Origin of the sequence: Nostoc sp., assembly GCF_036917575.1 — a bacterium.
Classification (GTDB): Bacteria; Cyanobacteriota; Cyanobacteriia; order Cyanobacteriales; family Nostocaceae; genus Nostoc.
In genome coordinates this window covers 1-42,166 of record NZ_JBALDC010000019.1, presented here as the reverse complement: position 1 = coordinate 42,166, position 42,166 = coordinate 1, and the positions used below count along the sequence as shown (strand labels likewise).

The following is a 42,166-nucleotide window of genomic DNA, read 5'->3' as shown; positions in this document are numbered from 1 at the left end:
CTCTTCAGAAAGGTGATTTTTGGCTGGCATAAGTGGCTGATACTAAATTAATTATTTAATCTCTTATTATACAATCTAGCTGCCTAACAGCTTATTAAAGCATTCTGCCATGATATGTGCCGATGGGTTATTGTCTGAGTAAAAGCCCACATCTGTGCGCCCTTACTTGTTGTTTATCACCGGCTATTCGGTGTCGCGTTCCGCTCCAGTCTTGGAAAAACAATCCGCACCCAGACAAACTTTCCGACAAAATATTTCGGATTTTCTGATAACTTACTGTATTCTAGAATATCCTACCTTGTGTTTATTAAATGATGATTATGAATATGCAACGACTGATCAAAAAAACCTCTAATCCAATTCATAAGACAACAGAAGTAACTCCACTATCGACTGAACCCATTGAGATACTTGAGAGTCAAGATATTCCTGAATCGGTGGTTGAACCAAATTCACCTGCGTACATTGAAGCATCCGAATCAGACTACATCTGGGAAGATTATCGCCCTTTGCGCTCCATTAGTAACTCTGGCTGGCAACCGTCTGATGTGTGGCGCGAGTTGAGGGTTGATAATTTCTGCCGATGAATAATAATTAACGCAGAGAGCCATTCGATTTATTGCTGAATAAAATTATTCGTTTGTACAATACCATTTCACCAAATGAAAGATACAAATATTTTTTCCTCTGCTCCTCTGTTTACCTAAATATATCAACCCTATAGCCCAATAAATTATTTAAAACCTGCCATTTCCCTGAACAATGTGCTTAACGGTAGTTAAGGTTTCCAGGCTGATAAATCCCCGACGATGACCTTTTTGGTTAGACATACCGAGAAACACTGAATCTCCCCGCGAAGGGTTGCGGGAAAAACGCGGGGAAGTGTTGATGTAGGTAGAAGCACTGGTAACTCCCAAGGCAAAGTGCCGACTTTCCTGATAGGATTCAGTCACGATGGAGTCAGCATGACCACTACTGTATTCATTAATCCAGGCGATCGCAGCCTCTAAGCTATCCACCAGTTTAAAAGCTACTGTTTTGGTTAAATAAGGGTTTCCCCATTCGCCTTCCTTCACCAGCTGTAACTGAGGAAAGGCTTGTACTAGTTCTGCATCACCTTTTATTTCAAAGCCTTTTTCTATCAAGCTGTTCCATAAAACGGCTAAAGATGATGGCAAGGCTTGACGATGAATTAGTACCTTTTCAATGGCGTTGACTTGATCGGGTTCACTTTGATGGCTATTAAGAATCATCCAGCGCACCATTTCTAAGCTACTATTGGGCGACCAGTAAAGGTAACAGTTACCCATCGCTGACTTTAAAACTGGGCAAGTTGACTGTCGGACTACCTGCTGCACTAAGCTAGAACGTCCGTAGGGGATCACTAAATTCACGTACTGGTCTTGGGTGACTAAATCTCGAATCGAGGCACCATGTTCGGCTGTGATCAGTTCTAGACAGCCTGGAGCTAGACCAACTTCTGCGATCGCACTTTGCAGTACCTCAGCGATAACGGCGTTGGAATGGCTAGCTTCGGTGCTGCCTTTAAGAATTATACAATTACCAGTTTTGATACAAAAACCCGCTGCGATCGCTCCTAAATCGGGAAACGCCTCATAAATAAATCCAATCACTCCCAAAGGCATTAATTGGGTGTAACTTTGGGAATCTTCCAGTTGATAATCAGCGGTTCTAACGCGTCGCAGCGGATCTGATAATTCCCCCAACCTTTGTAAAATGTCTACTGTCATCTCTAGTCTTGTGGGAGTCAATTTCAGCCAATCCAATATCAGATCAGGCACTGCCATTTCCCGACTAGCTTCTAAATCCAAGGTATTGGCTTCTAGAATGTCATCAAATGAGCGCTCAATCGCCTTGGCCATTGCCAATACTGCACGACTGCGGTCTACTCCCTTTGTGAGTCCCAACTTTAGGGAAGCTTGATAAGCTTGTTGGGCACTAGTAATCGGTTCGGGGCGGTCATCTAAAACTTCAACAGTCATTGAGTTAACGTCTGTAGGTAAGCCAGACCATTAGTGCTGGTAAGATAGCCAATAGCACCGCCACTATTGCCCAAGCAATAATGCTGGAACCATTTGCCAATCGCAGTGCTAATGGCAACCATATAATCACTAGCACGAAAATAATGCCAAGTGCTATAGGTAGATAGCTTTCTCCCAAACGGGGATGGACAACATGCCAACTATTTCCCATCCAACGCCAAGCCCGTTTGTAGGGATAGGTGGTAGAAAGCTGTTCTAGGACATGACCATTATCTTCTACCACAAAGATTTGCTGACAGCGATCGCAACCAAATGCTTCTGTCAGCGTAATCGGAATTAACTGACCCCGGCGACGACAGGGACAGGGGTATTCGGTATTGAAATCGATTTTTTCGGGTTTTTGAGATGGCACAAGCGTTCTAATAACTTGAGCGTGTTTTACATGAACTGCGAGAATATGAGGCCTTAGAGGCTTCTGTGTTTATATACATAGAAAGGCGATACAAACATTGTCCTGATTAAATATAGTAGATGCAACTCACTTTAAGTATACTAGTTGCCAAATTAGTACGGAGTTACCTATTTGTAGTCTTTCCCCGTAGCTGGCAATCTTGTTGAAAAACTTCCTTCTTTTCATCTGTCGCTTGCAAGGTAATGTGGTTGCGTTTTTAGAAATTTATTATGCTGACACATCTGGTACGATTTTAAGCATAGGTGGCGACCATTCCGAAATCAAATCCTTTAGGAAGGCTACGCTTGTAAACAACACACATTAACAAACCCGCTAATTTACCTTTGGACCAATATATATTACTATCGGTTCTCAAGGTTAAATCGACATTAGATTTAATCTCTATTCCTTAAAGTCCACAAGCGTTTGCAAAGCGGGAATTGCTAAAACATTTATTGTAGTGTGTAAATCTTTGTCCAAATATAGAGTGTGGTTAATCTTGACTGGATCTTTCCACATTTGGAGAAGTTTACAAGAGTGCAGAGCTAATCTACGAACACTTCAACGCACCCTAAAAACGCTAAACCTCTTGGAATTATTAAATTCAAGAGGTTTTACTTGGAAGCGGGTAACGCGATTCGAACGCGCGACATTCACCTTGGCAAGGTGACGCTCTACCACTGAGCTATACCCGCGATCATCACCCAAATATCAATATCTCAGATTTATCCGTAATTGTCAACCCCTTACTTTGGTCATTCATTGGTCAGTATAAACGCAATTAATCGCGTCTGTACAATGGTCATTAGTGAATACCAAAGGACAAAGCGCAAGTTCTGAGCGGAGGAAATCTCCGCTCAGAACTTTATAAGAGAGGATTAATGACGGATTAGCTGAGTTCTTCTGACTCTACAGTTAAATTACCAACGCTGGTACTTTGAAAAGAGGGTGGTAAAGACTGGCTATTACGAGAATATGGCTCTGCCAGGTTAGAACGCAGTTGCCGCATCAGGCTAGCCATTTCTAGGGCATTCAGGGCGTAATCCCAGCCATGATTACCTTTGATGCCTGCCCGTTCTAAGGCTTGCTGCATAGTATCTACTGTCAAAATGCCAAAAATTACTGGCACCCCAGTTTGAAAGCTAGCGGCAGCAATGCCTTTAGAAACCTCTGAGGATACGTAATCAAAATGGGGGGTTTGTCCTCGAATGACTGCACCAAGACAAATTACAGCATCATAACGATGGGAAATTGCTAATTGGCGAGCTACTAGAGGTACTTCAAAACTTCCCGGAACCCAAACATAGTCCACCTGATTACCTTGGGGGTTAGGGTCTACGCCGTGGCGTTTTAAACAATCTTGACATCCCTCTAGCAGCTTTCCGGTAACAAGGTCATTGAATCGACCAATCACCACTGCAAACCGCAAAGGCTCCGTTTGGGTAAAAGTTCCCTCGAAAACTGCCATGACTGCCTCTTTATCAACTATACTTCTGGCCAATATACATTTCTTATTTAAATGTAGAGGAGCAGAAAAGCGCGGTCAGGATGAAGTTATCAGGAAAAAGAAAAATCCCTTGTTTCCCTTAACCTTTGACCTTGGCTTTTCTGCCCCTCTGGTTCTTATATTATGTGCCTGCGCCAGACCCAAGCCGTCGCCTACACGACAAAAAAGTTTAACAAACCAACTAAAAATACCAAACCAATCCAGACACCAGAACCAACCCAGAGCAGTTTTTTAGATTCATTCCAATTTTGGGGAGTGGCATAAGCAACCGGAACTCCAACAACAAGGACAAAAGACAACACCACTAAACCTATCAAGGCAAATTGGAATATTATGGTCATTTTTGCTTCTCCCAATACAGCGAAATACTAAGGTATAGAATATCCTAAAGGGCGACACTGACACTTTCTTATTATTTTTAAGCTAGCAGAAATTGCAACATTTTTGTCATTTGTCCTTTGTCTAAGTATTAATGACTAATGACCAATGACTTTATAAGTATGGATTTAATTCTTTGCCACACAACAGCAGATTTTGACGCATTAGGAGCAGCAGTAGGGTTAACGCGCTTACTATCGGGAAGCAAGATTGTCCTAACTGGCGGCTCTCATCCTACTGTACGGGATTTTTTAGCGTTGCATCGGGATGAATATCCTCTAATTGAACGCCGTTCAGTGAATTCAGAAAAAATTCGCTCTTTGACTGTGGTGGATACACAACAGCGCGATCGCTTGGGTAAAGCTGCTGAGTGGTTAGATTTACCAGATATAAGAGAGATTATAGTTTATGACCATCACTTAGGACAAGAATCAGATATTCCGGCGACGCGATCGCATATTGATTCAGTAGGAGCCACCACAACTTTAATCGTCGAGCTATTGCAACAACAGGAAATTTCTTTGACTCCTGCCGAAGCGACTGTAATGGCTTTGGGTATCCACGTTGACACTGGCTCTTTGACATATAACCAGTCCACAGCACGAGATGCTTTAGCTTTGGCTTGGTTGATGCAACAAGGGGCTAGTTTAGCAGTAATTTCCACCTACCGTGACCCCGGATTATCTCCGCAATTGCAGCAGCTATTAACTGAATCTCTGGAACGTTTAGAATATCTTCGTCTACATGGATATACGGTTGCTTGGGTAACTTTGAAAACTGAGGCTTTTGTGCCGGGGCTATCGAGTCTGGCTTCGGAACTTGTGGAATTAACCGAAATTGATGCTCTATTATTGGCTAATGAGTATGCTTTAAATGAAGAGGATTCACGCTTAACTGTAATTGGGCGATCGCAAATTCCCAAAACGAATCTTAACCTATTATTCCAACTCTTGGGTGGCGGCGGTCATTCGCAAGCCGCATCGCTAAATCTCAGGGGAGTTGATTCGCAAGCAATATTAAAACAACTCCTTGACGGGATAAAAGCACAAATTCCCCATCCCCTCACTGCTAGGGATTTGATGTCTTCTCCTGTCCGCACGATTCTGCCTGAAACTACAATTGCTGAAGCCCAGCGCATTTTATTACGCTATGGACACTCTGGTTTATTCGTAGTCGATACTCAAGGGCAACTAATAGGTATTATTTCGCGGCGGGATATTGATGTCGCTTTACACCACGGATTTAGTCATGCACCAGTCAAGGGCTACATGACCAGGAATCTCAAAACAATTACACCAGATACGACATTGCCACAAATTGAGTCGCTGATGGTGACTTATGATATCGGACGCTTACCAGTATTGGAAAATGAGCAGTTAATGGGCATTGTCACCCGTACTGATGTCTTGCGAGAATTACATCAAGAAAAGGATGAAGACCAAGAGGGGGAGCAAAAATTCAAAATTCAAAATGACGCTTACAGACTCGCTAACGCGGCGCTAACAAAATTTAAAATTCCTCTCAAGACTGAATTGCAAAATCGCATTGCTCCGCAACTATGGCAATTACTCACTACAGCATCGCAAGAGGCAGAAAAACGGGGTTGGCATCTTTATTTAGTGGGCGGTGCAGTACGGGATTTGCTATTAACGGAAGCAGTAGCCGGCACTTTGATGATTAAAGATATCGATCTTGTGGTTGATGGGTTTCATAAATCAGCAGATGTCGGTGCTGGTGTGGAATTAGCAAAGGCACTCCAACAACTTTACCCTACGGCTCGCTTAGAAATCCACGGGGCTTTTCAAACTGCGGCTTTGTTATGGCATAAAGACCCAGAATTAGATTCTCTATGGGTAGATATTGCTACTGCTAGAACAGAATTCTATCCTTATCCAGCCGCAAATCCAGAAGTTGAGGCCAGTTCTATTCGTCAAGATTTGTATCGCCGAGATTTTAGCATCAACGCCCTCGCCTTGCGCCTGACTTCCCCTCGTACTGGTGAATTACTCGATTTTTTTGGTGGATTACTAGATTTAGAAGCTAAACAAATTCGAGTTTTACACGCCAATAGCTTTATCGAAGACCCCACCCGCATTTTTCGCGGCGTGCGCTTTGCCGTGCGCTTCGGATTTCAGATAGAATCGCAAACTGAAGAGTTTATCCGCTATGCCATCAACAGTGGTGTTTACGATCGCACTGCTCAAGAGAATAGCAGAACTCCAGCCCTGCAAACTCGACTGAAAACAGAATTAAAACACATCCTAGAAGCCTCTTACTGGAAATCAGCTTTAGAGTTACTCGATAACTTAGAGGCATTGCAATGCATCCATCCTACCCTGAAGTTAGACGCAGAACTCTTGCGACAATTACGTTTGCTAGAACGCTGTTTGCGGCGATTTGACCCGCAATCAACCCTTATTCATTGGGAAATGCGTTTAGAAGCGTTAATTGCTCATCTAGAACCACAATATCGGGCGAAAGTAGCAAAAAATCTGCAATTGCAAGAAGATGGCATTAAACGCTTGCAAAACTTGGCTTCTGCTCAAACTGAGGTAATGGAATTTTTGCCTAAGTGTCAAATTCCTAGTGCAGTAGTACAGTTGTTGCGACAGTACGATTTACCAATGCTGATTTTAATTGCTGTGCAAAGTTTGCGATCGCTTAGACATCAGATTTGGGAATATTTAACTGTTTGGGCTAATGTGCAGCCACTACTGAATGGCAATGATTTAAAGCAACTTGGTTACAAACCAGGGCCCCAATATCGGCAAATATTAGATGATATGCTTGCTGCTACCTTGGATGGAGTAATTAAAGATAAGACTGAAGCTGAGGAGTTTTTAGCGCAACACTATCCTAAATGAAATAGCTCTGGTCTAAATTGTATCTGGATTAATATTTAACTCCCGCAGTTTTGCTGCTAAACGTTCAGCTTTTTGTTCGGCTTGTTCGGCTTTTTGTTCGGCTTGTTCAGCCTTTTGTTCGGCTTGTTCAGCTTTCTGCTGTACCTCTTCTGCCGTTTCTTCTGGCGTTGGTACTAGTTGTCCATCTCGTGTAAAAAACCGCAATAAACCTTCATAAACTCCCAAATATAACCCTAGCTGATGACTCCACAAATATCCTTGTTCGCTTGCTTGTAGAGGTTGATATTCTCCATCTACTAAATGAAATCCCGCAAATTCTTGAGTGTAAGGGTCAAACCAAAAATAATCGGGTGTGCGGAAGGTATCTTGATAAATTGTTTTCTTTAAATTTTTGTCAGTATTCGCTGTTGAGTCAGACAGAATTTCTAGAATTACATTCGGATACTTGCCATCTTCTTCCCAGACTACCCAACTTTTACGGGTTTTACGTTCGCATCCCAGCACTACAAAAAAGTCTGGTCCCCGGAAGTGTTCTGATTTGCGTTGGCGTGGACTGTAGTAAATAGTCAGATTTCCAGCTGCATAAAAATCATTTCTATCTCGCCACAACCATTCTAGACATGTTAATAGTAGGATTATTTGCCGTAAATGCAGTTCGCTTTCCAAGGGAGGTTCGTCACTATATAAATCACCAGGGGGAAATATAACATCTTGGCAGATGCCTTCTTGAGAATCTAATTCTTGAGCAATAGTCATAGAATGGATACGGCATCAAGTAGTTATGGATTGATTTTAGCAGTGTTATGGTTGGCGATCGCTACCCTTCCGAAATACCTTCGTGTTACACTGTGGTCAATATCGAACCTCTTCACAACTCCAATGAAATAGCACAAATGAAGTAGTACCAAGCACCTGTTGCGCCCAAGCAACAAATGTCAACAAAGAATAAACGCAATTAGTTTGACAGGGTTACTTCACATAGTCATGCACTAAAAATATTGTCATCAATCCTATCTACATAAAATCGCTTGAAAAGTGTCTGCGACTGAATCTTTTTGTGTCTAATCTACCCGTAACTTTTGGAGATACGCGGGTGGAAGTTTGGAAATTGAGGTTTGAGAATAATGCCGAAAAAATCAATATTGTTAGCTGAGAATTTAGCATATAAACTCAGCGTAGATAGAACTTTGTTTCAAGAAGTTCATGTAAATATCGAAGCAGGCGATCGCATTGCTTTAGTAGGTGGCAACGGAGTCGGAAAATCCACCCTTTTCAAGATACTTGCAGGTAAAATTAACCGATATACAGGTTCAGTTTGGTGTAATGGTATTGTCTACTATTTACCACAAATCAGCACTATCAAGCAAGAAATTACAGCAGATACAGTACTTAATTTTTTGATTTCCATCTCTGATGAATGGTGGAAGATTGAAGATATTTTGCAAACACAATTCCACACCCAAGTTGACTTATCTTTGCCAATCGCTAACTTGAGTGGCGGAGAACTTACTAAACTGTTTTTGGCGATCGGTTTAGCTCAAGAGCCAAACTTATTATTGCTCGATGAGCCAACTAATCACATGGATTTGCAAGCATTAGAAAGCCTAAAACAGTTTCTTTGGAATTTCACAGGTGCGTATGTAATTGTCTCTCACAAGCCTTTTTTCTTAGACCAAGTAACAAAAGTTACGTGGGAACTTACACCTGTTGGCTTGAAAATATATGGTGGTAATTTCTCGTACTATCGAGAACAGAAAGAAATAGAGTTAGAGGTAGCATTGCGATCGCACGAAGCCGCCAGAAAAAAACTCAAACGTACCCAAGCCACAGCTATGCAAGAACAGCAACGCGCAGCCCAATCTAGTTGCAACGGTCGCGCCAAGTTTCTGAATGGTAGTATTGATAGAATGGCAGCAGGACTGATTAAAACAAAAGCTGAGGTGTCTACTGGAACTGCGAAAAAGAAACATGAAGCAGCAGTAGTAAAGGCTAATCAAAAGGTTGCAGAAACGAAGGTAAAAACTACGAAAGTAACAAGTATTCAGCTAGAAGAAAAAAATCAAAAACGCCGAAATCTAATTAATATCCAGGGTGCGAATCTTAGGATATCAGAGCGTCTATTGATTCAAAATATTCAACTGCATATATCATCTGGCGATCGCATAGCCATTATCGGCGCAAATGGTTCTGGGAAATCGAGTTTGGTAAAGGCAATTTTGGGGATGGAAAACCAAACGGCGGTTTTAGAATTAGGTGAGGTTTTGCTCACACCAGTCATGAAAGCTGTATATCTCGATCAAACCTACGAATTGCTAAATCGCCAATACACAATTCTGGAAAATATGCAAGCTGCCAATCCTCATCTCAGCTATCAGCTTTTGCGTCAACAGTTGGGACACTTTCTCTTTAAATATGAAGACGTTCACAAAAGCGCTTCCATACTGAGTGGAGGTGAGTTGGCAAGACTAGCAATCGCTACGATCAGTATCTCAGAAATCGATCTACTGGTTCTTGATGAGCCAACTAATAACCTGGATCTTGAAACTGTTGAACAAATGGTGGTAGGTATCAATGATTACCAAGGAGCGCTTTTTGTAATTTCCCACGATATCGATTTCCTGAAGCAGATTAACATTACCCAAAGTTTCAAGTTGAGGCAACAAACTTTGCAAATGACAACTTATTTACCGAGTACACCAGAGCAATATTATCGAGAGTTGCTGGTATGTGATGATAAATAAAGCGATCGCCTAATGTAAATTTATAGCTAAACAACAGAAGCCGTAAAGCATACAGGCAAGTTATAATTTTCTTGCGGATCAACGTAACAAAAATTTATGAGTAACCCCATTGTGCAAGCCTTTTTCGTAGGCAGAGCAGTAGCTGAAGTAGTTAATGAGCGTTTAGAGGTTGCCTTAACCGATGCTTTGAGCGATTTAGGCAAATTTGATGCAGAAGCTAGAGAGCAGTTGCGCCAGTTTACAGAAGAAGTTTTAGAGCGGGCAAATCGGACAGCAGAAGCTGCTAATGTTAGTCAACCTACCACAGGTACTGGACAAGCCAGTTCTGATTCAGGAGACTTACAAGCAGAGATTGATGAATTACGAGCCGAAATTGCCTTGTTAAGAACAGAATTGCAACATTATCGTAGAGCTTCTGCATAAATTTTAGTCATTAGTCATTAGTCAAAAATTATGTACAAATGACAAATGACCCCTAAGAAAGAATAGTTTAGGAATCAAAGTGTCTTTTCTTCTAAGTGATTCGGTCGCAAACCAACGGTAAACAAAGTATATGGAACAAGGTTATTCAGAGAAAGCATACCGTTGGAATCGGGAAAAATACTCTAGCAAACGGCGTTTTGTGGACATTTGGTCTTTTGTCTTGACCTTATTGTTCAAACTTTGGCTATACAACAAATCTTGGAGTTATCCAGGTGGTGTAACTGATGTAAAGCAAGCTGCAAGACGCAAAACCCAAGCGGTTTGGATTCGCAGTACTTTACTGGATTTGGGGCCAACCTTCATCAAAGTTGGGCAACTGTTTTCTACCCGTGCTGATATATTCCCTGGTGAATATGTAGAAGAACTAGCCAAGTTACAAGACAAAGTACCTGCATTTAGTTATGAGCAAGTAGAAGCGACCGTTGAGAAAGAACTAGGCAAGAAAATTCCTGAACTTTTCGATAATTTTGAACCTATTCCCTTAGCTGCTGCTAGCTTGGGGCAAGTACACAAAGCTGTGCTACATACTGGGGAATCGGTTGTTGTCAAGGTACAACGTCCTGGATTAAAGAAATTATTTGAAATAGATTTACAAATTCTCAAAGGAATTACCCGCTACTTTCAAAACCATCCCAAATGGGGACGGGGACGAGATTGGTTAGGTATTTACGAAGAATGTTGTCGCATTCTTTGGGAAGAAATTGATTATCTCAACGAAGGTCGTAACGCCGATACTTTTCGCCGGAACTTTCGCGGCTACGATTGGGTGAACGTCCCCAGAATATACTGGCGTTACGCAACTTCCAAAGTGCTGACTTTAGAATATCTCCCTGGAATTAAAATTAGTCAATACGAAGCTTTAGAAGCAGCAGGTTTAGATCGAAAAGTGATCGCTCGTCAAGGCGCTCAAGCCTACTTACTACAATTGCTCAATAGTGGCTTTTTCCACGCCGATCCTCACCCAGGCAATATTGCTGTGAGTACAAATGGTGCTTTAATATTTTACGATTTCGGCATGATGGGGCGGATTAAGTCTAATATCCGCGAAGGATTGATGGAAACACTCTTTGGGATTGCCCAAAAAAATGGCGATCGCGTTGTGCAATCTCTGATAAATTTAGGTGCGATCGCCCCAACTGATGATATGGGTCCAGTGCGGCGTTCCGTCCAGTATATGCTGGATCATTTCATGGATAAGCCCTTTGAGAACCAATCAGTTGCAGCAATCAGTGACGACCTTTACGAAATAGCTTATAATCAGCCATTTAGATTTCCAGCAACTTTCACTTTCGTGATGCGAGCCTTTTCTACTCTAGAAGGGGTAGGCAAAGGCTTAGATCCAGAGTTTAACTTTATGGAAGTTGCCAAACCTTATGCAATGGAACTTATGACCAATATGAATGGTTCTGAGGGGAATAGCTTTCTTAACGAATTAAGTCGCCAAGCAGCTCAGGTAAGTAGTACAGCCCTTAGTCTGCCACGTAGATTAGAAGATACACTCGAGAAGCTAGAGCAAGGAGATATGCGCTTGCGCGTTCGGTCTATAGAAACCGAACGCTTGCTGCGGCGACAGAGCAGTATTCAGCTCTCAATAAGTTATGCTCTGTTAATCAGCGGTTTCACGCTTTCAGCTACTATTTTAGTGGTTAAGGATTATCTATGGTTCGCACTGCTGCCTGGTTTAATTGCAGTGGTGCTTTCAGCGATTTTGATCCGATTACTTTTACGCCTCGACCGTTACGATCGTATGTATTAATTATTGCAAAAAAAACTTATGAAACTTAATTTCACGGGTTTTAGCGATCCGGGACTTATTCGTTCTAATAATCAAGATGCTTACTATATCGACCCAGAAGGGCGATTTTTCGTTGTTGCTGATGGCATGGGTGGTCATGCTGGAGGTGAGGAGGCAAGTAAAATTGCCTCTGGAGAAATTCAAGCGTATTTGGTAGCAAATTGGGAAACTTCTAAGTCTTCTCAAGAATTGCTAGAGCAAGCTTTGTGGGGAGCTAACAAAGCGATTTTGCAGGATCAGCAAAATCATCCCGAACGCGCCGATATGGGGACAACAGTTGTAGCAGTGATTTTTCGCTCTCCAGAGTCGCCTTGGTGCGCTCATGTTGGCGATTCGCGGCTGTATCGCTTCCGAGAGTCGCACTTAGAACAAGTAACCGAAGACCACACTTGGGTAGCACGAGCAATCAAAATCGGTGACATCACTTTAGATGAAGCACGATTACATCCTTTTCGTCATGTATTATCGCGCTGTTTGGGGCGTGAAGACTTGCATCAAATTGATGTGCAACCACTAGATGTGAAAGTTGGCGATCGCTTACTGTTATGTAGTGATGGTCTTACAGAAGAACTTGTCGAGCAGAAGATTGCTAACTGCCTCCAAAATAGTCCTTGGCTTGATAAAGCCGCCATCTCTCTTGTTGAGGCTGCCAAAGAGCATGGAGGGCACGATAATATCACAGTTGTCATCGTCTCACTCGAAGAAAATAGTCATTAGTCATTGGTTGATGCTTAGTAACTTTAAACAAATCACATAGACGCGCCAGCGGCTGACCGCAGGATAGGACAAAGCACAAAGTCGAGCCAGTCGCAAGGGAAAGGGTTTCCCGACTTGGGCGAGCTGGCGTTGGCGAAGGTTTACAACGCTCGCAGACTCGCTTTAAGCGAACGCGAGTGCGTCTTGTAGAGTTGCCATGCCGCAGGCTTTACGCTGCACTATCCGCCGCAGGCATTAGACGGCAGTTCCTTTAAGCGGGGGAACCCCGCCAACAGACTGCCTCAACTTTGTAAGAGAGGACAAAGGACAAATCTGGTAAATATACTCAGTAATTTGTTCAGTGTGAGCATTTTTCCTTTTTACAATTTGATACAAATATTTTTAGCCTCTAAAATCATCTAAAGAGGCTAAATTTGTATAAATTGGTAAATTGACATCTTGCACGTAATAAGGTAGAGCGACTATAATTCACGCTTATTACCATTAATTCCCCAGCCTCCTTAAAATCTCCACCCTCCGAAGCTTCCTCTACGCTTGGGGAGAAAGCATCTTAGGCTTTTTAAACACAAAGACTAAGACGGGTTTTGCACAGCAGTAGATATTCTTTTTAAAGGAGATTTGTGCAAAGCAAGAAAAAATTAGGGAGGTAATTATACCTATCTAAGACCAAATAGAGCTTATTTTGCCGAATATGGTTCAGTTGACTTGGGTAGTATATCAGTAGGATTAGGTGCAAGAGATCAGATCAGAAAAAGTCCACATTTTGGATGTGGGCAATCTGTCAAACAATTGTTATCTTTCGTAATACGGAGGAACAAATGTTGGACAGATAGGAGTCCAAATATTATCCCATTTGGACTTCTGTGAGCGATATCACCTTTACACGTTGTTTTTTCGGAGTAATTATGAATCAACCAATGAAACTATCCTTGGAACAGCAATTTAGCATCTGCTCATTTGCTACTCAGGTACAGAATATGAGCCACGATCAAGCTAAAGATTTTTTAGTCAAGCTCTATGAGCAAATGGTCGTGCGCGAGGCAACCTATCAAGAGCTTCTTAAACACCAGTGGGGTATAGATTCAGGTTCCACTATGGCATAGAGTCGTTCTAATGTCGCAGTGGGCGACCTCCTTCTCTTGCTTGGTTCCAAGGAGGAAAACAGCTGGGGATGCCGGGGCGTCAACTTCGATAAACAATTTTACATAGATGGCGCAAATGTTCAATTCACGAAATTAACGAAGAATGAGTAAACATTGTCTACTGCATATTTGCTAAAGTTTAAAATAACTTTAGCATTGCCGACTAAATACGTTGTTTGCTTTAGCCAAATTTCTTGTTGTTTCGTCCAGTCTGAGAATCACACCTGCATACGTTTATAATCCACTGGAATATTTGCACAGGAAGATTCAGAGAAAATTTGGATACCGCTACTTTAGTATCTAGTAATTTCACTCTTTATACATCTAACTAGAACTTACATCTTTATATATACTTTGTTTATAAAACGTTACATTCTTTGAGTGGCAACCTTTTAGTTTTATATAAAACACGTAACATTAAGTAATTATCTTTAGCTGGAAAGATCGGATGGAGAATCTGTATCAATACTTTCCAGTTTTGTTAGAATTTGAGGCTTAATTTTTTCGTACTCCTTTTTAAGTAAACTTTTACTAATTTGCGGGTCGGCAGAGGACATCAACGTATTGCTCATTGCCACCCACTCTTGCAGTCGTTGGCGCTGGGCAGAAGCGATGCTGGAAAGTAAGATGTGGGTACAGGGATTTGGTGCTTCTCGTGCAAAGAATAACAGGCGGTAGTAACCTGTGTGTTGTAGTAACCGGGCAATTTCCTGACCAAGGCTGGTTTTAAGATCGAGGTAATAAGGCAACCATTTAGCGCCATGCTTGCGGTTGTGGATTACTGTAATCCATAGCAGCATGGGATGGGGGATAGAGATGAACAGGAATTGGTTATAGCGGTTACAGAGTAAGCGTTTTTGAATTTCCTCTTGCGGTAGCATCACCCACAACGCAGGTAAAACCTCCCCATTGATATGAATGGGCTGGGGAAAGACAATATCGGCAATTGGTTTATTTTGGGGCCAGGAAATGGCATGAGCAATTTCATCATTTGCCCAAGATACTTGCAAATCGGCTTTGGTCTTTTGTTCAAACTCAGTGCTAGCTGTAGTAGTAGGAACTAAGGCATGACTGGCTTGCTGAATTTTGCGTGTATGCTCAGGCTTTTCTAAAGATACTAAAACTCTGAGGATTTCAGTAATACTTTGGGGGCGATCGCGTGCTACTTTAGCTAGACAACTCATCACTAAATTTTCGATTTCTTTTGGTAGTTCTAATCCAGGAGCAACTTCAGCAAAAGAACGTGGTTTTTGATAGTGATGTGTTTTATACCACGCACCAAAAGAGTGAGTTGGTGCTACTAGTGGCATTTTGCCTGTGAGCATCTCAAACATCATCACGCCCAAACTATAAATATCAGCACGGTTGTCTAATTCCTTACCCTCCATCTGTTCGGGAGAGGAATAAGCCAATGTCCCTAAATAAAATTTTGTATGGTCGCCATCTGACTGTAATAACTTAGCAATACCAAAATCTAGAACCTTGACCAATTCTCCAAAACTGGGATCTTGAATCACCAGCATATTACTTGGCTTAACATCACGATGGATAATTGGGCAAATAGTGCCATCAACTAGGATGCCATCATGGGCACACTGTAACCCCAGGCTGAGTTGACGCACCATACTGAGAAATCTTGCTAAAGGCAATCGTTGCTTGCGAATAATATTGTTCAGGCTTTGTCCTTGTAAGTATTCCATGACGTAGAAGGGGATGTTATTGTCATCTACGCCATAGTCCATAACTCGGACAATATGGATACTTTTTTGCCCTAGTAAAGCACAGGTTTTTGCCTCTCGCTCAAAGCGGTCTTGCAATCGCATCTTTTCATTTTGGATTGATAGAGCTAGAAACTTAACTGCAACAGGTACACCCCCTAACAATGTATCTTTAGCACGATAAACCCGACCCATTGCTCCAGTACCGATTAACTCTTGGAGTTGGTAGCGTTTGCTGAGTAAGCGACCAATGTTGGGGTCTGACATAGAAAATTCGACTCTAAAAGCAGGTTGTAAGTGTTTAGGAAAACAAGTGCATTCAAACTGATATCTGATTATTGCGCCTATAAATGACTTTTTATGCTTTTACTGCAAGACAGAAATGGAAGTCAAAAAGCAAAAAGCTTATCAGCGAGGCTTTTGTATGATTTCCAATAGTTGGTCTATTTACGCAGTGCTGTACTAGCTTTTCAGTCCTCTTTTAGAAGACTGAAACCACGATCTGACCGTTTGCAATCAAGACGGTTGTTGCAACTGATGCAACATACCAAATCAAACAAGCATAAAGAGTAGATTTTTAATGACGCTTTATACCATTTTGCACTTTAATTGTGGTGTAGTATTTAGTTTGCCCAATTTTGACTAATGCGCTATCACTCTTGGTGTCCCGCCAACTCTTGGAGACGTTGCTTTGTGTTGGCAGAAGACGGCACTAGTTTCGCTACATGAAACTTTACCTGCCTTTACAGGTTAACAAACCCTTAAGTTTGCACTATTCCATAGAGGTAGACTTGAGTTTGTGTAATAGCGAATTATATTAGCCCAATACTTTTAAAATATTTTCTGATTACCTAACAATATTTTTAACATTTAAATTCGTTATTACTATAAAATCATGTGTTATTTGTTGATGAAACTGTAATAGTCTAAGAGGTATTTTTTTGTTTTATTTGTTGGTTAGGATACATATCAAAACTTGATTTATTATTCATCACATAGTATTTAATTCGACGCTCGACGATCCCAGGAAGTCGGGACAGAAAATCATAAAAGAAGGCTGGATTTTTCCTGATTTCTGTGAATGCTGTTAACAATTTTCCTTGTTTTATTGGTTCTACAACTTGAAAATAAGCTAGATTTTTCTGAAAGACTGAAAGATTATAAGATAGAGCACGCATTAAAGCCGGATTTTTTTTTACAACGTCTTGTTGCATGAAGTATTTAGCAGCTTTGCAAGATTGATTCAGACGTGGTAATTTGCTTTGATATACAAGAGAACCGGGGCGTGAACGGTAGAAATAATAAGGTTTTGGTTCAATAAAAAACCTAGCTCCTTTAATTAAGCATTTCATATCAATCCAAAAATCTTGACCCATCCTGATTTCATCATCGTACTCAATGCCGTGTTTAACCAAAAATTCTCGTTTAAATAGAGGTTTGCTCAAGCCAAGATGTAATCCTGCTTTCCCAAAGATATCAGTTTCTACAAAATAAACGATATCAATTTGGAGAATTTTATCTATAAGTTCTCCACCTTCTTGAATCAATGTACTCCAAGGAGATGTTGCACCGTCTTTGATAAAAAAAATATCATCAGCAATCATGTCTGCATTTGTTTTATTTGCCAAAGACACAAGCTTTTCCAATCTTTCAGGAGCATACCAATCATCTGAATCAAGTACAGCAATCCATTCTCCTCGAGCTGCTCTCAAGGCACGATTACGTGCAGTCGCTGCTCCAAGATTTTGCTGATTAACTATCACTTTAAGACGTTGATCGGTGAAACTTTTAGCGACTTCTACAGTTTTATCACTTGAGCCATCATCAACCATGATGACTTCAATGTCAGTGAGTGTTTGCTTTAAGGCTGACTCTATTGCCTTCCCAATATAAGTTTCAGTATTGTAAGCAGGGATAATAACGGAGACTTTAGGATTCACAAAACTGAACTCCTGATTACACGGTTAGGTAAAATACTAAAATTCTGACGATGATAATTTGATTATTTCTTTTTTACTATACAACTCATACCAATTTAAAAAATGATTGCTACAGATGTAGGTTGAGTTTAGGGACAAAACCCAACATCTAATAGTGTTGTATTTGCTGGATTTCACTTGTTTAACCTAACCTACTTACTGGTCTGTCAAATTCATTTTGGCGGTTATAAAGACGCGATAAATCGCCGTATCTACAGGGAATCTATCCATCAATTATTTATTGACAGACTATTACGCATCTGTTTCATTCTTTTCTATATTGGTATCAGTAGGTCTGTGAGAATAAACGATAAGTGGTCAAAGTTGGCTGGGAGATATTAGGCGTTGGTAAAGCAGTGCGTCGCCAAAGTTTTTTGAAGGGCGGTTTTTGGCTTAGAAGAACAGCAAAGCAGTTTGACAGCACTACTTTTAAGCTGACTGACGCTCTAGGCTCGCTTCCATTGTGTTAGTTAAAAAATGACCAGCTAAAATACCACTACTAAGGTGATATGTATCTGGCGAAATCCGGTGTAGGGTTTCAAAGCCACTACGACGTTGACGATCGCTTAGTACCCAATAACGCTGTACGATAGTATCCAGACCAATCCAGCCTTCGCCTTCAACCTGCCCCAAAATATTATGTTGTAGCAAAAAAGTATACTGACGCTCTCCATCATGCAACCGCCCCTTATATTGCAGAGAGATTTCAGAGCGATCGCTACCTGGGAATATCAGTTTTGTGGCCATAGTGAACCAGTTATCTCGATTCCAAGCTACCAAGGTCATACCCTTGACGCTAATTGGCATACCATTGCGTTCCAGCCAATTTCCTTCCATTGCCCAGCGTCCTGGTTCCAATAAAAAAGTATGAGCCACCTTTTATTCCCTATCTTGCTCGAGTGCCGCCAAGACTATAGTTATAGCAGTGCTAAGTTGCCAGTACTGAGTTACTAGCGAAGAATGAAAAAATTTTTTATTTTGTTTATTGTTCTTGACTCAGGACTGACCTTGGTGAATTTCTCCCAAAAGTACTTCTTGAGGTGCACCTGTAGCAGTAGGTAGGTTGCCAGGAATACCCAAATGTCGCCAGTAGGCCAAAACTGCAAAAGCGATCGCTTCTTTAAAATCTGCACTCAAGCCGACTTCATCTGTAGTCCACACTGGTATTGATGCCAACAATAACTGCAATCTTTGTTTCAAATAGATATTGCGACTACCACCACCACATAATAGTACCCGTTGTGGCATTTCTGGCAAAAAAGTGCGGTAACTATGAAAAATTGAAGCAGCTGTAAGTTCTGTAAGAGTTGCCAGAATGTCAGCAGGATTGAGTTGATATGCTTGAGCATCTTTTAAACACTGATGTAGGTAAGTCACACCAAATAACTCGCGTCCTGTCGATTTTGGTGGCGGTAGATGAAAGTAGTCTTGGTTAAGCCATTGTTCTACCAATGGATGGCAAGGAATACCACTCGCAGCCCAATTGCCATTTTCATCATAAGTTTTAGCACCAGCGCTTAAATGCTCCACCGCTAGATCCAACAGACTATTTCCTGGCCCAGTATCCCAAGCGCGAATTTTTGAGAGCCAGTCACCATGCCGAGGTGGAATATAAGCAACATTGCCAATACCACCAATGTTTTGAATACAACGTCCCTCCTGGGGATGACTAAGTAAATAAGCATCCACTCTGGGCACGAGAGGCGCACCATGACCACCAATAGCAATATCAGCAACGCGGAAGTTGCTCACAGTCGCAATGCTCGTCAGATGGGCAATTAATGCACCTCGCCCTAGTTGAAGACTGTAACCCAAGGAAGTACCCTGTGCTGTTGGCGAATAGCTAGGGTTTAACCCGTGGGTAGCGAGCATTTCTCTCCCCCTGCTCCCCTGCTCCCCTGCTCCCCCTGCTCCTTCTTTAGGTGGTCGATGATAAACCGTCTGACCGTGGGAGCCAATGAGAGTGGCTGGCTGATGACCAATTTGAATATTTTGGGCGGCTTGGGCAAAGACTTGAGCGATCGCATCATCTATTTCTGCTAATTCTGCCATTGAGATGGCAACGCCTGCACCAACTGCTAATATTCTTTCTCTAAGTTCGGCTGGATAAGGATATGTTGACCCAGCTAGCAACTCAACTTTGAGATCCAATTCTGTGCCGGAAATTTCTACCAACGCAGCATCTATACCATCTACGGATGTGCCACTAATTAAACCGATAACGCGAGTAGGGACAGCAGCTTCTTCATTTGGATGCATAGATTCAAAATTCTTTTGTTGCAAGAGGTAGTCTAAATCATGTTACTACCCATGTCAAAAAAACTTAGGTGGCATAGTTGACTGGAGAAAGAGAAGAATGTCAAAACCAATAGCAATAACCACAAATCTCTTTCCCTTTTTCAGCAAACAAAGAATTTTAAACTGTGTTGTCCATTGTCTTTATTAGTCCTTAATAAGGACAACATCTGAAGATACAAATTCTTGATATATCTGGTCTAGCTTTACAATTTTTTTATCTAAAGATAAAGAAATTGTATTCTATTCTGTCTTCCCGGAAGTAAAACTACTTATTTTTCTTCGATAATCAAGCAAATCATTGACCCAATTTAGGGATTTTTCAGTAAATAAAAATCCAGTATTTTCATCCTGTTTTTCCTAATATAAGACATTACATAATGAACTCAAGTCGCACAACGAACTTTTTAACAATTAAAAATACAGAATCTCAAAAGTATGTCTCTTACAAAAATTGCTTGTATTGCTGCTCTATCTCTATCTGCAATCTCCTCATTTATCTATGCAGGTTCTGCCCAGGCTATTTCCTTCAAAGTAACCACTGGTATTGCAGCCCCTGATGGAAAAACTGACAAAGGTGCTTTTTCTGAGTTTACTCAGCTTCCTGGTACAACAACTGTTGACTTCAATAATGGTCAAGCACCAACAACTGGTTTTGCTAAATACTCATTTGAGAACAACAGTGGAAGCAGCAGTGTTAGGTTAGATCAATGGGCACCTGCTGGGGCAAAAGGTGAAGTCAATAATAATGGTAGCTATTTGGCAGTTTTCAACGGCGATAAAGTTACAATTAACCTGGCAAAGTCCCTCAATTATTTCGGTATTGACTGGGGAGCTATTAGTTCTGGTAACGTTTTTTCCTTCTACAAAGGCGATAATCTGATCAAATCATTTTCAACAGAGGATGTGAACCCAGTTGCTCCAATTCATGCGTCACAGCATGGCGGTGAAGGAAATGGCTACCTTCACTTCTACTCAGATAGTAGCAAGGATATTTTCAACAAGATTGTCATTACCCAAGCAGGTGGTGGTGGATTTGAAAGCGACAACCATTCTTTCCATATAGGAACTGACAAATTTACAGGTTTTGACCCCAAGTCTGTTCCTGAGCCTAGTGTTACCTTAGGTATGCTGGCTGTAGGTGGTATGTTTCTCCGCAAGCGCAAGAACGAAAAGTTGCAAAGTGTAAGGCAATCTCATTAAATACATCAATCTTAGCTTTGTAAGATTTTCCTGATTTTCTCTACACTCTACTCTTAGGCTATATAAGGATTTCAAAACTAAGTTAACATTAAATATAAATTAGGGTGAGCTTACTTAGGTAAACTCGCCCTAATCCTTTTGCTCTCTACGATCAGGCTTTCTTCTACGCTCGATACTACGCATAGCAAGCTTGAGAAAAATTTTCTTTTTTTATACTCAATAACTGCTTAGAGCTTAACCGAACTGGATTAAGAGTAAACTACAATTGTGACTCCTAACTCCTAAATCCTTCTATAGGTTATTGTATGAATAAAATATACATGGATTAGTTTAGATATAATAATGACTCATTCTTTGTTGTCCTAACTGGAGAAATTAATGGGTCGCGCCAAAAAGGTTGTCTTGGCATATTCTGGCGGAGTGGATACCTCAGTTTGCATCCCCTACCTCAAACAAGAGTGGGGTGTAGAAGAGGTGATTACTCTTGCAGCAGATTTAGGTCAGGGAGATGAATTAGAGCCAATCAGAGAAAAAGCTCTGAAATCGGGTGCAAGTGAATCCCTAGTGGCGGATGTCAAAGACAGCTTCGTTAAAGATTACGCCTTTGGAGCGATTCAAGCCAACGCCCTTTATGAAAATCGTTATCCTCTAGGAACCGCCCTGGCTCGTCCACTGATTGCCAAAATATTAGTAGAAACAGCCGAAAAATATGGTGCTGATGCGATCGCTCACGGTTGCACCGGCAAAGGCAACGATCAGGTTCGCTTTGATGTCTCTGTAACCGCCTTAAACCCCAATTTGAAGATCCTCGCACCCGCCAGAGAATGGGGAATGAGTCGTGAGGAAACGATCGCTTATGGGGAAAAGTTTGATATTCCCTCACCAGTCAAAAAATCTTCTCCCTATAGTATTGACAAGAATTTGCTCGGTCGTAGCATTGAAGCGGGTAGTCTCGAAGATCCGTCATTTGAACCACCAGAAGAAATTTATGAGATGACCAAAGCGATCGCTGACACTCCTAACGAGCCAGAGTACATCGAAATTGGTTTCCACGGTGGTATTCCTACAACCCTCAATGGTATAGCCAAAAAGCCAGTTGAGCTAATTGAAGAACTCAATCAGGCTGTAGGAAATCATGGCATCGGACGGATTGATATGATTGAAAACCGTCTGGTGGGGATCAAATCGCGGGAAATCTACGAATCACCTGCGATGTTGGTACTAATTCAGGCACATAGAGATTTAGAAAGCTTGACCTTAACGGCAGATGTTACCCATTACAAGCGTGGGATTGAAGAAACTTACAGCCAAATTGTTTACAACGGTTTGTGGTACAGTCCACTGAAAGTTGCACTCGATGCCTTTATTCAAAAGACACAAGAGCAAGTTTCTGGAACTGTGCGAGTGAAGTTGTTCAAGGGCAACTCTACAATAGTTGGGCGTTCTAGCGATAATTCTCTCTATACTCCCGATTTGGCAACTTACGGAGCCGAAGATAAATTTGACCATAAAGCCGCTGAAGGCTTTATCTACGTTTGGGGACTACCAACTCGCATTTGGTCAAAGCAGATTAAGAGTTAGAAGTAGAGATGCGATTAATCGCGTCTCTACAGGAGTTAGGAGTTAAAAAAGCAAAATACAAAAGTAAAAGTTAAAAAATTCACTTTTTACTTTACTCCTCACTCCTCACTTATTTATACTTTACTTACTCTTCTGCTGGACTTTTAACATGGCGAGACTCCAGCCACAGGGGCACAAAAATTAAGGCAGCAAGGATTAGTAAGGCTGCGATCGCAAATTGACCCACCCAAGCAACCAATTGTTCTAAAGAGACAATTTTGCCTGCAAAAAAAGCTAACGTCACCATCAAACTAGCCCAAGCAACTGCTCCTAACAAGTTGTATAAAAAGAATTTTACAAAGGGCATTTCAGCTATACCAGCTAGTGGTGCAGCAAAAACTCGTAACAATGCCAAAAAACGCCCAAAAAACACTGCTTTAGCAGCATTTTGACTAAATTGATCTTTAATACTCAGCAGCCGCACTTCAGAAATCCGAAATATGCCACCAACTTTTACCAGAAAAGCCCAACCGCTAACTTTACCAATCCAATAGCCACAAGTGCCACCAATGACAGCACCCATGATTGCGTCACCGAGAACCAGCCAGAAATTTAGTTCATCGCTGCCAGCTAAAAACCCGCCCACTAAGGTCACGGTTTCACCAGGAAGGGGAATGCCTAAATTTTCTAGCAAAACTCCGAAAAAAATTGCCCAATACCCGTAATTATGAGCAATTTCCTGGATATTTTCTAGTGAAATCAGCTCTAAAGACATTCCACACCGCCGTCTTTACAAATTTTTACTTTTACTATATCTTTGCTTTTTTTTGGGTGGGGTGTCAATCAAACTAATACATAGAGTTATTAAGTCATTAGTTTAATACTGAATAATTCATAGCTTCTAATCTATAGTAACTGTTAATTTTTGAATATTTTTGCAATCTCTACCACATGTTCATAATTTATTGAAAAAAGATTAAAAATTTTATGGAAAATTTATAAATATCCGTTAAAACCATGAAAATTTTGTAAAAGATACGGTTGATACCGAAATTGTTAGGCGATTATGCCTATATTGATGAAAGTTATCACAAATTATACGACATGAATACTGAAATAATTTCTCTCAATTGTAGGACTGCAATTGCCCAAATATCTGGGTAAAAGAGTCATTTCACCGTTGAAAGAAAAGAAGTATTTGTGTCTTTTTCAATTTTCTGTCAAGTGTTCCAATTACCCTGTTAAATTCATGGCTTTCACACAAGAACTTCAAGTGATTTTGTTTAAACCCCAAGGAAGCATAGATTTGGAAGGCGGTAAGGCTTTGAGCGAACAGATGGCTGGAGTAATCCCTCAAGCTTATCAACTCTGGGTTATCGACCTAGCAGAAGTTAACTTCATGGACAGTTCTGGCTTAGTTCCTTTAGTAAAAGGGTTAAAAGCTGCACGTCAGAGTGGTTGCCGCTTGGTTCTATGCAACGTACAAGCTCCCGTACGGTTGATTTTGGAACTTACCCAACTCGATACAGTGTTTGAAATTTTTCACACTTACCAAGATATTTTTACCAACGTCAAAGATAACAGTCTGATGCTAGCAGACTAACTAATAAATCTACCTACAGAAGGATGGCGGAGTCAAGCAATATTTGAACTTTTTCACATTCTTTTAAGATAACAGTCTGGTGGTGGCAGACTGCTCTTCTTTATTATCTGGAGAAGAATGTTGAGGAAAACTCATGGCTTTGAGCTAGGTAGTATAAATTACAAGTGAATGAATATACTGATTGGGAGTCATCTACCTAAAGCAGTAAAGTTCAAAAATGATTAAAATTGGTCAAAGCAAATGCAAGTGTTTGTGACACTCCCCAGCCTTTTAAAGACAGGGTTTTTCAAATTGCTTTAAGCTAATTGTTTTATATGCAGCGTAAATAGTAAAAGGAAGCAAGAGGTAAGAAAGGTTAAAATCTTAGCTTTTACGTTATTTCTAACTTTATAGTTATTTTTGCCTCGATTTAGTACTTGGATACCTCCAAGATACTTTGTTGTACCAATTTCTTACCTCTTAGATTCCACCGTAATGGTAATTTTAGGCATTCTGGGCAGTCGAAATATTCGTTTGTTCGGATACTGGGCGGGAAAAATTTGGTAAATCAATACCGCTATGACTAGCATTGCGAGTTTTTAGTGCTAAACGGTAACTCACACTTTGCAGTTCTGCTTGCAGTTGGCGGTTTTCTCGTTGTAGCATTGCTACCTTTTCTCTGACTGGCGTTATCCGCTCTTCAAACTTCCGACGGTATATTTGAGGCAATTCTTGTACTACTTGCTCCAACATCCGAGTCCGATCGGTTAATTCTTGAACTGACTGTCGCAATTGATAAATTTCGGAGTCACGAGTTGTAATTTGCTCTTGGTAGAACGCCACCTGCTGTTCCACAGCTTGAAGTTGTTCTTGTAAAGCGTGTAACTGGGTCAGATCGCGCTCAATTTCCGGCTGCTGGGGCATAAAACTAGTATTACCCTTTACCAGCCGGAAGAGTTCTTGAGATAGTTGTTGCACTAATTGATCGCGAAGTTGCAACTCCTGGCGTAGCTGCGATACTTCCGTCGAGAGAACTTGAATATTAGGTGTATTAGATTGGCTCACAGTAGCTTAAAGCTCCCATTCATAATCTTGTCCACTCTTAGGTATAACTGCGGGAGTACTACCTTTGGCAAGTATTTGTTAATTTAGCATTCCCAAATAAGTCACGAAAAAAGAAAAAGACAAAATTTTTTTGAATGGGAGTGAGGATTGAACATTCAGTTCCTTTTCTAGTTAGTAGTTCCTAGTGCCCAGTCCTCAGTATTTTAGACTGTTGCAGGTGTTGCAGTTGCTTTAGTGGGCTTTTCTTTTTCCTCTTTAGGAAGTTTTTCTTCTTGAATTTCCTGTTTGATTGTCAAATAGCGAATCACTTCTTCACTCAAGCGCATGGCACGTTCAAAGGGGGCGATCGCAGTTGCAGGCGCGCTGTAGTTTAACTGGATGTAGACGCCATCCCGGTGTTTTTTGATTTCATAAGCCAGACGGCGCTTACCACGATTTTGAATTTGGATCTCCTCAGCACCTTGATCGCGAAGCAAATTCTGATATTTAGTAACTGCTTGCTCTACCTGTTCCTCTCCCAAGTCAGGACGGAGGATGTACATTGTTTCGTAATCTGTAGTCATATTTTTCATTTCCTCATGGACTAAATTGGCTGCTGATACTATTTTATACTTAACTTTTATAATAAATGTCAGTATAAATCGATATCTGAAGCAACAAGGAACTATAATCTTACCAGTTTTCAATTTGAATCATTAGCCAAATCGCCGAAGTTTGGATTTTTTGGATGTTTTTAATGAAAACTAGGTAAAGGAGGCAACCCTGATATTTCTTTAACAAGATTGAGCGAACTATCAGCTTCGCTAAGAGGTATCTTTCTTTAAGGGCATCTTATAGCGATCGCTTTTTTGCTCAAGGCTTAATCGGTTTGCTAAACAGCTAACTGACGATTGCTACCTGCTCACAGCAACGAAAAAGCAAAAAAAAGGATATTCATCAAGGTTATGGCGCAGCGCTACGTGCGAATTCAAAATCCAGAAGGACAGATTTACTATGGGTTACTACAGCTATCCCTGAATGTGCAGGTGCTAGATGCTCCACCCTGGTTACAAGGACAACCCACTGATTTAACTTTGACACCAGAAAATTACCAAATTCTGGCTCCCTGCGCTCCCTCAAAAATTGTGGCGGTGGGTAAGAATTATGCAGATCATGCAGCCGAAATGGGAACTCCAGTACCTTCTGAACCACTAATTTTTCTTAAGCCACCTACGTCGATCATTCCATCCGAGAGGGAAATTAAGTATCCTCCCCAGTCACATAGAGTTGACTATGAAGGAGAGCTAGCTTTAGTGATTGGCGATTACGCCTTTGAATGTACACCACAAGAAGCCCAAACCAAAATTTGGGGCTACACCATTGCCAATGACGTAACAGCCCGAGATTTACAAAAACAGGATGGTCAATGGACGCGAGCCAAAGGTTTTGATACTTTCTGTCCTTTGGGTCCTTGGATTGTACGAGAATTAAATCCAGGAGCGAGATTGCAGACTTTTGTCAATGACGACGCTAATCCAGTTCAATCTAGCTATATTGATCGGATGGTGTTTTCCCCCGATGTTTTAGTTTCCTATATCAGTCAGGTGATGACGCTACTACCTGGTGATTTAGTGCTTACAGGTACGCCGGAGGGTGTAAGTGCTTTGCATCCAGGCGATCGCGTCTGTGTAGAAATTGAAGGTATTGGTCGCCTGGAAAACACCGTAGCGACCCGTTAACTTCTAACGCACTTGCATATACACTGCATCAGATATCGCCGGAATTTCTGCATAACGTCCGCTTACAGACTGGATAACTGAATATGCAACTGCTCCCACTATGCCGATAAAAATGGTTGTAGATAGCGTTTGGATTGCAAAACCACCGGAGGGAACTAATCCCACAACATCAGTCAGGATACTAAACAAAAAGATAATGATGTCCAAAAGGATTGCTTGCATGGTGTTAAAACGAATAAAGTGACTAATTTTTTCGTTTCTTACTACCAGCAAAAATAAAGCAAAGAAAATAATCATTCCTGCATAACGCACGCCGTAGTAAATTCTCAACAATGGCAGAAGCGGCAGAAACAGTAGTTGTAGTGGTGGAAACTCTGAGAACAAATATCTACCAAATACAAAAACTTCAATTAGAGGAAGCAAATAAGGCAAGGAAGCAAAAATCCGATCTGAAACTGTTGTAGAGCCGCGCCAAGACATTATGCGTTCTCCTCTGGTTAAATTTTAAATAGTTACTTGAGCTTAGGATAACGCAGTTACTTGGTCTTGCTGAGAAATTCAACTATTCTATATGGGCGATGCGAAAGCCCATCATACATTCATATTGGTCTGGCTGCTGTTGAGTAAGTTTGCGAATGGCTTGACCACACCGCAGTTGACCCCCACGCCAACGGGGTTGACCACTCCCGTCAGCGAGTAAACAAGACTGGCAAACTTGCTCAGGGGCAAGGATTTGCTCGTCCATTAAAATGACTAGCATCAAATCCCTCCTAGTAAATCCTCATTGTCAACCCACATTTCACTCAAGGGAAAATATGTTTTGTAGCCGTTCAAAAAGCCACTTCAGATAAATTGGATGCGTTGTGCATGGTTAAGTGTTGTGATTTGCGATCTCGCTTTGCGCCTAACTTGGGCGATCGCAGAAGACACTTAAGAACCACATCCTACCTCTTTGTAGCAAAAATGTGGGCAATTACGATTCAATAACAATTCTCAAGTGAATTTTAATTTATTGTACGTTGTGTCTATTGCAAAATATGAACTTTAGTAAAAAATAATACAAAAGCTTTTACATTAAGTTGAGCAAAGACAATTAAAGGTATTCATTGCATTCCTGTCAATTTAGCACTAGTATGTGTCAAACTTAATATTCAGAAAACAACAAAAGTCTTATACACAAGCAACACGGCGACTTATTGAAATGCTGTTGAGGTGAGTAGTTAAAGTGTGAGAAGTCAACTCGTAAAACTGAGTTAACTTAATAGCCATTTAAGTGAGGCATTTCTAAAATACTGAGGTAAACTTGCAAGCAAGTTAATCCACAATATTACTCAGCGGCTCGTCGGTCTGGGCATCATTTACAATGGAACACTGGCAATTTCTGATACAGAAACAAGGCGCTCGCTCGTGGCATATCCTAGAATCGCCAAATTTGGAAATTTTGGAAGGACATTATAGAGTTTTGGCTCGTTCTAACCTTCTGAATACAGACGTGGAAGTGCGGGTAACTCACTCTTCAACTGAGGAAGTTCAACCAATGCGGCGAATTTTCAAGCGCTCGCGTCGCACTAACTTAGAAGGCTTAATGCCGATAATTCCTTTTACCTACTTCCAGTCGGGAGTCTGGGAATTGCGGTGTTCCGGCGATTTGATGTCGGATCTGCTCGGTAAATCTTGGCAATACAGCGTGCAAATGCAAGTCTTCTCACTGTTAGCAGAGAGAGAGCAGAGGAAAAATTTAGAATCAAATTCACCCGATCGCCCAGATACTGTTTCTGAAAACTTGGAATGTCATGCCTCAGCAGAAACTGCAATTACGTTATTGACGTTTGAGAAAGCGATCGCTGTTTCTGAACAACTAGCAACTACAGACAACAACCTTGTTCCCACTGTTGCACCAGATGAAGAAAAGTTGGAATCTAATGCCTCAACAGAAACTACTATTGAGCTACAAGCGATCGCTGTTTCTGAAGAACTAGCAACTACAGACAACAATCTTGTTCTTACTGTTGCACCAGATGAAGAAAACTTGGAATCTAATGCCCCAGTAGAACCTGTCATTGAGCTAGAGCAAGCGATCACTGTTTCTGAAGAACTAGCAACTACAGACAACAATCTTGTTCCCACTGTTGCACCAGATGAAGAAAAGTTGGAATCTAATGCCCCAGTAGAACCTGTAATTGAGCTAGAGCAAGCGATCGCTGTTTGTGAAGAACTAGTAACTACTGACAGCAAGCTTACTACTACCACTGTTGTGTCAGATAAAACAGAAGAAGACGAAGATATAGTTATCGATGAGCGTGTAAGTTCTGTGTGGTTAAAGGGAGAGACGGCAGAGCAGATTTTACAAAATTTAATAGATTTAGCTTTACCTGCCTCTGAACTGCTGCTCAAAGATGAAAAGGTTACAGATTCTTCAGTAACACAACTACCGCCACCATTACTGTTAACTTTAAGTCAGGATAATTACATTGCTCGTTGGGGACAAGCTCTTATAATCAACGGGTACATAGAATTCCAAGAAAAGACAAATATAGATTGGGGTGAAACATTATCTCCAAAAAGCTTACGGGCGCTTGAACTAGAAATTGAACTGCGATCGCCCAAGAATTCAAAAATATTAACCAAAGTACGGCAACCCTTATTAGATAAGGAGTTGCCTTTTACCATCAATACCTCAATTGATGTTCCTGCTGATTGTGAATCCAAGCTAATTTTGGCAGATATCAGTTTGTATGGTAAATTCGCCGATGCTGGTGAAGTCATGCTGTTAGCCAGCCAGTCCTTCACCATTACAGCAGATGTAACAGAATTACTAGCAATTACAGCCGCAGCAAAATCCAGTACATCTTTAAATGACCCCATAACACCATCGGACTCATCTGCTGCTTTCACAGAAACAGAGACACTTGTTAAGCTTGATTTGAAACTATTAAATCTGGTCAAGACTCTAAAAACAGACCAGTCTCTAATAGTTAATCCATCCCCAAACACACCTCTACCACCGCAAATTAACCTGCAAGTTCTGCGAGAAGCTAACCTGCGGACATCTAAGCTTAAGAATTCAGGCATTTCGTTGCCTCAATTACCGAAACTACCCCCTATTCAAAGTGATGCCAACATTTCCACAGATGTTCTTGAAGAACCACAGACACTGGAGCTTTTAGAAAAGGATGCTATTATAGCCACCATCAACTTGGAGCAGTTGGTTATTAAGCAACGTCGAATGCCAATACTTGAGAATACTTTGCCATACTTGAAACGGCTACAAGCTTTGCCAGATGATCCAGAAGAAAAAGTAAAAAACAATGTTCCTCCAGATACATTAGCAGTTAAAGCAGCTGAAGACTTGCCAAAGTTGGACGCAACTGTAGCTGAAGATAAAAATACACCTGAATTAGTAGTAGGTGATGCACAATTCCAGGAAGAATCTATTGCTGAAGTCGAAACTCCGCAAAATATACAATTCCAGGAAGAATCTGTTGCTGAAGTCGAAGTTCTGCAAAATACACAATTTCAGGAAGAATCTGTTGCTGAAGTCAAAACCTCCCAAAATGCACAATTAATTACAACAGGAAATCTTCATTCATCTCCCCTACTCAGGAAGTGGATGCAGAGCCAAGGATACTCCTTGCCTGAATCTATCAACGAGCTGCAACTTCAAGATTACAAAAACTATGTTCCAGCACAGCAGATACCTCTTTCTCCTAGTGCAGAAAATACGAATGTTGATGTTAACTTACCGTTAGACTTAGATGCCAACACGGAGAATAATCTGAGAGAAGGTTGGAACAGTTCACAACTTTTCTTGGCTGAAACGCTCAAGGGACAAGAGACATGGGAAGAAGTTGAAGGGTTGGCTCCTGATGTGGAGAACTTTGGGGAGGATATAGACACAATGCAGGAAATGGAACTGGGGAGCGATGAAGATACGGAAATAGAAAAAGTACTAGAAGAACCAATAATTTCATCGGCTCTCTTAACACAAATACCGCCCCCTCCTCCTCTGATAAAAATAAATATAGCGTCAGCTTGGTTGGCGCAAGAAATCGTTGTAGATGATGCAGATAACGAACTGGAAGACGATACAACTGGGAGTTACACCTTTGAAGAAAAGGAGCAACCACTGTTATATTCATCTTCTTCCTTACCTATAATTGCAGCAGCCACCGAGTTTTTGCCAACTCCACATTTGTATGTGCCAGAAGGCGAATTAATTGCTGGCAAGTCTATCATAGTGCGCATAGTATTGCCAGAAGTACCTTTGCAAGTTGTTGTCAAGTTATGGCTTGAAGATTATCAAACTCGCTACTTACTAGATGGTCCTCATTTATTGACAAATTTACTTCCTAATGCGTCGAGAGGATTGGAAGTGATGACACAATTAAACATTCCCTTTGGCTGTTTGGAAATTCGCTTAGAAGCGATCGCACTCGATTTAACAACCCAACAGGAGAGTCACAAAGTCACAATAGTCCGAACTGTAATTCCTCCAGACTTGCCAGACTTGCAGCTACATGAACTTTTGGGTATATGAGGTGGTACGAGGAGGTTTTGGCTTTTGGTGCGATCGCAGCCCCATACTCTCTTGCTCATCTTTCCATCTTCCCTGTGTTAAAAATATGAAAGAATTTCAAAAATCTGGCAGAATTTGCAGTAAGCTCATCTTGAATTGTAATGTAATTTGATAGGAACCTTTACTATGGCAACTTCTTTTTTGCCTTCTGTCTTGGCTAGTACTTCGTATTTGTCTGCTCTCTTTGTGCCCATAATTGGTTGGATTGTGCCAGGTGTGGTCTTCACCTTTCTGTTTTTATACCTTGAAAGCGACGATATCAGCAATATCAACTGATACTGATGTAGTTATTAGTCATTTGCAAAAAACAAATGACTAATGACCAAAATTAATACCGCCCATCTCATAGAGACAGGCGGTTTTTTTAACGTTGATTTCTCAACAAATGCTAGAAAATTCTAACTTATAGTGTTCGGTTCAAACTAACTCATGTTAAATCGAAGAACCGAGTCCGGCGTAGGCACCATAAAAGAAAATGCCCAAGACTGTAATTATACCTAAACCTGCGATCGTAGCGACGACCCACAGAGGAATTCTCCCACTTCCAGACACAGCTTCTCTCCTCCCTTAACAACAAATCAATACACGTTCATAAACCAAGATTAACAACAGTACTTCTAATTAGTTAAAGAAGTAACTAGAAAACAGAATACCCAAAACGAAAATGAATAGTAATCCCAGGTATAGCGAAGTCCGATTTAGTTCAACCGGCTGATTATTGGGATTGGGCGATCTTTCTGCCATAATTGCTCCTAACGTTGAATAAATTGCATTGAGGCGATCGCGCCCAAAAAGAACACAGTTGGTACACCTAAAGTGTGAACTGCCAGCCATCTAACAGTAAAAATTGGATAGGTAACTGGTTGATTGATGTTGTTGCCGCTAGTCATGATTTCAAACTACTTTCCAATAAATTCTTCAACTTGTTTTTTAGCTTCAAAACGGTTCTTCACAATGGGCACTTCCTGCCGCGCTGGTGTGAAATACTCGTTGGGACGGGGTGTACCAAAAGCATCATAAGCCAACCCGGTTTGCACAAATAGCCAACCAGCAATAAATAATGCTGGGATGGTGATGCTGTGGATTACCCAGTAACGAACGCTAGTAATGATGTCCGAAAACGGACGTTCTCCAGTGGTACCTGACATTTAGATCCCTACCTTATACATAGAGTGTTATTGAGTTTATTATCCTACAAAGTTAAGAAAGAGTTACAAGTTGCAAAGTTCTTCTCAGAAATTAGGTATTGGGGATTGGGGATTGGGGATTGGGGATTGGGGATTGGGGATTGGGGATTGGGGATTGGGGATTGGGGATTGGGGATTGGGTAATGAGAACTAGGGATTGGGAAAACTCTTACTTAGTCCCCTAATTTATCGCGGGGTTTAAGGGAATTTAAAAAGTTATGGGTAAAACGAGTATTTTGAAATAAACGCCCCAGTCCCCAGTCCCCAGTCCCTAGTCCCTAGTTCCCAGTCGCCATTAAGCTGCTTCTGAGGAAGTTGTTTCCGGGTTTGGTAGATATTTGAGCAAAACGCCGCGATCGCCAATTATAAATCCCCGCTCTGGCTCTAAGAATATAATCTTGTATAAATTAGCCGCAACTTCTTCTACCTCACGGTCTTTTTCCCAGGTTTTGCCACCGTCAGCACTGCGTAACAAATTACCGCTACCGCCACCTACCCAAATTTCATTGGGTGTGCGGTATGCCAAATCCAGTAAACCCCAACTAGTGGATAACTCTGGATATTGTGCCTTTTGCCACTCATCAGGTTTAGTTTCGTCACTAAACTGAACTTGACCTCCTCTAGCTAACAACCACAATTGCCCATTTTCACCAAAGCCCATGTTTTCTACCCGCCGAGAACTATTGCGGTTATGGGGTACCCAAGCATCTTGCCCTGGTTCCCAAGTTGAGTAGAAACTACCCTTAGCCGAAACTGCAACATATTTACCATCAGCAGAACGTTCTAAGTTACGTACTACACCCACTGCTGATTCCACCTGAGCTTTCCAGTTTTTGCCGCCGTCTGTGGTCTTATATATGGCTCCAACATTAGTAGCCATTTCAGCTGTATTGTCTGCTAGCGCCTTAACTGCGATCGGGCTACCTGGTAGCTTTTCGCTCAGGGGAATACGCGACCAAGAAGCACCTTCATCACTAGTGTGTAGTAATAGTCCAGGCTCTCCGGCAATCCAGCCTTCTTTACCTGCAAAACTTACTGAGTCAAAGCGATACTTTTGCTCCTCCAGTTGCAGTATCATTGGTTTCCAGGTATTACCTCCGTCCTTTGTTTCCAATAGGGTGGCATTGCTACCGACTAAGTAGCCATGCTCAAGGTTTTTAGTAAAAGCAATATCCAATAAATTCGAGTCTGTTGGCACAGAAATGACTTTCCAAGGATTGTAGCTAACAGAGGGGACTTGGCTACAACCTATGCACATCACGACTACTATTAACAAGGCAAATATTCGTTGCCAATTTTTCACAATTGAATCCATCAGTATTTCTTAGTTATTTCTAAATTTTTGTCGGATTTAGCAGCTACGATGCTGGAAAATCCTGCTTTTTTCATTTTGAATTTTGTTAGCGCAGTGTAAAGCCTCTGTTAGAGAGCGTTATTTGGAATTGTTTAAGGGCTGTCATTGTAAGCCGTAGAGACTAATAAAAAACAAGAAACCAAGAGCCAAAGCACCAAAAATTAGGATATTCTTTTGGGTTGGCGTTAGGTTGTTGACACCTAAACCATAACCGAGATTTTCTTTGAAGCCGGATGCAGTACCCGCGGGGCCGATGTTGGCAAAAGCGGTCTTCTTAGCAGAACAAACTGGACAGCGCCAACTCATGGGCAATTCTGCAAAGGTTGTCCCTGAAGGAATATCATCCTTGTCGTCTCCCTTTTCGGGTTCGTAAACATAACCGCAGGCGCGACACTCGTAGCGGTCTAACACCGTAGTCTCAACAGCTGGTTCGCTCATGGCTAAGGCCTCGCAGAGAAGAAATCTTAAATATACGTTAAAAATTATGACATAATTGTTAGACTTTTCTATCACTAGCAAAAGTGAATTAAATACCTGAAGTGCGTCTGTTTCCCAGATTTCAGAAAAGCCAAACAGATATAATGTAAAAGAAAGTTACACAGTTGAGGGATTGGGGACTGAGGATTGGAAACTAGGAATTAAAAATAAAGAATTTGGTATTAAGGATAAGGGATTGGAGATTCAGAAGGATTTCTCAGTACCCAGTACCTAGTACCCAGTCCCTAGTCCCTAGTCTCCACTCCCCACCCCCCACTCCCTACTTAAAATAATCCATAAGCGGTAGAGACTCATTGTGTTTGTCCTCAGCGGTTACGAGTACCTTCTAGGCTTCTTCATCATCTGTAGCCTAGTACCTGCCTTAGCGCTCTCAGCTTCCAAGCTTCTACGACCCAGTGGTTACGCCCCAGAACGCCGCACCACTTATGAATCTGGAATGGAACCCATCGGGGGAGCCTGGATTCAGTTCAACATCCGCTACTACATGTTTGCTCTGGTCTTCGTCGTCTTTGATGTGGAGACTGTATTCTTGTATCCTTGGGCGGTAGCTTTTCACCGCTTAGGGCTATTAGCATTTATTGAAGCGCTAGTCTTTATTGCAATTCTTGTAGTCGCTTTAGTTTACGCATGGCGTAAAGGAGCTTTGGAATGGTCTTGAATTCTAACTTAACAACCCAGGGCAAAGAACGAATCATCAACCCTATTGAACGGACTACAATCACTCAAGACCTTTCAGAAAACGTCATTTTGACGACGGTTGACGATCTCTATGACTGGGCGCGGCTTTCTAGTTTGTGGCCGTTGTTATTTGGTACTGCTTGCTGCTTTATTGAGTTTGCAGCTTTAATTGGTTCCCGATTTGACTTTGACCGTTTTGGGCTAATTCCCCGTTCTAGCCCCCGCCAAGCCGATTTAATTATTACGGCAGGGACTATTACGATGAAGATGGCTCCGCAACTGGTGCGTCTTTACGAACAAATGCCAGAGCCGAAGTATGTAATTGCGATGGGAGCTTGCACAATTACAGGCGGGATGTTCAGCGTTGATTCCCCTACAGCAGTGCGCGGAGTCGATAAACTGATTCCTGTGGATGTGTACTTACCTGGTTGTCCTCCCCGTCCAGAAGCAATTATTGACGCAATCATTAAGCTGCGGAAAAAAATCTCCAATGAATCGATGCAAGAGCGGGGTAAAATTAAGCAAACCCACCGCTACTACAGCACAACTCATAATTTGAAGCCAGTAGAGGAAATCTTAACTGGTAAGTATTTGCAGTCAGAAACTCGCTCTGTACCACCGAAGGAATTGACGGAAGCGATTGGTATGCCAATACCACCTGCACTACTGACAGCAAAGGCACAAAAGGAGGAACAAACCCGTGGCTGAAGAATCTAAACCAGTACCAGCAGACGAAGAAGAGTCTAAACCAGTAGCAACGAAAGAAGAGTCATTGGTACAAGCGGGTAAAGTTTCCCAGTGGTTGACGGAAAATGGCTTTGACCATGAGTTTTTAGCACCAGACAAGAATGGTGTAGAGATAATTAAGGTGGCGGCAGATTTCTTGCTTCCTACTGCTACAGCCCTTTATGCCTATGGGTTTAATTATCTCCAGTGTCAAGGTGGCATTGACCTTGGCCCAGGACAAGAATTAGTGAGTATGTATCACCTGATTAAAGTGGGTGATAATAGCGATCGCCCCGAAGAAGTGCGAGTGAAGGTGTTCTTACCACGGGAAAATCCCGTAGTGCCTTCTGTGTACTGGATTTGGAAGACCGCAGATTGGCAAGAGCGCGAGTCTTACGATATGTTCGGCATTATCTACGAAGGACACCCAAATCTCAAGCGGCTTTTGATGCCGGAAGATTGGGTAGGTTGGCCTTTGCGCAAGGATTATATCTCGCCTGATTTCTATGAGTTGCAGGACGCTTATTAGAGATTGCTGAATAGAGACGCGATGAATCGCATCTGTACAATGTAGTGCTGAGTTTCGATAGTGACTAACCCCTTTCCGGTGGCGGAGAGGGGTTATGTTTTTGGTATTTCATGTAAAGTTGGTTGACAAAATTTGCTGTAATTCATTGACTGTATTTACAGTTTTAATTGCCTGCTGAATTGTTTTTAATTTCTGCAAATCCGTAATTTGAGAGATTATCGACATCAATTCTGAACCTTGATTGCCAAACTTAATTTCTAATGCCAATTCAATCCCTGAATATAACTCTTCCTTTCTTCCTCGTTCTTCCCCTTTGCTAAAAATGAAATTCTGAGTTGAGAATTTCGCCAGCAACAATATCAGGAATCTGCGTTACCCATTTTATCCGGTTATCAGGTGCAAGGCTGATTAAGCGTTTGGTGCTGACATCGGCGGGTTTGATCATGGGGTTGTAAACGCACTGAAAGTTATCAAATAATTTTACTTAAGACTGGATTAGAGAAATTCAGATTTTTGATTGGAATACTTCTGGAAAATGACCGCACCCGCTCTAAGATAATTTGAGAAGGTATCATCGCTTTTTCAATTCCTTACCTAATCTCATTAATCCAGCTTTAAATACCACTCAATAAAAAGATGAAATGAACATCAGTAAGTTGGGTTTTTTAATTTTGAAGTGGGAATGAGTCACTATGCCAAGCTTGATAAAAAGCTGGATAAGTCATAGTTTGGGTGCAGTGCCAGATAACTTCGTAAGCCTCATCTGATAAGTCATTTTTCAAAGCAGTGACAACTGCCGTCATCTTGTCAGATTTTGTTAAGATTTTCCTTAAACTATATGCCGCTTGCCTACGGGTATATTCATTTTGATAATCACGAATTAACTCCACTAATGCCGCGATCGCAGTGGGATTATCTTTAGCTATTTCTCCTAAACTTGATGCTGCTTGCCAACGGGTATATTCATTTTGATAATCACGAGTTAACTCCACTAATGCCGCGATCGCAGTGGGATTATCTTTAGCTATTTTCCCTAAACTTGATGCCGCTTGCCTACGGGTAGATTCATTTTGAGAATCATGAATTAACTTTACTAATGCCGCGATCGCAGTGTGATTATTTTCAGCTATTTCCCCTAAACTTGATGCCACTTGCCAACGGGTTTCTTGAGATTGAGAATCACGAATTAACTCCACTAATGCCGCGATCGCAGTCGGATTATTTTTAGCTATTTTACCTAAACTTGATGCTGCTTGCCTACGGGTATATTCATTTTGAGAATCACGAATTAACTCCACTAATGCCGCGAGCGCAGTGGGATTATCTTTAGCTATTTCTCCTAAACTTGATGCTGCTTGCCAACGGGTTTCTTCAGATTGAGAATCACGAATTAACTCCACTAATGCCGCGAGCGCAGTCGGATTATTTTCAGCTATTTCTCCTAAAATTGATGCTGCTTGCCTATGGATAGATTCATTTTGATAATCACTAATTAACTTTACTAATGCCGCGATCGCCGTGGGATTATCTTTAGCTATTTTACCTAAAATTGATGCCGCTTGCTTACGGATAGATTCATTTTGAGAATCACGAATTAACTTCAGTAATGCCGCGATCGCAGTGTGATTATCTTTAGCTATTTTACCTAAATTTGATGCCGCTTGCCAACGGGTATATTCATTTTGAGAATCACGAATTAACTTCACTAATGCCGCGATCGCCGTGGGATTATCTTTAGCTATTTCTCCTAAAATTGATGCCGCTTGCCTACGTGTAGATTCATTTTGAGAATCATGAATTAACTTTACTAATGCCGCGATCGCAGTGTGATTATTTTTAGCTATTTTACCTAAACTTGATGCCGCTTGCCTACGGATAGATTCATTTTTAGAATCATGAATTAACTCCACTAATGCCGCGATCGCATTGGGATTATTTTCAGCTATTTCCCCTAAATTATATGCCGCTTGCCTACAGGTTTCTTCAGATTGAGAATCATGAATTAACTTTACTAATGCCGCGATCGCAGTGGGATTATTTTCAGCTATTTTCCCTAAATTATATGCCGCTTGCCTACGGGTAGATTCATTTTGAGAATCACGAATTAACTCCATTAATGCCGCGATCGCAGTGGGATTATCTTTAGCTATTTCTCCTAAACTTGATGCTGCTTGCCAACGGGTTTCTTCAGATTGATAATCACGAGTTAACTCCACTAATGCCGTGATCGCAGTGGGATTATCTTTAGCTATTTTCCCTAAACTTGATGCCGCTTGCCTACGGGTAGATTCATTTTGAGAATCATGAATTAACTTTACTAATGCCGCGATCGTAGTGGGATTATCTTTAGCTATTTTCCCTAAATTATATGCCGCTTGCCTACGGGTAGATTCATTTTGAGAATCATGAATTAACTTTACTAATGCCGCGATCGCAGTGGGATTATTTTCAGCTATTTCTCCTAAAATTGATGCTGCTTGCCTACGGATAGATTCATTTTGAAAATCACGAATTAACTCCACTAATGCCGCGATCGCAGTGGAATTATTTTTAGCTATTTTCCCTAAACTTGATGCTGCTTGCCTACGGGTTTCTTCAGATTGAGAATCACGAATTAACTCCAATAATGCCGCGATCACAGTGGGATTATCTTTAGCTATTTCTCCTAAACTTGATGCTGCTTGCCAACGGGTTTCTTCAGATTGAGAATCACGAATTAACTCCACTAATGCCGCGATCGCACTGGGATTATCTTTAGCTATTTCTCCTAAACTTGATGCCGCTTGCCTACGGGTATATTCATTTTGAGAATCACGAATTAACTCCACTAATGCCGCGCTCACTTTTTTGCGATCCGTTTCTGCCAGTACAGCTTTTATCCGTTCGTCAAATGTCTGCCACTTCTGTTTTTCAATGTTGAAATAACCATAGCGCCATGTGACAATTTGCTTTGCGATCACATCTGCTAAATCACAATCTTTCAACTCGGCAATACCGGCTCCGGCTGCCGCTATAAAATAGGCTCGATATTCATAAAATCCTTTCCAGTCAGGAATTTGACTCTGACTGTTGCACCCATCTTCAAATTTTACTAACGCTTTGATAAAATCTTCCTTCTGTTGCTTTTTTACATCTTCTCGTCCCAACCACAGTAAAATCACCTCTTTCCACTGCGGCTCAAATATGCGATATATTCCTTCTTGCGGGTTTTTAGGAACGTGACTCAAAAAATAGTGCCAATCGTCAATAGCTAACGTGGCAAAATATTCCTCAAAGGTGGCATGGTAGAAGGCATAAACCTTTTCTTTGCTAGGAGATTCAGCCGTAATTCCTACATGATTCAGCCAGCCGAGTTGCCAAGCTTTGTAAAACAGTGAAGTCTCATCATCTACATCTCCCAGTTCCTGACTGATAAAACTTTCCCGCAAGCGGAACCGCGAACTGCCTTCATTGATATCCCGCAGTGCTAAACGTGCCAAGGCTTTGTTTAATTCCTGTTGTTTTTTTGTGCTGGTGCGGAAACGATTTTGTTTCCATCTGTAGAATTGCTGCACACACTGATGATACAGTCCCGCTTTTGTCTCCGGTAAATTCCCCTCCTCAGTCTGCCAGATACCACACAACAGCGCCAACCGCAGGGGAGTTTGCACCAAGTCTTGCAGGCGTACCCGTTCAGCTGAGTCTAATTCTGCCTTTAACCGTTCTCCTTTTTTACTGTTGCCAAACCAGTTATCGATAAACTGATGCACCTGTTGGGGATAGTCAAAGTCTAGCAAGCGATAGGTTTCAAAGGTTTCTAGGGCGTTAACATCCGCTTGCCAAACATTCAGCCGACAAGTTAGCACTACCCGCGATGAATGTAGCCATCCAGTTAATTGACGGGAAATTTCCTCTAATGGCTGGTGAGATGCTTTCCCTCCAGACATTTCATCTACCCCATCTAACAGCAGCCACACTCGTCCCTGCTGTGTTTGGTTTGTAAAGTCTTCCCGCACTTCCTGAGTTAATTGTGTTGCAGGAATTGCTTGCTCTAGCCAACCATTAAATATATATGTTTGAATATCTGTCAAAGTACCATTTCGCCCCAAGTCTGCCAGAGAAATCCAGACTGGTAAACCTAAGTCTTTCTCTAACACCCAAAAAGCTATAGTTTGCAGCAGTGTTGTTTTTCCTGCACCCGGTTCTCCAATCACAGCTATCTGCTGTCCTTTGGTTTTACCTTCGCCATGTTCTAGAATTTGACTTAAGAAAGCTTCATGCTCAAATCGCTGCTGCGTTTCATACTGCGGTTCATAAAGACGTGTTCCCACATCTGGGGAAAAGTTACCCTTGCCGCGTTTATCTGTTTTTGTGCGTTGTACCAATGCCAGAGGGACATAAATTTGTTCTTTGTCTTTTCTGGCAGATTCATCTTGCATGATGAAATTGCTGGTTGTCCGTCGCTGCGGTTCTAGCATGGTTTTACAGACTTCACGCCAATCAATGAAAGTAGCTGCGGTTTCAGGTGGCGGAGTCGTCGCTTTTGCATCAATTAAGTCTGTTAGTTCTAAATCTAAGGCTCTGGCGATCGCACTGGCATATTCCCAATCAACATTTTCTTTCCTACCGAAAAAGCGTTTAACCGTCTTCTCACTCACTCCGGCATTTGTTGCAATATCTAAATAAGTCGTAAGCCTGCCTTCATCATTCTTTTTTGTAACCTTGGCTCGTTGGAGTAACTGAAGCCCTTGTTCAGTTACTTGAATACCACGTCTGGATCTTAGCTCTGTCATATTTATTTTTCATCTAGGAGGCAATCAAGGATAACTTTTCTGTTCTTATCTGTCCTTAAATGTCCTTCAATCTGATCATAACTGTCCTTGACATTCTTTATTTTATTATAACTATCCTCTTGTCAAACAGAAAAGTTGTAGGTAGAATCTATTAAAGGCACAAAACCCCCAATAAGCTTTAGCTTACTAAGGGTTATTTATGCCCCAAGTGATTCTGCAAACCTGAAGTCACTCAAAAAGCAGAATCCACTTAATTTTGTTTTTAATTTGTCGCTTTTTTACCCTAAGTTTTTAGCTAGGGCTAACATTTCTATGATACAAATTTCTCGCGCAAATGCCAACTCCCAGTTGGAAAGCCTCAATCTGAGTCAGATAACACTAGGCAATCAGCAAGTGCTAACAAAGATGTCTATCAAGGCATCAATAGAACATCAAATAATAGCCGTGCAACCACAGCAGACTATTAAGGTGGTTGATGCTGGTTATGCATCATACCCAGTTGATGATGTTACACCTGTATTGTTGGAACAACCTTTTAGCCCATTTGCGATCGGGAGCATCCCACTTTGGCGGATATACCTTTTCTGGGAGAATGTATGAGAATACACAAGCCGTCCGTCTAAAGCATGAACCCGGAAAAACAAG

Annotated in this window: 40 protein-coding genes, 1 tRNA gene and 1 pseudogene; 19 read left to right on the top strand and 23 right to left on the bottom strand. The window is 41.4% G+C overall.

The features are described 5' to 3' along the window. Positions 1-326 precede the first annotated feature (326 nt). A complete protein-coding gene (locus tag V7K79_RS05050; RefSeq protein WP_335045285.1) occupies positions 327-587 on the top strand; it encodes a hypothetical protein in 261 nt (86 codons plus the stop codon). Between the two features lie 150 nt (positions 588-737). On the opposite strand, the gene V7K79_RS05045 is transcribed toward V7K79_RS05050, so the two are convergent. From V7K79_RS05045 to psbZ, 5 genes are all read right to left on the bottom strand, one after another. Then, a complete protein-coding gene (locus V7K79_RS05045; protein WP_335045284.1) occupies positions 738-2,003 on the bottom strand; it encodes a glutamate-5-semialdehyde dehydrogenase in 1,266 nt (421 codons plus the stop codon). Between the two features lie 4 nt (positions 2,004-2,007). Continuing rightward, a complete protein-coding gene (locus V7K79_RS05040; RefSeq protein ID WP_104908233.1) occupies positions 2,008-2,415 on the bottom strand; it encodes a hypothetical protein in 408 nt (135 codons plus the stop codon). A 662-nt stretch (positions 2,416-3,077) separates the two neighbouring features. Continuing rightward, positions 3,078-3,149, bottom strand: a tRNA-Gly gene (locus V7K79_RS05035). A 194-nt stretch (positions 3,150-3,343) separates the two neighbouring features. Next, positions 3,344-3,922: a 6,7-dimethyl-8-ribityllumazine synthase gene (gene ribH / locus V7K79_RS05030; RefSeq protein WP_335045282.1), complete on the bottom strand. Its 579-nt coding sequence runs from the start codon at positions 3,920-3,922 to the stop codon at positions 3,344-3,346. Positions 3,923-4,113: 191 nt separating this feature from the next. Further along, complete coding sequence (gene psbZ, locus V7K79_RS05025) at positions 4,114-4,302, bottom strand: photosystem II reaction center protein PsbZ (RefSeq protein WP_099103014.1); 189 nt, start codon at positions 4,300-4,302, stop codon at positions 4,114-4,116. Positions 4,303-4,461: 159 nt separating this feature from the next. Here psbZ and V7K79_RS05020 point away from each other — a divergent pair, with 159 nt between their 5' ends. Further along, positions 4,462-7,203 carry a CBS domain-containing protein gene (locus V7K79_RS05020; RefSeq protein WP_335045287.1) on the top strand — a complete coding sequence of 914 codons (2,742 nt, stop codon included), beginning with the start codon at positions 4,462-4,464 and terminating at the stop codon, positions 7,201-7,203. Between the two features lie 12 nt (positions 7,204-7,215). Here the strand turns inward: V7K79_RS05020 and V7K79_RS05015 are convergent, their stop codons facing one another. Next, positions 7,216-7,959: a Uma2 family endonuclease gene (locus V7K79_RS05015; protein WP_335045280.1), complete on the bottom strand. Its 744-nt coding sequence runs from the start codon at positions 7,957-7,959 to the stop codon at positions 7,216-7,218. A 3-nt stretch (positions 7,960-7,962) separates the two neighbouring features. On the opposite strand from V7K79_RS05015, the gene V7K79_RS05010 reads away from it, so the two are divergent. The 6 genes from V7K79_RS05010 to V7K79_RS04985 all read left to right on the top strand — a co-directional run bounded on the left by V7K79_RS05010 (position 7,963) and on the right by V7K79_RS04985 (position 14,042). Further along, on the top strand, positions 7,963-8,091 hold the full coding sequence (locus V7K79_RS05010) for a hypothetical protein (RefSeq protein WP_335045279.1): 129 nt from the start codon (positions 7,963-7,965) through the stop codon (positions 8,089-8,091). Between the two features lie 236 nt (positions 8,092-8,327). Next, positions 8,328-9,944, top strand: coding sequence for a ribosomal protection-like ABC-F family protein (abc-f, locus tag V7K79_RS05005; protein ID WP_335045277.1), 1,617 nt, complete (start codon positions 8,328-8,330; stop codon positions 9,942-9,944). Between the two features lie 96 nt (positions 9,945-10,040). Beyond that, positions 10,041-10,367 (top strand): DUF6825 family protein, encoded by a 327-nt coding sequence (locus V7K79_RS05000; RefSeq protein WP_335045275.1) that lies wholly within the window; start codon positions 10,041-10,043, stop codon positions 10,365-10,367. Positions 10,368-10,497: 130 nt separating this feature from the next. Next, a complete protein-coding gene (locus V7K79_RS04995) occupies positions 10,498-12,183 on the top strand; it encodes an ABC1 kinase family protein (protein ID WP_335045273.1) in 1,686 nt (561 codons plus the stop codon). Between the two features lie 18 nt (positions 12,184-12,201). Beyond that, the gene (locus tag V7K79_RS04990; RefSeq protein ID WP_335045272.1) at positions 12,202-12,939 is read left to right on the top strand and encodes a Stp1/IreP family PP2C-type Ser/Thr phosphatase; all 738 of its coding nucleotides are present in this window, start codon (positions 12,202-12,204) and stop codon (positions 12,937-12,939) included. Positions 12,940-13,844: 905 nt separating this feature from the next. Beyond that, entirely contained in the window at positions 13,845-14,042 is a 198-nt protein-coding gene (locus tag V7K79_RS04985; protein WP_335045271.1) for an NblA/ycf18 family protein, read from the top strand. Between the two features lie 470 nt (positions 14,043-14,512). Here V7K79_RS04985 and V7K79_RS04980 read toward each other — a convergent pair whose 3' ends face one another. The 4 genes from V7K79_RS04980 to V7K79_RS04965 all read right to left on the bottom strand — a co-directional run bounded on the left by V7K79_RS04980 (position 14,513) and on the right by V7K79_RS04965 (position 20,037). Beyond that, entirely contained in the window at positions 14,513-16,066 is a 1,554-nt protein-coding gene (locus V7K79_RS04980; RefSeq protein WP_335045270.1) for a serine/threonine-protein kinase, read from the bottom strand. 659 nt (positions 16,067-16,725) lie between these two features. Beyond that, positions 16,726-17,739 carry a glycosyltransferase family 2 protein gene (locus V7K79_RS04975; RefSeq protein WP_335045268.1) on the bottom strand — a complete coding sequence of 338 codons (1,014 nt, stop codon included), beginning with the start codon at positions 17,737-17,739 and terminating at the stop codon, positions 16,726-16,728. A 468-nt stretch (positions 17,740-18,207) separates the two neighbouring features. Next, positions 18,208-18,654, bottom strand: a complete 447-nt coding sequence (locus V7K79_RS04970) for a hypothetical protein (RefSeq protein WP_335045267.1) — start codon at positions 18,652-18,654, stop codon at positions 18,208-18,210. Positions 18,655-18,774: 120 nt separating this feature from the next. Further along, positions 18,775-20,037: an anhydro-N-acetylmuramic acid kinase gene (locus V7K79_RS04965; protein WP_335045265.1), complete on the bottom strand. Its 1,263-nt coding sequence runs from the start codon at positions 20,035-20,037 to the stop codon at positions 18,775-18,777. Between the two features lie 474 nt (positions 20,038-20,511). On the opposite strand from V7K79_RS04965, the gene V7K79_RS04960 reads away from it, so the two are divergent. Then, positions 20,512-21,276, top strand: a complete 765-nt coding sequence (locus V7K79_RS04960; RefSeq protein WP_335045264.1) for an Npun_F0296 family exosortase-dependent surface protein — start codon at positions 20,512-20,514, stop codon at positions 21,274-21,276. A gap of 378 nt (positions 21,277-21,654) precedes the next feature. Continuing rightward, positions 21,655-22,857, top strand: a complete 1,203-nt coding sequence (locus V7K79_RS04955; RefSeq protein WP_335045261.1) for an argininosuccinate synthase — start codon at positions 21,655-21,657, stop codon at positions 22,855-22,857. 124 nt (positions 22,858-22,981) lie between these two features. Here V7K79_RS04955 and V7K79_RS04950 read toward each other — a convergent pair whose 3' ends face one another. Then, positions 22,982-23,611 carry a DedA family protein gene (locus tag V7K79_RS04950; RefSeq protein WP_335045259.1) on the bottom strand — a complete coding sequence of 210 codons (630 nt, stop codon included), beginning with the start codon at positions 23,609-23,611 and terminating at the stop codon, positions 22,982-22,984. 474 nt (positions 23,612-24,085) lie between these two features. On the opposite strand from V7K79_RS04950, the gene V7K79_RS04945 reads away from it, so the two are divergent. Further along, entirely contained in the window at positions 24,086-24,439 is a 354-nt protein-coding gene (locus V7K79_RS04945) for an STAS domain-containing protein (protein WP_335045256.1), read from the top strand. Positions 24,440-24,922: 483 nt separating this feature from the next. Here the strand turns inward: V7K79_RS04945 and V7K79_RS04940 are convergent, their stop codons facing one another. Next, positions 24,923-25,483 carry an Npun_F5560 family protein gene (locus tag V7K79_RS04940; RefSeq protein WP_335045255.1) on the bottom strand — a complete coding sequence of 187 codons (561 nt, stop codon included), beginning with the start codon at positions 25,481-25,483 and terminating at the stop codon, positions 24,923-24,925. Positions 25,484-25,686: 203 nt separating this feature from the next. Continuing rightward, positions 25,687-26,046: a 30S ribosomal protein S6 gene (gene rpsF / locus V7K79_RS04935; protein ID WP_335045253.1), complete on the bottom strand. Its 360-nt coding sequence runs from the start codon at positions 26,044-26,046 to the stop codon at positions 25,687-25,689. A gap of 381 nt (positions 26,047-26,427) precedes the next feature. Here rpsF and V7K79_RS04930 point away from each other — a divergent pair, with 381 nt between their 5' ends. Continuing rightward, positions 26,428-27,201, top strand: coding sequence for a fumarylacetoacetate hydrolase family protein (locus V7K79_RS04930; protein ID WP_335045251.1), 774 nt, complete (start codon positions 26,428-26,430; stop codon positions 27,199-27,201). A 3-nt stretch (positions 27,202-27,204) separates the two neighbouring features. Here the strand turns inward: V7K79_RS04930 and V7K79_RS04925 are convergent, their stop codons facing one another. Together V7K79_RS04925 and V7K79_RS04920 are read right to left on the bottom strand one after the other, a co-directional pair. After that, a complete protein-coding gene (locus tag V7K79_RS04925) occupies positions 27,205-27,681 on the bottom strand; it encodes a Tic20 family protein (RefSeq protein WP_334910736.1) in 477 nt (158 codons plus the stop codon). An 82-nt stretch (positions 27,682-27,763) separates the two neighbouring features. Further along, a complete protein-coding gene (locus V7K79_RS04920) occupies positions 27,764-27,961 on the bottom strand; it encodes a hypothetical protein (protein ID WP_094348028.1) in 198 nt (65 codons plus the stop codon). Between the two features lie 603 nt (positions 27,962-28,564). Between V7K79_RS04920 and V7K79_RS04915 the strand changes: the two genes are divergently transcribed. Further along, the gene (locus V7K79_RS04915; protein ID WP_335045249.1) at positions 28,565-31,738 is read left to right on the top strand and encodes a hypothetical protein; all 3,174 of its coding nucleotides are present in this window, start codon (positions 28,565-28,567) and stop codon (positions 31,736-31,738) included. Positions 31,739-31,903: 165 nt separating this feature from the next. Next, the gene (locus V7K79_RS04910) at positions 31,904-32,053 is read left to right on the top strand and encodes a photosystem I reaction center subunit VIII (RefSeq protein ID WP_335045248.1); all 150 of its coding nucleotides are present in this window, start codon (positions 31,904-31,906) and stop codon (positions 32,051-32,053) included. A 156-nt stretch (positions 32,054-32,209) separates the two neighbouring features. Here the strand turns inward: V7K79_RS04910 and V7K79_RS04905 are convergent, their stop codons facing one another. The 4 genes from V7K79_RS04905 to psbE all read right to left on the bottom strand — a co-directional run bounded on the left by V7K79_RS04905 (position 32,210) and on the right by psbE (position 32,925). Next, positions 32,210-32,329 carry a photosystem II reaction center protein J gene (locus V7K79_RS04905; RefSeq protein ID WP_012411803.1) on the bottom strand — a complete coding sequence of 40 codons (120 nt, stop codon included), beginning with the start codon at positions 32,327-32,329 and terminating at the stop codon, positions 32,210-32,212. A gap of 69 nt (positions 32,330-32,398) precedes the next feature. Beyond that, a complete protein-coding gene (locus tag V7K79_RS04900) occupies positions 32,399-32,521 on the bottom strand; it encodes a photosystem II reaction center protein L (RefSeq protein WP_335045246.1) in 123 nt (40 codons plus the stop codon). 8 nt (positions 32,522-32,529) lie between these two features. Continuing rightward, positions 32,530-32,667 (bottom strand): cytochrome b559 subunit beta, encoded by a 138-nt coding sequence (gene psbF / locus V7K79_RS04895; protein ID WP_214434864.1) that lies wholly within the window; start codon positions 32,665-32,667, stop codon positions 32,530-32,532. A 9-nt stretch (positions 32,668-32,676) separates the two neighbouring features. Continuing rightward, positions 32,677-32,925, bottom strand: a complete 249-nt coding sequence (gene psbE, locus V7K79_RS04890) for a cytochrome b559 subunit alpha (protein WP_104908256.1) — start codon at positions 32,923-32,925, stop codon at positions 32,677-32,679. A 70-nt stretch (positions 32,926-32,995) separates the two neighbouring features. On the opposite strand from psbE, the gene V7K79_RS04885 reads away from it, so the two are divergent. Continuing rightward, positions 32,996-33,118, top strand: a complete 123-nt coding sequence (locus V7K79_RS04885; protein WP_335045241.1) for a hypothetical protein — start codon at positions 32,996-32,998, stop codon at positions 33,116-33,118. Between the two features lie 141 nt (positions 33,119-33,259). On the opposite strand, the gene V7K79_RS04880 is transcribed toward V7K79_RS04885, so the two are convergent. Both V7K79_RS04880 and V7K79_RS04875 read right to left on the bottom strand, forming a co-directional pair. Continuing rightward, positions 33,260-34,279: a photosynthesis system II assembly factor Ycf48 gene (locus V7K79_RS04880; protein WP_335045240.1), complete on the bottom strand. Its 1,020-nt coding sequence runs from the start codon at positions 34,277-34,279 to the stop codon at positions 33,260-33,262. A gap of 141 nt (positions 34,280-34,420) precedes the next feature. Next, the gene (locus V7K79_RS04875; RefSeq protein WP_335045238.1) at positions 34,421-34,756 is read right to left on the bottom strand and encodes a rubredoxin; all 336 of its coding nucleotides are present in this window, start codon (positions 34,754-34,756) and stop codon (positions 34,421-34,423) included. 355 nt (positions 34,757-35,111) lie between these two features. Between V7K79_RS04875 and ndhC the strand changes: the two genes are divergently transcribed. From ndhC to V7K79_RS04860, 3 genes are read left to right on the top strand one after another with little or no spacing between them, the layout of a single operon-like run. Next, a complete protein-coding gene (ndhC, locus tag V7K79_RS04870) occupies positions 35,112-35,474 on the top strand; it encodes a photosynthetic/respiratory NAD(P)H-quinone oxidoreductase subunit C (RefSeq protein ID WP_012411797.1) in 363 nt (120 codons plus the stop codon). Then, on the top strand, positions 35,465-36,202 hold the full coding sequence (gene ndhK, locus V7K79_RS04865) for a photosynthetic/respiratory NAD(P)H-quinone oxidoreductase subunit K (RefSeq protein WP_322730893.1): 738 nt from the start codon (positions 35,465-35,467) through the stop codon (positions 36,200-36,202). Before ndhC ends, ndhK begins: the two co-directional genes overlap by 10 nt. Continuing rightward, positions 36,195-36,749 (top strand): NAD(P)H-quinone oxidoreductase subunit J, encoded by a 555-nt coding sequence (locus V7K79_RS04860; protein WP_335045236.1) that lies wholly within the window; start codon positions 36,195-36,197, stop codon positions 36,747-36,749. The genes ndhK and V7K79_RS04860 overlap by 8 nt, the downstream gene beginning before the upstream one ends. 319 nt (positions 36,750-37,068) lie before the next feature. Here V7K79_RS04860 and V7K79_RS04855 read toward each other — a convergent pair. Then, positions 37,069-37,194 (bottom strand): annotated as a pseudogene (locus tag V7K79_RS04855) (transposase); the annotation flags it as partial. Positions 37,195-37,414: 220 nt separating this feature from the next. Next, positions 37,415-41,521, bottom strand: a complete 4,107-nt coding sequence (locus tag V7K79_RS04850) for a HEAT repeat domain-containing protein (RefSeq protein ID WP_335045232.1) — start codon at positions 41,519-41,521, stop codon at positions 37,415-37,417. A 312-nt stretch (positions 41,522-41,833) separates the two neighbouring features. Here V7K79_RS04850 and V7K79_RS04845 point away from each other — a divergent pair, with 312 nt between their 5' ends. Then, positions 41,834-42,121: a hypothetical protein gene (locus V7K79_RS04845; RefSeq protein ID WP_335045231.1), complete on the top strand. Its 288-nt coding sequence runs from the start codon at positions 41,834-41,836 to the stop codon at positions 42,119-42,121. The last annotated feature ends 45 nt before the right edge of the window (positions 42,122-42,166 follow it).

Coding starts and splice junctions, on each gene's coding strand:
- V7K79_RS05050 (WP_335045285.1), top strand. CDS start 327: ATGCAACGACTGATCAAAAAAACCTCTAATCCAATTCATAAGACAACA.
- V7K79_RS05045 (WP_335045284.1), bottom strand. CDS start 2,003: ATGACTGTTGAAGTTTTAGATGACCGCCCCGAACCGATTACTAGTGCC.
- ribH (WP_335045282.1), bottom strand. CDS start 3,922: ATGGCAGTTTTCGAGGGAACTTTTACCCAAACGGAGCCTTTGCGGTTT.
- psbZ (WP_099103014.1), bottom strand. CDS start 4,302: ATGACCATAATATTCCAATTTGCCTTGATAGGTTTAGTGGTGTTGTCT.
- V7K79_RS05020 (WP_335045287.1), top strand. CDS start 4,462: ATGGATTTAATTCTTTGCCACACAACAGCAGATTTTGACGCATTAGGA.
- V7K79_RS05015 (WP_335045280.1), bottom strand. CDS start 7,959: ATGACTATTGCTCAAGAATTAGATTCTCAAGAAGGCATCTGCCAAGAT.
- V7K79_RS05010 (WP_335045279.1), top strand. CDS start 7,963: ATGGATACGGCATCAAGTAGTTATGGATTGATTTTAGCAGTGTTATGG.
- abc-f (WP_335045277.1), top strand. CDS start 8,328: ATGCCGAAAAAATCAATATTGTTAGCTGAGAATTTAGCATATAAACTC.
- V7K79_RS05000 (WP_335045275.1), top strand. CDS start 10,041: ATGAGTAACCCCATTGTGCAAGCCTTTTTCGTAGGCAGAGCAGTAGCT.
- V7K79_RS04995 (WP_335045273.1), top strand. CDS start 10,498: ATGGAACAAGGTTATTCAGAGAAAGCATACCGTTGGAATCGGGAAAAA.
- V7K79_RS04990 (WP_335045272.1), top strand. CDS start 12,202: ATGAAACTTAATTTCACGGGTTTTAGCGATCCGGGACTTATTCGTTCT.
- V7K79_RS04985 (WP_335045271.1), top strand. CDS start 13,845: ATGAATCAACCAATGAAACTATCCTTGGAACAGCAATTTAGCATCTGC.
- V7K79_RS04980 (WP_335045270.1), bottom strand. CDS start 16,066: ATGTCAGACCCCAACATTGGTCGCTTACTCAGCAAACGCTACCAACTC.
- V7K79_RS04965 (WP_335045265.1), bottom strand. CDS start 20,037: ATGCATCCAAATGAAGAAGCTGCTGTCCCTACTCGCGTTATCGGTTTA.
- V7K79_RS04960 (WP_335045264.1), top strand. CDS start 20,512: ATGTCTCTTACAAAAATTGCTTGTATTGCTGCTCTATCTCTATCTGCA.
- V7K79_RS04955 (WP_335045261.1), top strand. CDS start 21,655: ATGGGTCGCGCCAAAAAGGTTGTCTTGGCATATTCTGGCGGAGTGGAT.
- V7K79_RS04950 (WP_335045259.1), bottom strand. CDS start 23,611: ATGTCTTTAGAGCTGATTTCACTAGAAAATATCCAGGAAATTGCTCAT.
- V7K79_RS04945 (WP_335045256.1), top strand. CDS start 24,086: ATGGCTTTCACACAAGAACTTCAAGTGATTTTGTTTAAACCCCAAGGA.
- rpsF (WP_335045253.1), bottom strand. CDS start 26,046: ATGACTACAGATTACGAAACAATGTACATCCTCCGTCCTGACTTGGGA.
- V7K79_RS04930 (WP_335045251.1), top strand. CDS start 26,428: ATGGCGCAGCGCTACGTGCGAATTCAAAATCCAGAAGGACAGATTTAC.
- V7K79_RS04925 (WP_334910736.1), bottom strand. CDS start 27,681: ATGTCTTGGCGCGGCTCTACAACAGTTTCAGATCGGATTTTTGCTTCC.
- V7K79_RS04920 (WP_094348028.1), bottom strand. CDS start 27,961: ATGCTAGTCATTTTAATGGACGAGCAAATCCTTGCCCCTGAGCAAGTT.
- V7K79_RS04915 (WP_335045249.1), top strand. CDS start 28,565: ATGGAACACTGGCAATTTCTGATACAGAAACAAGGCGCTCGCTCGTGG.
- V7K79_RS04910 (WP_335045248.1), top strand. CDS start 31,904: ATGGCAACTTCTTTTTTGCCTTCTGTCTTGGCTAGTACTTCGTATTTG.
- V7K79_RS04900 (WP_335045246.1), bottom strand. CDS start 32,521: ATGGCAGAAAGATCGCCCAATCCCAATAATCAGCCGGTTGAACTAAAT.
- psbF (WP_214434864.1), bottom strand. CDS start 32,667: ATGACTAGCGGCAACAACATCAATCAACCAGTTACCTATCCAATTTTT.
- psbE (WP_104908256.1), bottom strand. CDS start 32,925: ATGTCAGGTACCACTGGAGAACGTCCGTTTTCGGACATCATTACTAGC.
- V7K79_RS04880 (WP_335045240.1), bottom strand. CDS start 34,279: ATGGATTCAATTGTGAAAAATTGGCAACGAATATTTGCCTTGTTAATA.
- V7K79_RS04875 (WP_335045238.1), bottom strand. CDS start 34,756: ATGAGCGAACCAGCTGTTGAGACTACGGTGTTAGACCGCTACGAGTGT.
- ndhK (WP_322730893.1), top strand. CDS start 35,465: ATGGTCTTGAATTCTAACTTAACAACCCAGGGCAAAGAACGAATCATC.
- V7K79_RS04850 (WP_335045232.1), bottom strand. CDS start 41,521: ATGACAGAGCTAAGATCCAGACGTGGTATTCAAGTAACTGAACAAGGG.
- V7K79_RS04845 (WP_335045231.1), top strand. CDS start 41,834: ATGATACAAATTTCTCGCGCAAATGCCAACTCCCAGTTGGAAAGCCTC.